This is a genomic window from Streptomyces poonensis, from assembly GCF_014650915.1.
Lineage (GTDB): Bacteria > Actinomycetota > Actinomycetes > Streptomycetales > Streptomycetaceae > Streptomyces > Streptomyces poonensis.
The window spans coordinates 463,677-520,915 of sequence record NZ_BMVW01000002.1; the positions used below are offsets into that span (position 1 = coordinate 463,677).

General features: G+C 72.8%; 50 protein-coding genes and 3 pseudogenes (1 of these 53 only partly in view). 24 read left to right on the forward strand and 29 right to left on the reverse strand.

The window, feature by feature from the left end; all coding sequences use genetic code 11:
• Both IE242_RS08980 and IE242_RS08985 read right to left on the reverse strand, forming a co-directional pair.
• Nucleotides 1-1,849, reverse strand: a pseudogene (locus IE242_RS08980) (GAF and ANTAR domain-containing protein); the annotation flags it as partial.
• 82 nt (nt 1,850-1,931) lie between these two features.
• Entirely contained in the window at nt 1,932-6,212 is a 4,281-nt protein-coding gene (locus tag IE242_RS08985; protein ID WP_229858529.1) for a HAMP domain-containing protein, read from the reverse strand.
• Nucleotides 6,213-6,658: 446 nt separating this feature from the next.
• On the opposite strand from IE242_RS08985, the gene IE242_RS08990 reads away from it, so the two are divergent.
• Nucleotides 6,659-7,477 carry an SAM-dependent methyltransferase gene (locus IE242_RS08990; RefSeq protein WP_189857129.1) on the forward strand — a complete coding sequence of 273 codons (819 nt, stop codon included), beginning with the start codon at nt 6,659-6,661 and terminating at the stop codon, nt 7,475-7,477.
• A gap of 63 nt (nt 7,478-7,540) precedes the next feature.
• On the opposite strand, the gene IE242_RS08995 is transcribed toward IE242_RS08990, so the two are convergent.
• Nucleotides 7,541-8,458 (reverse strand): helix-turn-helix domain-containing protein, encoded by a 918-nt coding sequence (locus IE242_RS08995; RefSeq protein WP_189857131.1) that lies wholly within the window; start codon nt 8,456-8,458, stop codon nt 7,541-7,543.
• A 231-nt stretch (nt 8,459-8,689) separates the two neighbouring features.
• Nucleotides 8,690-8,920, reverse strand: a complete 231-nt coding sequence (locus IE242_RS09000) for a DUF397 domain-containing protein (protein ID WP_189857585.1) — start codon at nt 8,918-8,920, stop codon at nt 8,690-8,692.
• A gap of 169 nt (nt 8,921-9,089) precedes the next feature.
• On the opposite strand from IE242_RS09000, the gene IE242_RS09005 reads away from it, so the two are divergent.
• The 3 genes from IE242_RS09005 (at nt 9,090) to IE242_RS09015 (ending at nt 12,270) form a co-directional block, all read left to right on the forward strand.
• On the forward strand, nt 9,090-9,635 hold the full coding sequence (locus IE242_RS09005) for an ATP-binding protein (RefSeq protein WP_229858671.1): 546 nt from the start codon (nt 9,090-9,092) through the stop codon (nt 9,633-9,635).
• A 109-nt stretch (nt 9,636-9,744) separates the two neighbouring features.
• Nucleotides 9,745-10,218, forward strand: coding sequence for a hypothetical protein (locus tag IE242_RS09010; RefSeq protein WP_229858533.1), 474 nt, complete (start codon nt 9,745-9,747; stop codon nt 10,216-10,218).
• Between the two features lie 591 nt (nt 10,219-10,809).
• Nucleotides 10,810-12,270, forward strand: coding sequence for an aminotransferase class I/II-fold pyridoxal phosphate-dependent enzyme (locus IE242_RS09015; RefSeq protein ID WP_189857133.1), 1,461 nt, complete (start codon nt 10,810-10,812; stop codon nt 12,268-12,270).
• 238 nt (nt 12,271-12,508) lie between these two features.
• Here the strand turns inward: IE242_RS09015 and IE242_RS09020 are convergent, their stop codons facing one another.
• The gene (locus IE242_RS09020; protein WP_189857135.1) at nt 12,509-12,793 is read right to left on the reverse strand and encodes a GlsB/YeaQ/YmgE family stress response membrane protein; all 285 of its coding nucleotides are present in this window, start codon (nt 12,791-12,793) and stop codon (nt 12,509-12,511) included.
• Between the two features lie 263 nt (nt 12,794-13,056).
• On the opposite strand from IE242_RS09020, the gene IE242_RS09025 reads away from it, so the two are divergent.
• Nucleotides 13,057-13,938: a Gfo/Idh/MocA family protein gene (locus tag IE242_RS09025; protein ID WP_189857137.1), complete on the forward strand. Its 882-nt coding sequence runs from the start codon at nt 13,057-13,059 to the stop codon at nt 13,936-13,938.
• A gap of 150 nt (nt 13,939-14,088) precedes the next feature.
• Nucleotides 14,089-15,297 carry a cytochrome P450 gene (locus tag IE242_RS09030; protein ID WP_229858675.1) on the forward strand — a complete coding sequence of 403 codons (1,209 nt, stop codon included), beginning with the start codon at nt 14,089-14,091 and terminating at the stop codon, nt 15,295-15,297.
• Nucleotides 15,298-15,436: 139 nt separating this feature from the next.
• Here the strand turns inward: IE242_RS09030 and IE242_RS09035 are convergent, their stop codons facing one another.
• The 3 genes from IE242_RS09035 to IE242_RS09045 form a co-directional block, all read right to left on the reverse strand.
• Nucleotides 15,437-15,673, reverse strand: coding sequence for a hypothetical protein (locus IE242_RS09035; RefSeq protein ID WP_189857139.1), 237 nt, complete (start codon nt 15,671-15,673; stop codon nt 15,437-15,439).
• Nucleotides 15,674-16,010: 337 nt separating this feature from the next.
• A complete protein-coding gene (locus IE242_RS09040; RefSeq protein WP_189857141.1) occupies nt 16,011-16,355 on the reverse strand; it encodes a hypothetical protein in 345 nt (114 codons plus the stop codon).
• 48 nt (nt 16,356-16,403) lie between these two features.
• Nucleotides 16,404-16,565 carry a hypothetical protein gene (locus IE242_RS09045; protein ID WP_189857143.1) on the reverse strand — a complete coding sequence of 54 codons (162 nt, stop codon included), beginning with the start codon at nt 16,563-16,565 and terminating at the stop codon, nt 16,404-16,406.
• Nucleotides 16,566-16,798: 233 nt separating this feature from the next.
• On the opposite strand from IE242_RS09045, the gene IE242_RS09050 reads away from it, so the two are divergent.
• Nucleotides 16,799-17,179, forward strand: coding sequence for a DoxX family protein (locus IE242_RS09050; RefSeq protein WP_189857145.1), 381 nt, complete (start codon nt 16,799-16,801; stop codon nt 17,177-17,179).
• Between the two features lie 121 nt (nt 17,180-17,300).
• On the opposite strand, the gene IE242_RS09055 is transcribed toward IE242_RS09050, so the two are convergent.
• The 5 genes from IE242_RS09055 to IE242_RS09075 all read right to left on the reverse strand — a co-directional run bounded on the left by IE242_RS09055 (nt 17,301) and on the right by IE242_RS09075 (nt 24,875).
• The gene (locus tag IE242_RS09055; protein WP_189857147.1) at nt 17,301-19,067 is read right to left on the reverse strand and encodes an ABC transporter ATP-binding protein; all 1,767 of its coding nucleotides are present in this window, start codon (nt 19,065-19,067) and stop codon (nt 17,301-17,303) included.
• A gap of 161 nt (nt 19,068-19,228) precedes the next feature.
• Entirely contained in the window at nt 19,229-20,887 is a 1,659-nt protein-coding gene (locus IE242_RS09060; RefSeq protein ID WP_189857150.1) for a catalase, read from the reverse strand.
• Between the two features lie 438 nt (nt 20,888-21,325).
• The gene (locus IE242_RS09065; protein ID WP_373299484.1) at nt 21,326-22,939 is read right to left on the reverse strand and encodes an MFS transporter; all 1,614 of its coding nucleotides are present in this window, start codon (nt 22,937-22,939) and stop codon (nt 21,326-21,328) included.
• Between the two features lie 353 nt (nt 22,940-23,292).
• The gene (locus IE242_RS09070) at nt 23,293-24,036 is read right to left on the reverse strand and encodes an NAD(P)H oxidoreductase (protein ID WP_373299485.1); all 744 of its coding nucleotides are present in this window, start codon (nt 24,034-24,036) and stop codon (nt 23,293-23,295) included.
• 11 nt (nt 24,037-24,047) lie between these two features.
• Nucleotides 24,048-24,875 carry an SDR family oxidoreductase gene (locus IE242_RS09075; RefSeq protein WP_229858536.1) on the reverse strand — a complete coding sequence of 276 codons (828 nt, stop codon included), beginning with the start codon at nt 24,873-24,875 and terminating at the stop codon, nt 24,048-24,050.
• 129 nt (nt 24,876-25,004) lie between these two features.
• Here IE242_RS09075 and IE242_RS09080 point away from each other — a divergent pair, with 129 nt between their 5' ends.
• The 3 genes from IE242_RS09080 to IE242_RS09090 all read left to right on the forward strand — a co-directional run bounded on the left by IE242_RS09080 (nt 25,005) and on the right by IE242_RS09090 (nt 30,642).
• The gene (locus tag IE242_RS09080) at nt 25,005-28,280 is read left to right on the forward strand and encodes an AfsR/SARP family transcriptional regulator (RefSeq protein WP_189857154.1); all 3,276 of its coding nucleotides are present in this window, start codon (nt 25,005-25,007) and stop codon (nt 28,278-28,280) included.
• Between the two features lie 162 nt (nt 28,281-28,442).
• The gene (locus tag IE242_RS09085; protein ID WP_189857155.1) at nt 28,443-29,207 is read left to right on the forward strand and encodes a dienelactone hydrolase family protein; all 765 of its coding nucleotides are present in this window, start codon (nt 28,443-28,445) and stop codon (nt 29,205-29,207) included.
• Nucleotides 29,208-29,457: 250 nt separating this feature from the next.
• The gene (locus tag IE242_RS09090) at nt 29,458-30,642 is read left to right on the forward strand and encodes a glycoside hydrolase family 64 protein (protein WP_189857597.1); all 1,185 of its coding nucleotides are present in this window, start codon (nt 29,458-29,460) and stop codon (nt 30,640-30,642) included.
• A 52-nt stretch (nt 30,643-30,694) separates the two neighbouring features.
• On the opposite strand, the gene IE242_RS09095 is transcribed toward IE242_RS09090, so the two are convergent.
• Nucleotides 30,695-31,054 (reverse strand): hypothetical protein, encoded by a 360-nt coding sequence (locus tag IE242_RS09095; RefSeq protein ID WP_189857157.1) that lies wholly within the window; start codon nt 31,052-31,054, stop codon nt 30,695-30,697.
• A 137-nt stretch (nt 31,055-31,191) separates the two neighbouring features.
• Between IE242_RS09095 and IE242_RS09100 the strand changes: the two genes are divergently transcribed.
• On the forward strand, nt 31,192-32,367 hold the full coding sequence (locus IE242_RS09100) for a S1 family peptidase (protein WP_189857159.1): 1,176 nt from the start codon (nt 31,192-31,194) through the stop codon (nt 32,365-32,367).
• 108 nt (nt 32,368-32,475) lie between these two features.
• Here IE242_RS09100 and IE242_RS09105 read toward each other — a convergent pair whose 3' ends face one another.
• From IE242_RS09105 to IE242_RS37490, 4 genes and pseudogenes are all read right to left on the reverse strand, one after another.
• A complete protein-coding gene (locus IE242_RS09105; RefSeq protein ID WP_189857161.1) occupies nt 32,476-33,753 on the reverse strand; it encodes a PucR family transcriptional regulator in 1,278 nt (425 codons plus the stop codon).
• Between the two features lie 155 nt (nt 33,754-33,908).
• Entirely contained in the window at nt 33,909-36,866 is a 2,958-nt protein-coding gene (locus IE242_RS09110) for a LuxR family transcriptional regulator (RefSeq protein WP_229858539.1), read from the reverse strand.
• 216 nt (nt 36,867-37,082) lie between these two features.
• Nucleotides 37,083-37,988, reverse strand: coding sequence for a bis(hydroxyethyl) terephthalate hydrolase (gene bdeA, locus IE242_RS09115; RefSeq protein WP_229858679.1), 906 nt, complete (start codon nt 37,986-37,988; stop codon nt 37,083-37,085).
• Nucleotides 37,989-38,235: 247 nt separating this feature from the next.
• Nucleotides 38,236-38,444, reverse strand: a pseudogene (locus IE242_RS37490) (discoidin domain-containing protein); the annotation flags it as partial.
• Between the two features lie 38 nt (nt 38,445-38,482).
• Between IE242_RS37490 and IE242_RS37495 the strand changes: the two are divergent.
• Nucleotides 38,483-38,817, forward strand: a pseudogene (locus IE242_RS37495) (sugar kinase); the annotation flags it as partial.
• A gap of 129 nt (nt 38,818-38,946) precedes the next feature.
• On the opposite strand, the gene IE242_RS09120 reads toward IE242_RS37495, so the two are convergent.
• Nucleotides 38,947-39,792: an anti-sigma factor antagonist gene (locus IE242_RS09120; protein WP_229858550.1), complete on the reverse strand. Its 846-nt coding sequence runs from the start codon at nt 39,790-39,792 to the stop codon at nt 38,947-38,949.
• Nucleotides 39,793-39,902: 110 nt separating this feature from the next.
• Here IE242_RS09120 and IE242_RS09125 point away from each other — a divergent pair, with 110 nt between their 5' ends.
• The 3 genes from IE242_RS09125 to IE242_RS09135 all read left to right on the forward strand — a co-directional run bounded on the left by IE242_RS09125 (nt 39,903) and on the right by IE242_RS09135 (nt 41,638).
• Nucleotides 39,903-40,226: a helix-turn-helix transcriptional regulator gene (locus IE242_RS09125; RefSeq protein WP_189857167.1), complete on the forward strand. Its 324-nt coding sequence runs from the start codon at nt 39,903-39,905 to the stop codon at nt 40,224-40,226.
• Between the two features lie 401 nt (nt 40,227-40,627).
• Nucleotides 40,628-40,933 (forward strand): hypothetical protein, encoded by a 306-nt coding sequence (locus IE242_RS09130; RefSeq protein WP_189857169.1) that lies wholly within the window; start codon nt 40,628-40,630, stop codon nt 40,931-40,933.
• Between the two features lie 270 nt (nt 40,934-41,203).
• Nucleotides 41,204-41,638 (forward strand): ATP-binding protein, encoded by a 435-nt coding sequence (locus IE242_RS09135; protein WP_189857171.1) that lies wholly within the window; start codon nt 41,204-41,206, stop codon nt 41,636-41,638.
• Nucleotides 41,639-41,704: 66 nt separating this feature from the next.
• On the opposite strand, the gene IE242_RS38810 is transcribed toward IE242_RS09135, so the two are convergent.
• Complete coding sequence (locus IE242_RS38810; protein WP_308436759.1) at nt 41,705-42,454, reverse strand: ATP-binding protein; 750 nt, start codon at nt 42,452-42,454, stop codon at nt 41,705-41,707.
• A gap of 383 nt (nt 42,455-42,837) precedes the next feature.
• Nucleotides 42,838-43,203: a PRC-barrel domain-containing protein gene (locus IE242_RS09145; RefSeq protein ID WP_189857175.1), complete on the reverse strand. Its 366-nt coding sequence runs from the start codon at nt 43,201-43,203 to the stop codon at nt 42,838-42,840.
• A 322-nt stretch (nt 43,204-43,525) separates the two neighbouring features.
• Between IE242_RS09145 and IE242_RS09150 the strand changes: the two genes are divergently transcribed.
• Nucleotides 43,526-43,921, forward strand: coding sequence for an SsgA family sporulation/cell division regulator (locus tag IE242_RS09150; RefSeq protein ID WP_373299486.1), 396 nt, complete (start codon nt 43,526-43,528; stop codon nt 43,919-43,921).
• 94 nt (nt 43,922-44,015) lie between these two features.
• Here IE242_RS09150 and IE242_RS09155 read toward each other — a convergent pair whose 3' ends face one another.
• The gene (locus tag IE242_RS09155) at nt 44,016-44,306 is read right to left on the reverse strand and encodes a DUF5133 domain-containing protein (RefSeq protein ID WP_189857179.1); all 291 of its coding nucleotides are present in this window, start codon (nt 44,304-44,306) and stop codon (nt 44,016-44,018) included.
• A 95-nt stretch (nt 44,307-44,401) separates the two neighbouring features.
• On the reverse strand, nt 44,402-45,262 hold the full coding sequence (locus IE242_RS09160) for an RNA polymerase sigma factor SigF (protein WP_189857181.1): 861 nt from the start codon (nt 45,260-45,262) through the stop codon (nt 44,402-44,404).
• 329 nt (nt 45,263-45,591) lie between these two features.
• On the opposite strand from IE242_RS09160, the gene IE242_RS09165 reads away from it, so the two are divergent.
• The gene (locus IE242_RS09165; RefSeq protein WP_189857183.1) at nt 45,592-46,470 is read left to right on the forward strand and encodes an RNA polymerase sigma factor SigF; all 879 of its coding nucleotides are present in this window, start codon (nt 45,592-45,594) and stop codon (nt 46,468-46,470) included.
• Nucleotides 46,471-46,589: 119 nt separating this feature from the next.
• Here IE242_RS09165 and IE242_RS09170 read toward each other — a convergent pair whose 3' ends face one another.
• A complete protein-coding gene (locus tag IE242_RS09170; RefSeq protein ID WP_229858552.1) occupies nt 46,590-47,054 on the reverse strand; it encodes an ATP-binding protein in 465 nt (154 codons plus the stop codon).
• A 129-nt stretch (nt 47,055-47,183) separates the two neighbouring features.
• Nucleotides 47,184-47,651: an ATP-binding protein gene (locus IE242_RS09175; RefSeq protein WP_189857185.1), complete on the reverse strand. Its 468-nt coding sequence runs from the start codon at nt 47,649-47,651 to the stop codon at nt 47,184-47,186.
• A 522-nt stretch (nt 47,652-48,173) separates the two neighbouring features.
• On the opposite strand from IE242_RS09175, the gene IE242_RS09180 reads away from it, so the two are divergent.
• Nucleotides 48,174-48,593 (forward strand): STAS domain-containing protein, encoded by a 420-nt coding sequence (locus IE242_RS09180; RefSeq protein ID WP_189857187.1) that lies wholly within the window; start codon nt 48,174-48,176, stop codon nt 48,591-48,593.
• A gap of 258 nt (nt 48,594-48,851) precedes the next feature.
• Here the strand turns inward: IE242_RS09180 and IE242_RS09185 are convergent, their stop codons facing one another.
• Nucleotides 48,852-49,283, reverse strand: coding sequence for a MarR family winged helix-turn-helix transcriptional regulator (locus tag IE242_RS09185; RefSeq protein ID WP_189857189.1), 432 nt, complete (start codon nt 49,281-49,283; stop codon nt 48,852-48,854).
• A gap of 207 nt (nt 49,284-49,490) precedes the next feature.
• Here IE242_RS09185 and IE242_RS09190 point away from each other — a divergent pair, with 207 nt between their 5' ends.
• The 6 genes from IE242_RS09190 to IE242_RS09215 all read left to right on the forward strand — a co-directional run bounded on the left by IE242_RS09190 (nt 49,491) and on the right by IE242_RS09215 (nt 55,423).
• A complete protein-coding gene (locus IE242_RS09190; RefSeq protein WP_229858554.1) occupies nt 49,491-50,663 on the forward strand; it encodes a PP2C family protein-serine/threonine phosphatase in 1,173 nt (390 codons plus the stop codon).
• Nucleotides 50,664-50,819: 156 nt separating this feature from the next.
• Nucleotides 50,820-51,719: an STAS domain-containing protein gene (locus IE242_RS09195; protein WP_189857193.1), complete on the forward strand. Its 900-nt coding sequence runs from the start codon at nt 50,820-50,822 to the stop codon at nt 51,717-51,719.
• Nucleotides 51,716-52,135 carry an STAS domain-containing protein gene (locus IE242_RS09200; protein ID WP_189857195.1) on the forward strand — a complete coding sequence of 140 codons (420 nt, stop codon included), beginning with the start codon at nt 51,716-51,718 and terminating at the stop codon, nt 52,133-52,135. Before IE242_RS09195 ends, IE242_RS09200 begins: the two co-directional genes overlap by 4 nt.
• Nucleotides 52,135-52,575: an anti-sigma regulatory factor gene (locus IE242_RS09205; protein WP_189857197.1), complete on the forward strand. Its 441-nt coding sequence runs from the start codon at nt 52,135-52,137 to the stop codon at nt 52,573-52,575. The genes IE242_RS09200 and IE242_RS09205 overlap by 1 nt, the downstream gene beginning before the upstream one ends.
• Complete coding sequence (locus IE242_RS09210; protein WP_189857199.1) at nt 52,575-53,645, forward strand: ATP-binding SpoIIE family protein phosphatase; 1,071 nt, start codon at nt 52,575-52,577, stop codon at nt 53,643-53,645. The genes IE242_RS09205 and IE242_RS09210 overlap by 1 nt, the downstream gene beginning before the upstream one ends.
• Nucleotides 53,642-55,423 (forward strand): PP2C family protein-serine/threonine phosphatase, encoded by a 1,782-nt coding sequence (locus tag IE242_RS09215; RefSeq protein WP_189857201.1) that lies wholly within the window; start codon nt 53,642-53,644, stop codon nt 55,421-55,423. Before IE242_RS09210 ends, IE242_RS09215 begins: the two co-directional genes overlap by 4 nt.
• A gap of 99 nt (nt 55,424-55,522) precedes the next feature.
• Here the strand turns inward: IE242_RS09215 and IE242_RS09220 are convergent, their stop codons facing one another.
• The 3 genes from IE242_RS09220 to IE242_RS09230 all read right to left on the reverse strand — a co-directional run.
• Nucleotides 55,523-56,011, reverse strand: coding sequence for a MarR family winged helix-turn-helix transcriptional regulator (locus IE242_RS09220; protein ID WP_189857203.1), 489 nt, complete (start codon nt 56,009-56,011; stop codon nt 55,523-55,525).
• A gap of 273 nt (nt 56,012-56,284) precedes the next feature.
• Entirely contained in the window at nt 56,285-56,716 is a 432-nt protein-coding gene (locus IE242_RS09225) for a hypothetical protein (RefSeq protein WP_189857205.1), read from the reverse strand.
• Between the two features lie 57 nt (nt 56,717-56,773).
• Nucleotides 56,774-57,239: the 3' portion of an SAM-dependent methyltransferase gene (locus IE242_RS09230; protein WP_189857207.1), read on the reverse strand. 344 nt of this gene lie beyond the right edge of the window; 466 of the gene's 810 nt are visible here — the last part of the coding sequence; its start codon lies off the right edge, out of view; its stop codon occupies nt 56,774-56,776.

A 57,239-nucleotide genomic window follows, 5' to 3' on the forward strand; every position in this document is an offset into this window, starting at 1 on the left:
ACGGCATGATGGCCTGCTGGAGTTGCAGGGCGAGCCGGTTGCGCTCCGCGGACTGCTGCTCGGTCTGGGCGAGCTGGTCGCGGGTGGCGGCGAGCGCCACCTCGGTCCAGTGCTGGGCCGACACGTCCTGGTACGCGCCGCGCACGGCGAGCAGGGTGTCGTCGATGTCCACGACGGGCTCCGCGACCACCCTGATGTGCCGGGTCACACCGTCCGGGCGGCGCAGTCGGAAGGCGGCCGACGCGGGCTTGCGGTGGTGCAGGACGGTGCGCAGGAAGCGGCCGATGGCGACCGCGTCGTCCGGGTGGGTGTGGTCGCGCAGCTGCTCGATGGGAACGGGACCCGCCGTCTCCTCCCTGCCGTAGAGGGCGAAGAGCTGGCTGTTCCAGGTGATCTCGTCCGTGACGAAGTTCTCCTCGAAGCCGCCGATGCGGCCGAGGCGCTGCGCGTGTTCGAGGAGGTTGGCCAGCCGTGCCACCTCGTCCTCTATCCGCCAGATCAGCAGCACGCTGTCGCCGTGCCGGAGGATGCTGACCTCGGCGACGGACGACAGCGGCACCTGGTCCACCAGCGCGGTGAGCGTCATCCGCCCGGCCCGGAACGGCTCGCCCGTCGCGTAGACCCGCTCCACGTGCTGGAACAGATCGCTCTGGCCGGCCGCCATCGGGTACGCCTCCAGCAGCAGCGCGCCGCTGACGGCGCCGCGGGGGCGGCCGGCGGGGTCACGGAAGCTGTGGTTGACGTGGTGGATGCGGAAGTCGGCGAGCTGTCCCGCGGCGTCCAGCTGCGGTACGAGCACCAGTGCGGGGTCGTACAGCCCGTCGGCCAGCTCCACCAGTTCCGACAGGCCGGACCGGGGAGCGGAGCCGTCGTACGGGCGCGTCACGGCGCTGGAGTGGATCTCCAGGGTGTGCGCGCACAGCTCCGCGAGGGCGTCGATCTGCCGGACCACGGCGGGCGGCTGGGCGGGCAGGGGGGACGGCCAGCAGATCTCCAGCACTCCGTGGATGCGCCCGCCGACCCCGGCGGGCACCGCCACCCTGCCTCCCTCGGGCTGGTGGGTGCGGCCGATCGACGGCAGTCCGCGGGCGGCCAGGGACTCGATCCACTCCGCACCGCGCTCGGCCAGCGCGCAGCGGGCGACGGTCGCGACGCCCGGCGGGACGTACCGCCAGCGGGTCGCCTCCCCGGGCGGGAAGCCGGCGCTGCCCGCCAGGGTCAGGGAGCCGTCGGTGCCGGCGACCCAGATCGCGACGCCGCTCGCGCCGAGCGGCTTCAGGGCGTGCTCCAGCAGGGAGTCGGCCACGGCCTGCGGGTCCTCGGCGGCGAGCGCGCTGCTCTCCGCCGTACGCAGCCGTACGGCCGCGGCGGCGGCCTCCGCCGCGCCGGCCCGGACGTCGCCGCCGACCGCCGTCGCGAAGTCGACGGCGGCCTCGGTCACGCGGTCGCGGGCGGCCTGGTTGACGATGTCGGCCGCCAGTTCCAGCGGGGTCACGCCCGCCTGCCCGGCCAGCGCGCCGAGCTGCCGGGCGGCCTCCGCGGGGCCGCAGCTCAGACGTTCGACCAGCACGCCCTTGGCGAGTTCGAGCAGGGCGCGCCCGTCGGCCGCTGCGTGCGCCGCCTGCACCTCGGCGCGCAGCCGCTCCACCGTCGCGGCCAGCCTCCCGACCGGGGTGGTCGCCGAGGCACCGCCCCGGCCCTCGGCCGGCACACCGCCGGTCGCGGGGTCGGCCGCGGGACCGGCGCCGGACGGCGCGGAGTCGCCCGGTGGCGGCGTGTCCGCCGCGGCACGGTGCCGCCGCGGGGCGTCGTCCGGAACCGGGTCACCGGGCAGATCATGGGTGCTCACGTGGACGCATGCTCCTTCTGACACGCACGACGTGCGCGGGACGGGAGGGTGCCTTCGAGGGACGGTGCCGCCGGTGTCACCGTCACGGCGACAGCCAGCGCCGTACGCAGGCGATGAGGTCGCCCGCGTCCACGGGCTTGGTCACATAGTCGCTCGAACCGGACGCCAGGCTCTTCTCCCGGTCGCCGGGCATGGCCTTGGCCGTGACCGCGATGATGGGCAGGTCCCGGTACCGCGGCATGCGTCTGATCTCGGCGGTGGCCGCGTACCCGTCCATCTCCGGCATCATCACGTCCATCAGCACCAGGGCGATGTCGGGGTGCTCCGTGAGGACCTCGATGCTCTTCCGCCCGTTCTCCGCGTGCAGTACGCGCAGGCCGTGCATCTCGAGGATGCCGCTGAGCGCGAACAGGTTGCGGGCGTCGTCGTCCACGACGAGGACGGTCCGCCCGGCCAGGGCGCCGTCGACCTCGGGCGCCGCGCTCACGCTCTCCTCCAGCCGTACGAGCGGGACCACGTCGCCAGGCTGTTCGGCCGAGAGATGCAGGGCGATACGTTCCCGCAGCTCGTCCAGGCTCGACAGCATCTCCAGCGGCCGGTTGTCGGCCCGGGCCCGCAGCTCGTCCTCCTGGGCGGCGGGCAGCCGGTGGTTGTTGTGGACGAGGACCGGCACGGTGGCCAGCGCGGCGTCGCCGTCCACGGCCTCCAGCAGCCGCATGCCCTCGCCGTCGGGCAGGTCCAGGCTGAGGACGACGCAGTGGCACGGGCGGGCGGCGAGGGCGGAGGCGGCCTCCTGGGCGCTCATGGCGGTGATGATCTCCACGGCGTCCCCCGGGTCCCGCATGGCCCGGCTGCGGTCCAGGTCGGCGACGGCGCTCTCGGCGACCACGGAGAGCAGTCCGCGTACCCGTTCCTCGACGACCAGGAGCCGTCGCGGGTGCGTCTGCGGCGGCGCGGGAGCGGGCTCCGGCCGGTCGCCCGCGGGCAGCTGCGCCGGCGCGCCGCCCTCGCGCACCTCGGCCGCCTGCTGCGGAGCCGTCTCGAGTTCCTCGAAGTCGGTGCGGGACACGGGCAGATACAGGGTGAACGTGCTGCCCTGTCCCGGAGTGCTGTCCACGGTGACCGCGCCGCCCAGCAGATGGGCGATCTCACGGGTGATGGACAGCCCGAGGCCCGTGCCGCCGTACTTGCGGCTGGTGGTGCCGTCCGCCTGCTGGAAGGCGCCGAAGATCGTCTCCAGCTGTTGCTCGGGGATGCCGATGCCGGTGTCCTTGACCCGGAACGCCACCACGGGGCCCCCGCGGAGCACGTGGCTCGGCACCTCGCTGTCGGCGGCGGGCTCGATGCGCAGCTCCACTCCGCCCCGCTCGGTGAACTTCACGGCGTTGGAGAGCAGGTTGCGCAGCACCTGCCGCAGCCGCGCGTCGTCGGTGACCAGGTCGGCCGGCGCGCCCGCGGCGGTGGTGACGGTGAAGGACAGGCTCTTCTGCGTGGTCATCGGCCGGAACGTCGCCTCGACGTAGTCGAGCAGGCGGCGCAGCGGCACGCGTTCGGGGGCGACGTCCATCTTCCCCGCCTCGACCTTCGACAGGTCGAGGATGTCGTTGATGAGCTGGAGCAGGTCGGAGCCCGCGGAGTGGATGATGCCCGCGTACTCCACCTGCTTGGGCGTGAGGTTGCGGGAAGGGTTCTGCGCGAGCAACTGGGCCAGGATGAGAAGGCTGTTGAGCGGGGTGCGCAGCTCGTGGCTCATGTTGGCCAGGAACTCCGACTTGTACTTGGAGGCCAGCGACAGCTGCTGGGCGCGGTCCTCCAGTTCCTGGCGGGCCTGCTCGATCTCCAGGTTCTTCGCCTCGATGTCCCGGTTCTGGGTGGCCAGCAGGGTGGCCTTCTCCTCCAGTTCGGCGTTGGACTGCTGCAGTTCCTCCTGGCGGGCCTGCAACTCCTCGGAGCGCACCCGCAGTTCACCGGCGAGGCGCTGGGACTCGCCGAGCAGTTCGTCGGTACGGGCGTTGGCGAGGATGGTGTTGACGTTGACGCCGATGGTCTCCGTCAGCTGGCCCAGGAAGTCCTGGTGGATCTGCTTGAACCGGGAGACCGAGGCCAGTTCGATCACGCCGAGGACATGCCCCTCGACGGTGATCGGCAGGACGACGAGCGCGGTCGGCGCCGCCTGGCCGAGCCCGGAGGAGATGGTGACGTACCCCTCGGGCAACTCGTCGACGGTGATGGTACGGCGGCTGCGCGCGGCCTGGCCGACCAGGGTGTGCCCGAGCGGGATGCGCTGTCCCTCCCGGTCGTCGGCGGGACGGCCGTACGAGCCGATGAGCCGGAGGTGGACGCCGTCCGCGCTCTCCTCCGCCAGGTAGAACGCGCCGTACTGGGCGGCCACCAGCGGTGTCAGCTCGTCCATGATGAGTTCGGCGACGACGTCCAGGTCGCGGTGGCCCTGCATCAGCGAGGAGATCCGGGCCAGGTTGGACTTCAGCCAGTCCTGCTCCTGGTTGGCCCGGGTGGTCTCGCGCAGGGACTCCACCATCGCGTTGATGTTGTCCTTGAGCTCGGCGACCTCGCCGGAGGCGTCCACGTTGATGGACCGGGTGAGGTCGCCCTCCGCGACGGCGCTGGTCACCTCGGCGATCGCACGGACCTGACGGGTCAGGTTGCCGGCGAGCTCGTTGACGTTCTCGGTGAGTCGCTTCCAGGTGCCGGAGACGCCCTCGACCTCGGCCTGGCCGCCGAGCCGCCCCTCGCTGCCCACCTCGCGGGCGACGCGCGTGACCTCGGCGGCGAACGAGGACAGCTGGTCGACCATGGTGTTGATGGTGGTCTTGAGCTCGAGGATCTCGCCCCGGGCGTCCACGTCGATCTTCTTCGACAGGTCACCGTTGGCGACGGCCGTGGTGACCAGGGCGATGTTGCGGACCTGACCCGTGAGGTTGTTCGCCATGGAGTTGACGTTGTCGGTGAGGTCCTTCCAGGTGCCGGCCACGTGCGGCACGTGCGCCTGGCCGCCGAGCCGGCCCTCGGTGCCCACCTCGCGGGCGACGCGGGTGACCTCGTCGGCGAAGGCGGACAGGGTGTCGACCATGGTGTTGATCGTCCCGGCCAGGGCCGCGACCTCGCCCTTGGCCTCCACGGTGATCTTCTGGGAGAGGTCGCCGCGGGCCACGGCGGTGGCGACCTGGGCGATGGAGCGCACCTGCCCGGTCAGATTGGACGCCATCAGGTTGACGTTGTCGGTGAGGTTCTTCCAGGTGCCCGACACCCCGCGCACGGTGGCCTGGCCGCCGAGGTTGCCCTCGGTGCCGACCTCGCGGGAGACACGGGTGACCTCGTCGGCGAAGGACGACAGCTGGTCGACCATCGTGTTGATGGTCTCCTTCAGTTCCAGGATCTCGCCCCGGGCGTCCACACGGATCTTCTGCGACAGATCGCCCTGGGCCACGGCCGTGGTCACCTCGGCGATGGCGCGGACCTGGGCGGTCAGGTTGTCGGCCATGACGTTGACGGACTCGGTCAGCGCCTTCCAGGTGCCCGAGACGCCCTTGACGTCGGCCTGGCCGCCGAGCCGCCCGTCGGTGCCCACCTCACGGGCCACCCGTGTGACCTCGTCCGCGAACGCCGACAGCTGGTCCACCATCGTGTTGATGGTGTTCTTCAGCTCCAGGATCTCGCCCCGGGCATCGACGGTGATCTTCTGCGAGAGGTCACCCTTGGCCACCGCCGTGGCCACCTGGGCGATGGAGCGGACCTGTGCGGTGAGGTTGCCCGCCATGAAGTTCACGGAGTCGGTCAGGTCGCGCCAGGTGCCCCGTACGCCCTTGACGTCGGCCTGGCCGCCGAGCCGCCCGTCGGTACCCACCTCACGGGCCACGCGCGTGACCTCGTCCGCGAACGCCGACAGCTGGTCCACCATCGTGTTGATGGTGTTCTTCAGCTCCAGGATCTCGCCCCGGGCGTCCACGTCGATCTTCTGCGAGAGGTCACCCTTGGCCACCGCCGTGGCCACCTGGGCGATATCGCGGACCTGGGTCGTCAGATTGCCCGCCATGGCGTTGACGGAGTCGGTCAGATCGGCCCAGCTGCCGGAGACGCCCGGCACCTTCGCCTGGCCGCCGAGGGTGCCCTCGGTACCGACCTCGCGCGCCACCCGGGTCACCTCGGAGGTGAACAGGGACAGCTGGTCGACCATGCCGTTGAACACGGAGGCGATCTCGCCGAGCAGCCCGCCGGCCTCTTCCGGCAGCCTGGTCCCGAAGTCGCCGTCCCGCACCGCCGTCAGCCCGGCCAGCAGCTGCCGCAGCTCCGGTTCACCGGGCTCGGTGCCCGGCTCCTGGATCGCCATACCCGCCTCGTCCATGGTCTCCCTCTCCCCCGGACAGCCCCATCGGCGCCCGCCCGGCTCCGACGCGGAACCACCGGCCCGCGGTCGTGCCCCCTCATCATCCGACATCCACGAACGGTCCTCGCCTGCTGCCCTCCATAACCGCCGATCCGATCCCCGACAAAATACGTCGGCCATCCACGATCAGCGGCAGACTCGCGCAAGAATGATCACCTCACGACCAAGAAATGCGAAAGCGGCCTCCGGCTCACCAATCATCCAGTCGGCACGGCATTCGACCGGTACGGCTCCCGGCCGGCGCCGACCGGCCCGCCGCCGCAGCACGTGCGGCGTGTGTGAAGCGCCGCCGCACAATTCCGGCCACAACCTTTGATCCAGGACTGGCATACGTAAAAGTCGAATCTCTAAGATGAGTTTTCCTGGTGCGCCAGTCAGGGGCGCGCACATCTCTTGGGGGGCCGATGCAGTCCGGGAAGCAGTTGTCCACCTCCATCGACGCCGATGTGCCCACAGCGGCCCGCATGTACGACTACTACCTGGGCGGCAAGGACAACTACGCGGCCGACCGCGCGGCGTGCGAGGAGCTGGACAAGGTGGTCCCCAGCACCCGCGCCCTGGCGCTGAACAACCGGCGCTTCCTGCAGCGGGTGGTCAGAACGCTGGCGGCCGACTACGGCATCCGGCAGTTCCTCGACCACGGCTCCGGCCTGCCCACCCAGGACAATGTGCACCAGGTGGCACAGGGCGTCGATCCCTCCTCACGCGTGGTGTACGTCGACAACGACCCGATGGTCCTGGTGCACGGCCGGGCCCTGCTCGACCAGAACGAGCAGACCGCCGTCATCCAGGCGGACATGCGGGACACCGACGGCATCTTCTCCCACCCCGACACCCGGCGCCTGATCGACTTGTCGCAGCCGGTCGCCGCGCTGTTCGTGTCGGTCATGCACTGCCTCCCCGACAGCGAGACCGACGGGCCCGAGGCACTGGCACGCCGCGTGGCCGAGCGGCTGGCGCCCGGCAGTTTCATGGTGATGTGCCAGCTGGTCAGCGAGGACCCCGAGGTGCGCGACTTCGTCACCGGCTTCATGGACCGTACGACCCAGGGGCACTGGGGCCGGGTCCGCCAGGAGAAGGATGTGGCGCGGCTCTTCGCGGGGATGGAGATCCTGGAGCCGGGCCTGGTGGAGGTGTCCTCCTGGCGGCCGGACTCCGAGGTGGCGCCTCGTCAGCTCACGCAGGAGTGGATCGAGTTCGGCGGAGTGGGCCGCCTCCGGTAGGAGGCACGGAACCGCGACGCGACGCACCGCTTCGTGTATCCGGACCGGCGCGGCGCCCGCCCCTCAGGCGGGGTAGCGCCGGTCCAGCGTGTCCCGCAGCAGCGCCAGGGACTCGCGAGGACTCAGGGCGTCGTCGGCCAGCCGGTCGAGGGCGAGCCGGTACTCCTCCGTCTCGTCGCGGTCCTCGAGGAAGTTGGCGCTCTTGATGTGCTCGAGATAGACGATGTCGGGCAGATCGAGACCGCCGAAGCGCAGATACGTGATGGGGATGGCCGGCGCCGAGGCGTTCGTCACGTCCAGGGGGACGATCTGTACGGTCACATGACTGAGCTGGGCCATCGCGACGAGGTGCTCGAGCTGCTCGCGCATCACCTCACGGCTGCCGAGCACCCGGAGGAGAACCGATTCGTCGACGACTGCCCAGAACTGGGGGGCGTCCGAGCGATGCAGCAACTGCCCGCGGCGTCTGCGCAGTTCGACCCGGCGTTCCACCTCCGAGGCCGGTGCCGTCGGCAGCCCGCGCTCGACCACGGCACGGGTGTAGGCGGAGGTCTGCAGCAGCCCGGGGACGTACTGGATCTCGAAGGTACGGATGGTGGCGGCCGCCTCCTGCAGCCCGACCAGCCGGTCGAACCACTCGGGCATCAGCCGCTTGTCGTAACGCTGCCACCAGCCGGGCTCACCGGCCCGCCGCAGCAGCTTCAACAGGACGGAGGCCTCGTGCTCGTCGGCACCGTAGAAGTCCAGCAGCGCCCGGACGTCGCTCTCGGCGGGCGGGCGGCGGCCCTTGCCCGCCTCGATGCGCGACAGCTTCGCCGGGCTGAAACCGAGCGCCCGCGCCGCCTGGTCCTGGGAGTGGCCGGCGTCTTCGCGCATGCCCGCCAACTGCACGCCCACCAGCATCTTCAGCAGGGTGGGAGCGGGTTCGGGCCGGTGCAGATACGGTTCGAGACGGGAGAGGCGATGCGGCGCTGCGGACATCCTGGCTCCCAGTTCGCGCGGCAAAAAACAGAGCCAGATTATCGCACTTGACCGAACGCACCGCAGGGCTCGCACAAGTGACCCGCGCTACAGACGTGTTCGCGCGTCACGCGCACAGGCGTGGGCGCGCAACGCGCGCGGGGGCGCGAGCGCGCGTCAGGCGCGCAGGCATACGCACGCGTGCGCAGACGCAGGCAGACATACGCAGATGTACGGGAACGCACGCAGGCGTCACACCAGGTGATCGAACTCCCCGTCCTTGGCGCCGGCCAGGAACGCGGCCATCTCGGTCGGCGTGTAGACCAGGGCGGGACCGTCGGGATGACGGGAGTTGCGCACGGCGATGCTCCCGTCGGCCAGGGGCGCGACCTCGACGCAGTTGCCCTCCGCGTTGCTGTACCGGCTCTTCATCCAGTGGGCGCGCAGAGAGCTCGCCTGTATGCCGTTGGGCGCTGATGGCAGCACCGATCCTCCTCGTTCACGTCCCGCCCCCGTGCCACCTCATCACCTGGCGCAATTTCTCGTGCAATTGCACGCCGGTGTTGTCAGCGTGAATAATAGCCGTGGCGTCAACCGCGTCAGCGGCGCCGCGTCCTGACGTCACATCAGGGAGACGGCCGTGTCCTCACACGTGATCCGAGCGCAGCACACCGCATCCGAGACCGCGTCGCACCCAGACCTCGAAGGGGCGGTCGGCACCGTACGGCCGACGGGCTCCACAGAAGCCGAAAAAACGTATCGTCAGCAGAGTGCGCCAGGCCTTTCGGCCGTCCCCGTCGCGTTCCCCGTCAGCGGCGGTCCGCAGTGCTTCGCCCGGGCCCGGGACTTCACCCGGGAGACACTGCGCCGGTGGTCGCTGGACCACTGCTGCGACGACACGGTCACCGTCGTGACGGAACTGACCGCCAACGCCGTCACCCATGCCCTGCCGTACGCCCCCGTCGGCACCGACGGGATCTGGCTGGGCCTCGCCGTCGGGCCGGGACACGTGCTGTGTGCCGTCGCCGACCCGGTCGACCGCCCACCGGTCGTCAGACACTCCGGAGACGACGTCCTGGAGGAACACGGCCGGGGCCTGCATCTGATCGACGCCCTGTCCCGGCGCTGGGGCTGGACCCGCAACTCCCCCACCGGCAAGACCGTCTGGGCCCTGCTTCCCGCCCCGCGCCGCGGCTGAGCACCCGGAGCCGGAACCCGAGCAGACCGCCGCCGTACCTCCCCTGCACACAGCACGACTGGACGCATCCGTAACCGGAGCACGACCCGACACCGCCGCAGGAGCAGACATGGCCATACCTCTGACGACCCTGGACGACGTGCCCTGGCATGAGATCAAGGACTCCAGCGGATCCGCCGCGGCCATCCCGGATCTGCTGACCGCCCTCGCCTCCGACGACCTGGCCACGGCGCAGGAAGCGCTCCGTCGACTGCGGGAACGTATCTGCCAGTACGGTTTCGTGGTGGAGCAGGCCACGGCCGCCACCGTGCCCTTTCTGTGGGAACTCGCCCTGCGGCCCGGGGTCACCTGCCGCCCGCAGATCCTTCAGCTGCTGTCCGGCATCGTCTCCGCGCGGCAGTGGGAGAGCATGGCCGCCGCCTATCCCAAGCTGCTCCACTACACCGACGACTACGTGGGGTGGGAACGCGAGGCCCGTGCCGCCGTACGGGCCCGTCGCCATGTCCTGCCCCGTCTGCTCGACGCTCCGGACCCCGAGCTGGTCCGGGCGGCGCAGGAGCTGGCCGCGGCGATCGCGACGTGAGCCCTCCGGGCCGTTCCTGTGCTGGTGGCTGAGCCCCGGGCCACTGCGGCCGGGGCTCAGCCGGTGGGGTGCGGTCGGCAGGGACGCGGCCGGCCGAGGACGCACGGCCAGGGCGCCAGGGGTGGCACCGCTGCGTCGCGGGAACGGCGGAAGCCTGGGAGGGGTCGGCTGAGGCGGTGAGGGGCCGGTTGGGGCGGGAAGGGCCGGGATGCCCGGGCGGGTCTGAGGGACTGGGGAGTCGGAGGCCTGGGCCGGAGACCACGGGCCGGAGAGCGGGAGGCCGAAGTCCGGGTCCGGGCACCGAACACCGGGGTCGGTCATAGCCGGACACGGCGCAGCACCTCACCCGGAACGCCCGACACCACAGACAACCCGGCACCCGGGACAGCCCGGCACCCGGAGCAGACCGAGCCCCGGACGAGTCGGAGGCCGACAGGCGCAGGCCCGAGGTGGGTGAGGGGGCCGGAGGAGGGGTGGAGGAGCGGGTCGGGCGGGGGATCGCGGGGGCGGGGCCGAAGATCGCGTGTTTCGGGTACACGGGGAGCGGACGGGCGTCGATCGCCCGGATCCGATCGTGCGAGGAGGTCGACCATGGATCACTCACGTGTCCCGGTTCTCGAGGCGCTGCAAGAGTTCAGGCGGCGCGGGGACGTGGCGTACGGCCCTCCGGGGCACAAGCAGGGCAGGGGTGCCGATCCACGGGTGGTCGAGATCCTGGGCGAGGGAGTGTTCCGCTCCGACGTGCTGTCCCTCAACGGCCTCGACGACCGCCGCCAGTCCCAGGGGATCATCTCGCAGGCCCAGGAGCTGATGGCGGACGCGGTCGGCGCCGATCAGGCCTTCTTCTCCACGTGCGGCAGCTCACTGTCCGTGAAGACGGCGATGGTCTCCGTGGCCGGTCCCGGCGAGAAGCTGCTCGTCTCGCGCAACGCGCACAAGGCGGTGGTGTCCGCGCTCGTCGTCAACGGTGTCGAGCCGGTCTGGGTCCATCCCGAGTTCGACGCGGAACGGCACCTGGCCCATCCTCCGGAGCCCGACGACGTGCGCCGCGCCCTGGAGGCCAACCCGGACGCGAAGGGCATGCTGCTGATCACGCCCACGGACTGGGGTTCCTGCGCGGACATCCGGGGTGTGGCCGCGGTGTGCCACGAACGCGACGTACCGCTGATCGTCGACGAGGCCTGGGGCGCCCACCTGCCCTTCCACGACGGCCTGCCCTCCTGGGGCATGGACGCCGACGCCGACCTGGTGGTCACCAGCGTGCACAAGATGGGCGGTGCGATCGAGCAGAGCTCGGTGTTCCATCTGAAGGGCGACCGCGTGTCGCCGGACGTGCTGAAGCAGCGCGAGGACCTGCTGGGCACCACCAGCGCCTCCACCCTGGTGTACGCCACGCTCGACGGCTGGCGCCGGCAGATGGTGGAGCAGGGGCACGACCTGCTGGAGGGAGCGTTGCGCCGCGCCGAGCGCATCCGGGCGGCGATCGGCGAGATGCCCGGCCTCCGGCCGATGGGCGACGAGATCGTACGTGAGGGACTCGCGGCGGAGTTCGATCCGCTGAAGATCACCGTCGATGTGCGGGAGCTGGGCATCAGCGGGATGCAGGCGACCGAGTGGCTGCGCGCCGAGTGCCACGTCGACATGGGCGCCTCGGACACCTGCCGGATCAGCGCGAGCATCACCCATGCCGACGACGACGACACCGAGGAGCGGCTGTGCGCCGCGCTGCGCAGCCTGACCGAGCGGGCCGGGTCCATCGAGCGGCAGCCCCGGGTACGGCTGCCGGAGCCCGGCGCACTGGAACTGGAGCAGGCCGTACTGCCCCGGGACGCCTTCTTCGCGGAGGCGGAGCGGGTACCGGCGGACAAGGCCGCGGGCCGGGTCGCGGCGGAGATGATCACTCCGTATCCGCCCGGCGTCCCCGTCATCGCCCCCGGGGAGGTCATCACCCGGGAGATCATCGACTATCTGCGCAGCGGGCTCGCCGCCGGCATGCTCATCCCGGACGCCGCCGACTCCTCGCTGGACACGTTCAGGGTCATGGCGAAGTGAGGGTGTGACCGGACTGCGGGCGCGGTGCCGGGCTCCGACGGGTCCCGGCACGTGCGCCCGCATCTGTACGACGAGTACGACGACGTACGACCACATCCACCACATCGTGGCGACGGTTCCCGTACGACGACAGCGGACGGCCCGGTGAGGGAAGTCCTCACCGGGCCGTGATCCCCGTCCTCCTGCCGCGTCCTGGCGCGGTGTCCGCGTGCCACCACCGGACGGCGCCGCGCCACGGTCAGGCGTGGCGGTGCGAGCGGCGGCCGCCGCCACCGGTGACGAGCCGGTAGATCATGAGCAGGATCAGCGAGCCGACGATGGCGGCGAACCACGTCGACAGCTCGAAGAAGCCGTCGATGGAGTCCACTCCGAAGAGCGCCTTGCCCAGCCAGCCGCCGAGCAGACCGCCCGCGATGCCGATCAGCATCGTGACGATGATGCCCCCGGGGTCCTTGCCCGGCAGCAGCATCTTGGCGATGGCTCCGGCCAGCAGGCCGATCAGGATCCAGGCGAGAATACCCACCGTTCCTCCACTGTCGTTCGAAAATGTGTCCTGAACGTGTGTCCACCCTTCGAATGCACCGTGACGGCCGAAGCAAACCCCCGCGTTGTCCGGTGCGTCCGGGCCGAGGGGTGTGCGGGGGGTGTGCGAGGGCCGTTCGCGGGCAGGACGGTCACGGTGCTCCGTGCGGTCCCACAGGCGGGCTCACGGCACACGGGAGCGGGGCGCCGCGGGCTCCCGGAATGACGTGAACGACGTACGGACGGTACGAGGAGGGCTGCGGCATGCGCACAGGACTGCTCGGCACAGGACCGTGGGCCGAGACCGCCCACGCCCCCGCGCTCGGCGCGCATCCCGAAGTGGAGTTCGCCGGGGTGTGGGGCCGGCGCCCGGAGGCGGCCGGGGCGCTCGCCGAACGGTACGGCACGCGCGCGTACGAGGACGTCGACGCGCTCCTCGCCGACGTGGACGCGGTGGCGATCGCCCTGCCGCCCTCCGTGCAGGCGCCGCTCGCGGTGCGCGCCGCGCGGGCGGGCTGTCATCTGCTGCTCGACAAGCCCCTCGCGGCGGATGTCGCGGAGGGCCGGGAGGTGGTGCGGGCGGCCGCGGAGGCCGGTGTCGCCTCGGTGGTCTTCCTGACCACCCGTTTCCAGCCGGAGCCGGCGGCCTGGATCACCGAACAGACAGCCGCGGGCGGCTGGTTCACCGCGCGCGCCGAGTGGCTCGGCGCGGTGTTCACCGGCGACAGCCCGTTCGCCGCGTCACCGTGGCGACGGGAGAAGGGCGCCCTGTGGGACGTCGGCCCGCACGCCCTCTCCGTACTGCTGCCGGTGCTCGGCGACGTGGAGCGGGTGGCGGCCGCCGCACGCGGCCCCCATGACACCGTGCACCTGGTCCTGCGGCACACCGGCGGGGCGACGAGCACACTGACCCTCAGCCTCACCGCGCCGCCCGCGGCCGCCGGGGCCGCCGTCGAACTGCGCGGCGAGGCGGGGACGACCGTACTGCCCCTGCCCTCCGAAGGGCCGGTACCCGCCCTCGCCCGGGCCGCCGACGCGCTCCTCGCCTCCGCCCGCACCGGCCGTCCGCACCCGTGCGACGCCGCGTTCGGGCTGCGTGTGACGGAGATCCTCGCCGCGGCGGAGGCGCGGCTGGCCGACGCCTGAGCCCGAGAAGTCCACCGGGGGATCCGGTACGGGGGCTGGTCGCGGAGCGCCCGTGTGCCGGATCCTGTGGGCCAGCTGTTCGAGCACGGCGGCGGAGGAAGCTGTCCCGTGCCGGTCGTCGAGGGGGCCTGTGTGACGGGGGACGGGGACGTGCGGGACAGTGCGCGGAAGGTCGACAGGGGGCGCGGCCGGCCCGGGTGCCCGGTCGGCCGTGCCGAGGACGGTACGTGGCGGGTCCACGGCTACGAGGCGGCCCGTGAGGTGCTGCGCAGCACCGGGACCGTACAGGCCGGTCTGGGCATCGAGACCGTGGAGAAGCTGCCGCCGCGCGTCCGCCGTCCCGTGCTGTACCGGGACGGACCGGAACACCGGGAGCACCGGCGGCAGACGGCTCGTTTCTTCACGCCGCGCCGGGTGGACGAGCACTACCGCGCGCTCATGGAGCGCATCGCCGAGGAGCAGCTGGCGGTGCTGCGCACGGCGGGCGAGGCGCAGCTGGCCGAGCTCGCCTTCGGGGTGGCCGTCGGCGTGGTGAGCGAGATCATCGGCCTGCGCCACAGCAGACCGGGCCTACGGCGCAGGCTGGAGCGCTTCTTCCCGGAGGAGTTCGGCGAGCCGGGGCTGACGAGCCCGCGGGGCGTGTACTGGCTGGTCCGGCAGAACCTCAACTGGCTCCGCATCCATCTGGCGGACGTCCGCCCCGCCATCCGTGCCCACCGCCGTCAGGAACAGGACGACCTGATCTCGCATCTGATCGCGGAAGGCTGCTCGGACGCGGAGATCCTCGGTGAGTGCCTGACGTTCGCCGCGGCCGGGATGGTCACCACGCGGGAGTTCGTCTGCGTGGCGGCCTGGCACCTGTTCACCGATCCGGAGCTGCTCGCGCGCTACCGCGCCGCGGAGGAGGCGGACCGTCTCCTGATCCTCCAGGAGATCCTGCGGCTGGAGCCGGTGGTGGGGCTGCTGCGCCGCCGGGCCACCACCGAACTGCGGGTGCCCACCGCGGACGGTCCGGTGACCGTACGGCCCGGTGAGTTCCTCGAGATGTGCCTCGACGACGCCAACACCGATCCCGAGGTCGTGGGCCGCGATCCGCTGCTGGTGCGGCCCGGGCGGCGGCTGGCGTCGGGTCCGGGCGCGGCGGGCCTCGCCTTCGGTGACGGTCCGCACCGGTGCCCCGGGGCGAGTGTCGCCGTCCTGGAGGCGGACATCTTCCTCAGCCGGCTGTTCGCCCTCGACGGCATCCGGATGACGAGGAGCCCCCGCGTCTCGTTCAAGAACGACATCGGGGGCTACGAGATCCGGGAGCTGACGGTGGCGCTGCCCCGGGCGGGCCGGGCGGGCCAGGGCGGCGCGTAGGCGCTGGTGTCGCCGCGGTGGGTCGCGTCACCCGGCCCTCCGGGAGACCACGGAAGCGGGCCGGCGCGGCCCGGCCCATGCCCCGGGTCCTGCACCGGCCCGCCCTCCGCGCGCGGATACGGAACCGCGCCGGACGTGCTCAGCCGCCGCCCAGTCGCGAGCGCAGCAGTTCCTTGCCCATCTCGGCGCCCTTGCGGCTGTCGGCCTGGGCCTTGCGGAACAGCTCCACGACCTCCTGGTCCTTCTCGCGCTCGGCGTCCTGGATGTAGCTCTCCAGACGCAGCGCGTTGCTCAGACAGGCCTCGACGTACCAGATGAGGTTGTAGTCCTTGTCCGCCGTGCCGGTCACGCCGCCGGTCTCGGTGTTGCTGGTCACCTGGATCCTCCTCGATGTCATGTGATGTGTGTCGTGTGCGGGCCGTGCCGCCCGTGAGCGCGTCGTCCGGCACGGACGCGGCCGGGCGGGTTCCGGGCGGTCGGCGGCCCCGTTGTCAGGTGCTCGTCGCTTCGTTCGTTCGGTGCTCGTCGCTTCGTTCGTTCGGTGCTCGTCGCTTCGTGCACGGTTCGTGTCCGGGCCTCCGCGGGCGGCGCCCGTCGCGTCCGTTCGCGGGGGCTCCCGGAAACGCTGCCCGGGTACCCGGGCGCCCGCCGCGTATACACGGCCTCACGGGCCGGCGTTCCCGGTCGTCGCGGGCCGTGTCCGTGTCCCCGGCTCAGGGGCCGCCCCGCTTCTTCTGCTCGCGTACGGCATCCGGCTCGCCCGCCGCGTCGCGGGGCAGTCCGCTGCCGCTGGGCGGGTCGACCTCCAGCGGAGGGCGCCAGGGGCCGCGCTCCACCCGCTCTCCCGGCTGCAGCCCCTCCACGGGGCCCTCGGCGATCTCCGGCTGCTGCACGTCGCTGCCGGCCATCGCCGCGTTGTCGCCCTTGCCGATGGGGGCCCGGCGGTCCTCCCCGCCTTCCGCGGGGTTCGCCGCCTTGCCCGTGCTCTCACGGGATCCGTGGCCCCGCGAGGCGTCTCGCCCGGGATGTTCCGTCGGGTCGTGTTCCCGGTTCGCCACAGTGCTCGCTCCTTCCCGAACTCGTCCGGCGCGCCGAGCGGCCGCCGTCTACTCGTTCTCCTCGTCGCCACGGTCGCCCTCCGCCTGGGAGGGGGTGCTCCGGGGCGCCTCGGCCTGCCGGCGCGTCCCTCCGGCGGCGCCGCGTTCCACCTCCGTGGCGGTGGAGTCGTCCCGTTCGCCCTCGGCCTGGGACGGTGTCTGCTCACTCACCGGTGTGCCTCCAGGATCTGTCCGCGTTCGTCCGTCGTCCGTACTCGCCCGCATGTGTCCGCACCGGTCCGCGGACCATGTGCGGCGGCGGGAGGCTTCGGCGAGTATCCGCAGGGTGGCGGCACAAACAGGACCCGTCCCAAGATCCGGGGCACAGGCGCAACCGGCGCTTACCGTCCAGTAATATCGCGCGGCGGACCCGCAACCGCGGGCCGCCACCGCAAGGAGGAGACGTGTTCCGCTCGAAGCGCTCGCCCCTGTTGCTCGCGGGTCTGCTGGCCACGGCCGGCGTCGCGCACTTCGCCGCGCCGCGGCCGTTCGACGCGATCGTCCCGCGGAGCCTGCCGGGCTCACCGCGGACCTGGACGTACGCGAGCGGCGTCGCGGAACTGGCCCTGGCGGCCGGGCTGGCGCTGCCCCGGACCCGGCGGGTCACGGCGCGGGCGACGGCGGCCTTCTTCGTCGGGGTGTTCCCGGCCAACCTCAAGATGGCGGTCGACTGGCGGGACCGTCCCGCACCGCAGCGGACCGCGGCCCTCGCCCGGCTGCCGCTCCAAGTACCGCTCGTTCTGTGGGCGCGGGGCATCGCCAAGGACGCCGACGGCCCGGCATGATGGCGGTGCGGGCGACCGAGCTTCCTGCCCGGCGCCACCGAGCGCCGGCCGGGGGGCGGGGTCGCCCGCACCAGTCTGCCGTGCGGAGGCGCGGTGTTCCGCCCTCCGCGCGTACGTCCCCTCAGGCCACCTGGGCGCTGTGGAGCGCCGTGTAGGCGCCTCCCCTGCGGAGCAGTTCCTCGTGGGTGCCGATCTCCTGGATGCGGCCGTCGCCCATGACCACGATGCGGTCCGCGCCGCGTACGGTCGACAGCCGGTGCGCCACCACGAAGGTGGTGCGCCCGTGCAGCAGCCGGCCGAGCGCCTGCTGCACGAGGGCCTCCGAGTGGGTGTCCAGCGCGGAGGTCGCCTCGTCCAGGACGAGCACCTTGGGGTCCCTGATCAGTGCGCGGGCGATGGCGAGGCGCTGCTTCTGGCCGCCGGACAGCCGCGCCCCGCGCTCGCCCACCATGGTGTCGAGGCCCTGGGGCAGCCGGTCGACGAACTCCAGCGCGTTGGCGTCGCGCAGGGCCGCGCGGACCGTGTCCTCGTCGGCGTCGTCCATCCCGTAGGCCACGTTCTCGCGGATCGTGCCGTCGAACAGGATGGACTCCTGCGGCACGACCGAGACGAACCGGCGGTACGTGCGCAGGTCGAGGGCGCTCATGTCGGCGCCGTCGAGCAGCAGGCGGCCGGAGGTCGGGCGGATGAACCCGATGACGAGGTTGAGCACCGTGGACTTGCCCGCGCCCGAGGCGCCCACGAGGGCGATGGTCTCCCCCGGCGCCACGGAGAGGGTGAAGTCCCGTACGGCGGGCCGCTCCGTGGCGTCGTACGCGTAGCCGACCTGCTGGAACGTGACGGCGCCGCGTACGGAGTCCAGTTCCGCCTTGCCCTCGTTGTCCTCCAGTTCGGGGGCCTGGAGCACCTCGCCCACCGAGCGGACGGACTCCAGGCCCTTGGTGATGACCGGGGCGAGGCCCGCGAGGGTGGTGGTGGAGTTGGTGAGGGTGGTCAGGAAGGCGCTGAGCATGACGACGTCGCCCGGGGTGACGCCCCAGACGTTGTAGTACGAGATCAGCGCCGCGCCCGCGAGGACGAGGACGCCGACGACGTTGAGGACCACCCAGGCCAGGGAGCCGAAGCGGCCGTTGAGCAGATCGAGGCGCATCGCGGAGGACAGCACCCGGCGGAGCGTGCCGTCCATACGGTGCAGCGCCTTGCCCTCCAGGCCGTGGGCCCGGGTGACCGGTATGAGGCGCGTCATCTCGGTGACGCGGGACGACAGGGTCTCGACCTCCAGGCGGAAGTGCTCGTTGTGGGTGCGCAGCCGTGCCCGGAGGCGGGCCACGAGGAACGCGGCGACGGGGACGACGACGAGAAAGACGGGCACGAACTCCGGCGTGCGCACCGCGATGATGACGAGGCCACCCGTGAGGACGGTGATCGCGCCGAGTCCCGTCTCGGCGGTCTGCTGGACCATCGTCTCGACGGTCTCCACGTCCCGGACGACCTTCGCCTGGAGGACACCGGCGCTCACGCGCGCGTGGTAGCCGATGGACAGCTGCTGCATGCGGGTGACGAGCGCCGAGCGCAGGGTCGTGCCCATGCGGCGCACGCTGCCGTACAGCAGGCGGACATAGAGCAGGTGCAGCGGGTAGTTGACGACCAGGATGAACATGATGACGCCCGTGCTCAGCCAGAGTTGGCCGATCGGGCCGTGCCGCACCACCGTGTCGATGATGGTCGCGGTGATCAGCGGCAGCAGCCACACGGGGCTGTGCTTGACCGTGAACACGACGACGGCGGCGGCCAGCCGCCATCGGTCGGCGCGCAGCAGGTAGGCGAGTGTACGGATCGGGTGTTCGTCCCGGTAGCGGTGGTCGAGCGGTCGTTCCGGTGAAGCCACGACGGCGGTCCTCCCAGTGGCCAGTGGCCGAGTGACGGGCAAGCGCTTACTGCCCACGTCGGCCGGGAGTACACCAGGGGGACGGATCATTGTCGCGCGCGCGTGACCGCTCCGCCCGGAGCGGGCGGAGCGGTCAGCAGCGGCCTACGGGCGGCCTGCCGTCAACGGTTCACGACGTGCCGTTCGTTCGGGACGCAGTGCGTCATCGTGAGGCCCTGGACGTCACGCGGCGGGTTGCTGCCGAGGTTCGCCAGGCGTTCGCGGTCCTCGTCCGTGAGGTCCTGGCTCGCCAGCGGCTCCAGGTGCTTCACGTCGTCCGCGCCGATGCCGATGCCCTCGCCCACGCGCTGCCCGAGCTCGTTCTCCACCAGGAAGAAGTGCCAGATCATCCGCTCCTGGACCGGCCGGTCGCACTGGGACAGCAGGTCGGTGAAGTTCTTCACCAGATCGTCGCGCTCCCAGTCCTCCATCAGCCGGAACCGCTGGCCCGCCTGCAGATAGTCGTTCGTGCGCGGGATGCGCTTGCGGGTGAGCCGGCCGGTGATCTCGGGCCCCTGCTCGTCATGTGTCGGGTACTCGGCCTCGCGCAGGCCGTCAATCAGCGACGGCTCGTAGTTGACCTGCGGGCTCTCCCCGTCCTTGTCGACGAAGTACTCCATCTGGCCGTCGCGCTGGTTGGTGCGCACCGGGGCCTTCCTGGCCTGGTTGACCGGCAGCTGGAGATAGTTGGGGCCGACCCGGTAGCGCTGGGTGTCGCTGTACGAGAAGGTGCGGCCGACCAGCATCTTGTCGTCGGAGAAGTCCAGTCCGTCGACGAGCACGCCCGTGCCGAACGAGATCTGCTCGTTCTCGGCGAAGAAGTTGTCCGGCATCCGGTCGAGCACCATCCGGCCGACCGGCTTGGGCGGGAACTCCTGCTCGGGCCAGGTCTTGGTGTCGTCGAGCGGGTCGAAGTCGAGCTCCGGGTGGTCGTGGTCCTCCATGACCTGGACCAGCAGCTCCCACTCGGGGTAGTCACCGCGCTCGATCGCCTCGTACAGGTCCTTGGTGGCGTGGCCGGTGCTCTGTGCCTGGACGTTGGCGGCGTCCTCCTCGGTCATGCTGCGCACGCCCTGCTTGGGCATCCAGTGGTACTTCACCAGCACGGTCTCGCCCTGCTGGTTGACCCACTTGTAGGTGTTCACGCCGAAGCCCTGCTCGTGGCGGTAGTCGGCGGGGATGCCGCGCGGGCTGAAGAGATTGACGAGCATGTGCATGCACTCGGGGGTCTGGGACATGAAGTCGAAGATCCGCCGGGGCTGCTGCTCGAAGGTGACCGGATCGGGCTTGAGGGCGTGGATGACGTCCGGGAACTTGATCGCGTCCCGGATGAAGAAGACGCCGAGATTGTTGCCGACGAGGTCCCAGTTGCCGTCCTCGGTGTAGAACTTCACGGCGAAGCCGCGCGGGTCGCGGGCCGCCTCGGAGGAGTCCCGGCCGCCGATGACGGTGGAGAAGCGCAGGGCCACGTCGGTGCGCTTGCCGCGCTCCTGGAACAGCTTGGCCCGGGTGTAGCGGTCGATGGGCTCGTCGCCCCAGGCGCCGTACGCCTCGAAGTACCCGTACGCCGTCACCCCGCGCGCGTGGACGACCCGCTCCGGGATGCGCTCCCGGTCGAAGTGGCTGATCTTTTCCAGGAACTGATAGTTCTCCAGCGTCGCCGGGCCGCGGGCGCCGACGGTGCGCTGGTTCTGGTTGTCGTAGACCGGGTGGCCCTGCCGGTTGGTGAGGTTCTCCCGGTCGTCCCCGGGACCGGACCCCATGCTGGAAACGTCGGTCATGATCGTGCTCCTTGGGCTGTGCTCGGCTGTGCGGTGCGCCGGGTGGCGGGCACGGGACGGGATGCGGACGCTTGTTTGATTGATGAGCCGACCGGCCGCGCCACCGGCCACCTCCGATCGATCACGGCTGCGCGTCTGGGTACCCCTGCTTGCGGAATCGACGCATCCGCCGCGACATCAGCGCCCGGCTCAGGGGGCCAGCCAGTAGCCAGGCCTCACGGCCGTGCCGTGCACTACCGGGCAGGCCCGTCGCGATCCGAGTCGCCGCATCGGTGAGGGTCGTCCGGTCGGTGGTGGGCTCCGGTCGGTGGTGGGCTCCGGTCGGTGGTGGGCTCCGGTCGGTGGCGGGCTCCGGTCGGTGGCGGGCTCCGGTCGGTGGCGGGCCCCGGCCGGATCGAGCGGGCGCGACCTGTGCGGGGCGAGGCCGGTTCCGGGGATTCAGCGTCCTCCGTGGGTCATCGCCGACGCCCGGCCCCGGGGCTCGGCATCCGCTTCCGCAGCCCCCGGTTCCGTCTCCGTCTCCGTCTCCGTCCGCTCCTCCTGCGCCTGCGGACCCGCCGCGATCGGGGGGACGTGCCGCAGCAGCGTCATCACCAGCGCCACCGTGACCAGGGCGAATACGCCGCTCACCGTCGCCGCCGTCTGCAGCCCCGATGTGAACGCCTCCCGGGCGGCGGAGATCAGGTCCGCTCCGTCCGAGGGCATCCGCCCGGCCGCCTCCAGCGCCGCGCCCAGCGTGTCCCGCGCCTGTGCCGGGGCGTCCGACGGGACGCCGCCGCGGTAGACGGCCGCCGCCACACTCCCGGTGACCGCGATACCCAGGGCCAGCCCCAGGTCGTACGCGGTCTGGCCGGTCGCGGCCGCCGCGCCCGCCTTCTCCGGCGGCGCCGAGCCCACTGCCAGCGCCGTACCGAGCACGCTGATCGGCGCCACACCGAACATGACGACCGCCAGCGCGGCCGCCACCGGTACGACACCGTCCGTCAGGGCCATCGCCGCGAACCCCGCCAGTGAGACCAGCAGGCCGCCGGAGAGCACGTACGCCGGGCGGACGCGTCGCGCCAGTACCGGCGTCAGCTGCGAGCCGGCCACCAGCCCCGCCGCACCGGGCAGCAGCCACAGTCCGGCCTCCAGCGGCGACCGCCCCGCCACCGCCTGGAGATACTGCGGTACGAGGTACTCGACGCCGTTCAGCGCGGTCATGCCCAGCAGCAGGGCGAGCAGCGCACCCGTGAACGCCCGGTGCCGGAACAGGCGCAGCTCCAGGAACGGGGTCCGCAGCCGGTTCTGGCGGCGTACGAAGACGACGGTGAAGGCGAGTCCCGCGGCGAACGCCACCGCCGCCGACGCGTCGGGGCCGTGCCCGGCCACGCTCTTGACGCCGTACACCAGGGGCAGCACCGCCAGCAGGAAGAGTGCCACGCTCAGCAGGTCCAGGCGCCCGGCCGACGGGTCGCGGTACTCGGGCAGCAGCATCCGGGCGACGGCCAGGACCGGCACCATGACCGGAACGCCGATCAGGAAGACGGACCCCCACCACCAGCTGTCCAGCAGCGCGCCTCCCACGATCGGTCCGGCGGCCAGGCCCACGGAGAGCGCGGTCACCCACATGGCGATCGCCGTGGCCCGCTGGCGCGGGTCGGCGAACATATGGCTGATCAGTGAGAGCGTCGACGGCAGGACGGCCGCCCCGGCCACGCCGAGCAGTGCGCGGGCCGCGATCAGCGTCTGCGGGTCAGGGGCGTACGCGGCGGCGAACGAGGCCACGACGAACCCGGCCGACCCGATGACCAGCAGCTTGCGGCGGCCGATGCGGTCACCGAGCGTACCCATGATCACGAGCGTGCCGGCGGTCAGGAACCCGTAGATGTCGGTGATCCACAGCAGCTCGGTGCCGGTCGGGCGGAGGTCGGCGGTCAGGAAGGGCGTGGCCAGCCACAGTACGCCGAGGTCGGCGGTCATCAGGGCCACGGGAAGCAGCAGGACGGCGAGGCCCAGCCATTGGCGGGCGCCCGCCCGCAAGGGGGTCTGGGACGGTGTTCGGGAAGTCATGGCCATACCGTGCGGCACGGCACTTCGGATCCGGTTCGGGTGGTGTTCTGCCGCTGTTGCGGTGACGACCGGCCGGGATGCCGGGGCGGGCCTCGTCGGGAAGGGCCTCGTCAGGCCGGGCCCGGGGGGCAAGTCGGGTGGGTCAGGTCGGGTGGGTCAGGTCGGGTGGGTCAGGTCGGGTGGGTCAGGTCGGGGCTGGTGGGCGGGTACGCGGAAAGACCGCGGCCACCCCGGTGGCCCGTGGGGCCGGCCGGGGTGGCCGCGGTGGAGCGCTGTTCGTCGTACCGGTTCGGTGGAAGCGTTCGATGGGGGCGCTCGATGGACTCCGCTCGATGTGTGTGCGGTGGTGGTGTTCAGGTTTTCGGTCCGGTCGGTCCGGTCGGTCCGGTCGGTCCGGTCGGTCCGGTCGGTCCGGTCGGTCCGGTCGGTCCGGTCGGTCCCGTGCGGTCAGCCCGCGGTCCGGCACCTGCCGGCAGTTCCGCGTCCACCGCCTTCTCCGCGGCCGACAGGACCTGCCGGACCCCTTCCGGCCGCAGCGCCTCCGGTGTGCCCGACAGTTCCGTGCCGTGCAGCAGGCGGACCGCCGAGTCCGTGATGCCGCAGAACTGTGAGACGCCCACGCGCAGTTGGATGTCGATCGCGGTCGCGAGTCCCGCCTCGTCGTACTCCTGGGCCGAACCGCCCGCCAGGCCGAGCCAGAGCATCCGCTTCCCGGCCAGGCGCGGCTTGCTGCGCCCGTAGGCGAAGCCGTAGTTCCACACCCGGTCGATCCAGCCCTTGAGGACGGCCGGCACCGAGAACCACCACACCGGGAAGACGACGAGGATGTCGTCGGCCGCCGCGATCCGGTCCATGTGGGCGTGGACCTCGGGCGAGTACCGCTTCTCCCGGTCCTCCCAGTCCGGCTCGTCGGCCGGCGTCAGACGCGGGTCGAACTCCTCGGCGGAGAGGTCTAGCAGGTCGACGGTGCCGCCGCCGTCCTTGATACGGGCGTGCAGGCGGGCGGCGACCTGGGCGGTCAGGGAGTCCGGGCGCGGATGGGCCAGGACCAGCAGGGTGTGCCGTGCTGCCCGTGGACGCGGCATGGCGTACCTCATGACGTACTCCCTCAGACACCGAGGCCGGAGCCGCCGCTGGCGTCGATGTTCTGGCCGGTGACCCAGCGGGCGTCGTCCGAGGCGAGGAAGGCGACGACGTCGGCGACGTCGTCCGGCTGCCCGACCCGGTCGAAGACGGAGAATCCCGCGGCATGCGCCTTCGCGGCCGGGTCCGCCATCCAGGGGTGGATGTCGGTCTCGATCGTGCCCGGGGAGACGGCGTTGACGGTGATACCGCGCGAGCCGAGAGTCTGCGCGAGGGTGAGGGTCAGGACCTCGACGGCGCCCTTGGACGCGGCGTACGACGTCATACCGGGGAAGGCGACCTTGGTGACGCCGGAGGAGATGTTGATGATGCGGCCACCGTCGCGGAGCCGGTCCAGTCCCTTCTGGATGATGAAGAAGGGCGCCTTGGCGTTGACGGCGAAGACCTTGTCGTAGTCCGCCTCGGAGACCTCGTGGATCAGGCCGGGGCCTGCGATGCCCGCGTTGTTCACCAGGATGTCCAGACCGTCCCCGGTGTGCTGCTCGTCGAAGGCCTGCCAGAGCGCGTCCGCGTCGCCCGGCACGCCCAGTTCCGTACGGAAGGAGAAGGCGCTGCCGCCCGCCGCCTCGATCGCGGCCACCGTCTCCTTCGCCGCCGTCTCGTTGGCGGCGTAGTGCACGGCGACCCGTGCGCCGTCGGCCGCCAGGCGGAGGGCGATGGCGCGGCCGATGCCGCGGCTGCCACCCGTGACCAGCGCCGTCCTGCCGGTGAGTCGCCCCTGTCGTTCCCGTCGTTCCTGTCGTTCCCGTCGTTCCTGTCGTTCCTGTCGTTCCTGTCGTTCCTGTCGTTCCATCGTCCTTCTCCGTTCCTTCCGTGCCTCGGTTGTCGGCGTGGGAAGACTGTGCGGCCCGGCGTCTCGGGTCCGGCTCGGACGGTGTTATGGCATGTTCGGGTGCGCCGCGCCGGGGTTACCGTGGGCCCCATGCGATACGGGGTGCTGGGTGAGACGGCTGTGTGGACCGACGACGGAAGACCGGTCCGCGTCCCGGAACTCAAGGTGCGGGCGCTGCTCGCCTCCCTCCTCGTCGACCCGGGACGGCCGGTCTCCGCGCACCGGCTCATCGACGACCTGTGGGGCGAGGAACCGCCGGGCAATCCGCTGCGCGCCCTGCAGGCGAAGGTCTCCCAGCTGCGGCGCGTCCTGGGCGAGGCGGAGCCGGGCGGCCGTGACCTCGTCGTCTCCCGCGCACCCGGCTACCAACTGGTCGTCCCGGACGGCGCGCTGGACGCCCAGCGGTTCGCGGAACTGGCCGCGCGGGCCAGGACGGCGCCGGACCCGCGCGTACGGGCCGGGCTGTTCGCCGACGCGCTGGCGCTGTGGCGCGGTCCCGCGTTCGCGGACTTCGCGGCGGAGCCGTTCACCCGGGCGGCCGTGAACCGGCTGGAGGAGGACCGGCTGGCCGTGGTGGAGGAGCGCGCCGAGGCGCGTCTGGAGGCGGGTGAACACGCGGCGCTCGTCGGCGAGCTGGCCGGGCTGGTGGAACGTCATCCGCTGCGCGAGCGGCTGCGCGCGGTGCAGCTCCGGGCGCTGTACCGGGCCGGGCGACAGAGCGAGGCACTCGCCGGGTACGAGGACCTGCGCGCCCGCCTCGCCGACGAACTCGGCATCGACCCGAGTCCCGGGCTGGTGGAGCTGCACGGGGCGCTGCTGCGGCAGGAGATCGGTCCGGGCACCTCCGCGGACACCCCGCGCACCAACATCCTCGCCCCGCTGAGCACCCTCGTCGGACGCGGCGGCGCCGTCGCCGAGCTACGCGAACTCCTCGCCGGGCGGCGGCTGGTCACCCTCACCGGTCCCGGCGGGGTCGGCAAGACCCGGCTCGCCCTGGCCGTCGCCGAGCAGGTGAAGGGCACCTTCCCGGACGGCGAGTGGCTGGTGGAACTCGTCGGCGCCGGCACGGGCGGGGACCTGGCCGAGGTGGTCGCCGCCGCGCTGGGGCTGCGCGACGACGGCATGTGGGGCGTACGGCCCGACGGGGAGACCGGAGCGGCCGCGGGAGGAACGGGGCCGGGGACGCCTCTGCTGCCCGAAGGGTTACGGGGAAGGCTCGCCGAAGCGCTGCGCGGCCAGCGGATGCTGCTGGTCCTGGACAACTGCGAGCACGTCGTGGACGAGGCCGCCGCACTGGTCGAACTGCTGCTGCGCACCGCTCCCGGACTCACCGTCCTGACGACCAGTCAGGAGCCCCTCGCTCTCGCCGGGGAGACCCTGTGGGCGGTGCCGCCCCTGGACCTCCGGGGAGCGGTCGGACTCTTCGCGGTACGGGCGGCGGCGGCCGCACCCGGCTTCGTGCTCGACGACGACAGTCGTGGCGCGGTCGAGTCGATCTGCCGTCGGCTGGACGGTGTCCCGCTCGCCCTGGAGCTGGCCGCCACCCGCGTACGGGCACTCGGGGTGCACCGGCTGCTGGAGCGGCTGGACGACCGGTTCCGGCTGCTGGGCGCCGGGCGACGGGGGGTGCCCGCACGGCAGCAGTCCCTGCGCGCGATGATCGACTGGAGCTGGGAACTGCTGACCGAGCCCGAGCGGGTGGTGCTGCGGCGGCTCGCCGTGCATGCGGACGGCTGCACCCTGGAGGCCGCCGAACAGGTCTGCGCCGGGGACGGCGTCGACGAGGTGCTCGATCTGCTGGTGCGGCTGGTCGACCGGTCGCTGGTCGTCGTCGCGGGCGACCGCTACCGGCTGCTGGAGTCGGTGGCGGCGTACTGCGTCGAGCGGCTCGGCGAGGCCGGTGAAACGGCGGCGGTACGGGACCGGCACCTCATGTACTACCTCGACCTGGCGGTCCGCACCGGACCGCGGCTGCGCGGGCACGGCCAGCGGGAGGCGCTCGCCCGGCTGGACGCCGAGAGCGCCAACCTGCGCCGGGCGCTGGAACAGGCGTTGGAGCGCGGTGCGGCGGAGCGCGCGCTGCGGCTCGTCGACGCCCTCGCCTGGTACTGGATCCTGCGCGGCAGACTCGGCGAGGCACGGCGCTCCGTGACGGCCGCGCTGCGCCCGGCGGGCGGCGACGCGGCACTGCGGGCCCGGGTGCGGGTGTGGCAGGTCGGCATCGCCGTCCTGAGCGGCGACGGCGAGGACCGGGCGGCACGCATGGATGCGGTGCTGAAGGAGTACGGGGCGGCCGGCGACGCCGCCGGGCTCGCGTGGGCGCGGTGGTTCCTGGCGCACGCCCTGTGCGGCACCGGTGACATGGCGGCGGGCGAGTCCCTCACGGAGCGGGCGCTGGCCGGATTCCGCGAACTGGACGACCGGTGGGGCGAGGCGGCGGCGCTGGCCGACCGTTCGGTGCAGCGGCTGCTCCGCGGTGACCTGGCGGGCGCGGAGGGGGACGCCACGCGCAGCACGGAGCTGTTCGGGACGGTCGGCGACGCGTCCGGGCAGCTGTGGTCGGTGTACCCGCGCGCGTCGGTCGCCGAGATCCACGGCGACTACGCACGGGCGGCCGCGCTGCAGCGCGACGCCCTGACGACGGCACAGGAGTTCGGGCTGTCCACCCAGGCGGTCGACCTGGTGGCGGGGCTCGGCCGCATCGCACTCCTGACCGGTGACCTGGCGGAGGCGCGGGACCAGCACGAGCGGGCCCGTCGCGCCGCCACCGAGCTGGGCTTCCGCGCGGGCGAGAGCAACGCCGAGCTGGGACTCGGACTGGTCGCGCGACGCGAGGGCCTGCTCGACGAGGCCGAGAAACGTCTGCGGACCGTACACGCCTGGCACCGGGACGTCGGCCTGGACGGCGCCAACGCGCTCGTCCTGGCCGAGCTCGGCTACATCGCCGAACTGCGGGGCGACGCAGCGGGGGCGCGGACCCTGCACGAGGAGGGGTACGCGACGGCCCGCTCGACCGGTGACCCCCGGGCGGTCGCCCTGGCCGTGGAGGGCCTGGCCGGCGCGGCCGCCCTCGCGGGCGCGGCGGAGCACGCGGCCCTGCTGCTGGGCGCCGCCTCCGCCGCCCGCGCCTCCACGGGCGCCCCGCTGCCCCTCGCCGAACGCGGCGACGTGGACCGCGCGACGGCGCGGGCGCGCGAGGCACTGGGAGACGACGCCTTCGACGCGGCGTTCCGGCGCGGCGAGCGGCTGGCTCCGCTGGAGGGGATGGAGGCACCCTCGATGGAATGCGTGATGGAGTCCCTGATGGAGTCCATGACGGAGTCCGCGGGTCCCGGTCCGGAAACCACTGATCCCCGGGTCAACTGATCCCCGGGTCAACTGATTCCTGGGTCAACTGATCCCCCGGCTCGGTGGAGCCGGTCGCGCGGCGCTGGTTCCACCGTGTCAGGATGATCAAGACCCCGCCGCACCGGGTCCCGGTCCGGCGGGGAACGTTTTCGAAGCACACCGTGGAGAGGCAGCCGCGCCATGACCGCCGTACAGGGAACAACCGTGGAGATCCCGACCCCGGACGGGACCGCCGACGCCTATCTCGCCCATCCCTCGGACGGGAGCCCCCACCCGGCCGTGCTGCTCTACATGGACGTCTTCGGCGTGCGCCCCCATCTGAAGAGGATGGCCGACCGGCTGGCCGGGGCCGGGTACACCGTGCTGGTGCCCAACGTCTTCTACCGGCACGGGCGTGCCCCGCTGGTCGAGCTGCCGGACCCGATCGACCCGAAGAGCCGCCCGGAGATCTTCGCGCGGCTCGCCCCGGTCATGCAGGCGCTCACGCCCGAGCTCGTCGTGCGGGACGCCGGGGCGTATCTGGACTGGCTGGACGCGAGCCCGCTGACGGTGTCCGGGCCCGTCGCCCTCACCGGCTACTGCATGGGCGCCGGCCTGGCCCTGCGCACCGCCGGGCACTACCCCGGCCGGGTCGCCGCCGCGGCCGGCTTCCACGGCGCCAACCTGGCCACCGACGCCCCGGACAGCCCGCACCTGTCGGCCGACCGCATCACCGCCGAGCTGTACTTCGGCCACGCCGACCAGGACGCGTCACTGCCTCCCGAGCAGATCCAGCGGCTGGAGGACGCACTCACCGCGGCGGGCGTCCGGCACCGCTGCGAGGTCTACACCGGCGCGCACCACGGCTACACCCAGGCCGACACGGCCGCGTACGACCACGAGGCGGCCGAGCGCCACTGGGCGGCGCTGCTGGACCTGCTGGGCCGTACGTTCCGGTCCGCCTGACGCGTCCGCCTCCGGCTCAGGACGGTTCCTCGCCGCACATGAGGGACCGTCCACCGCGCGCACCCCATTGACATGCACACGTTACAGCGCAACTCTGAGAGCGCTCTCAGTTGAGACGAACCGCATCCCCCACACGCAAGCGAGTTCGCGCGGAGGTAGGAGAGTGACACTCGGAGCACTCGGAGCACTCGGAGCACTCGGAGCACTCAGAGCACTCGGAGCACTCAGAGCACTCGGCAAGCACAGAGCCCTGACAACGGCCGCGGCAGCCGTTCTGGGCACCGCCCTCGCAATCGGCGCACCGGCCTCGGCCCCACCGGCCCGGGCGGCCGCCGCCGTCCCCGCGACCATCCCCCTGCAGGTGACCAACAACTCGGGCCGCGGCGACGCCGTCCACGTCTACGTCCTCGGTACGGAGCTGTCCACGGGCCGGCAGGGCTGGGCCGACGCGAACGGCGTCTTCCACGCGTGGCCCGCCGGCGGCAACCCGCCCACGCCCGCACCGGACGCCTCCATCCCCGGTCCGGCCGCCGGGCAGGCGAAGACGATCCGGATCCCCAAGCTGTCGGGCCGGATCTACTTCTCGTACGGGCGGAAGCTCGACTTCAGACTGACCACCGGCGGTCTGGTGCAGCCCGCCGTGCAGAACCCCAGCGACCCCAACCGCGACATCCTCTTCAACTGGTCGGAGTACACCCTCAACGACTCCGGCCTGTGGCTCAACAGCACACAGGTCGACATGTTCTCCGCGCCCTACGCGGTGGGGGTCCGACGGGCCGACGGCAGCACGGCCACCACCGGCCACCTCAAGTCCGGCGGCTACAACGGGGTCCTCAACGCCCTGCGCGCACAGCCGGGCGGCTGGGGCAACCTGATCCAGACGCGTTCCGACGGCACCGTCCTGCGCGCGCTCTCGCCGCTGTACGGGCTGGAGACCGGCGCCCTGCCGAGGAACGTCATGGACGACTACATCAACCGCGTCTGGCAGAAGTACACGACGACGACCCTGACGGTGACCCCCTTCACCGACCAGCCCTCCGTCAAGTACTACGGCAGGGTCTCGGGCGGCGTCATGAACTTCACCAACGGCGCCGGAGCCGTCGTCACCAGCTTCCAGAAGCCGGACGCGGACAGCGTCTTCGGCTGCCACCGGCTGCTCGACGCGCCCAACGACCAGGTGCGCGGCCCGATCTCCCGCACCCTGTGCGCGGGCTTCAACCGGTCCACGCTCCTCGTCAACGCCAACCAGCCGGACGCCACCTCGGCGAACTTCTACCGGGACGGGGTCACCAACCACTACGCCCGGGCGATCCACGAGCGGATGGCGGACGGCAGGGCCTACGCCTTCGCCTTCGACGACGTGGGGCACCACGAGTCCCTGGTCCACGACGGCAGTCCACAGCAGGCCCAGCTCACGCTCGATCCGTTCAGCTGAGTCCGGCCGAGTCCGCCGGACGCTTCGCGCGGACCCGTCGTCGCCCGGCTCGTCACCGCCGGGCGGCCCGCCCCTGGGCCCGGTGGTCGTAGTAAGCCCATGCGACCACCGCGACCAGCGCGGTGAACGCGACGGCCACCGGGCGGACGACCCCCGATGCGGCCCAGGCGACCAGGCCGGTGGCGGCGGCGCCCCCGAGCATGATCATGCGGCTGACGAAGTACTGCCCCGGAGACTGCGGGTCCTCCCGGTCCTTCAGCTCATGGAGGGCCTCCCGGGCCGGGTCGTGCGCGCCGCGCCGACGGCGGCTCCGGTACTCCAGCCCAAAGCTGATCAGGGCGTAGAGCGCGATCGCGCCCAGCGCCCACAGCCACGCCTCGGGGTCGTCACTCACTCCACGCGCCAGCACCACGCCGGACCACCTCCCGTAGGTCGCCGGATACCCGGCACCGGACGCATCAGGCACCCCGATTCCCCGGTCCCGCTTCCCCGGTCCCGCTTCCCCCACCTTGTTTTCCCACCTCACCGGAACGACGAAGGGCAACCACCTTGAGACGCAACCGATTCAGGCAGACCGGTCTGGCCGCGCTTCTCGTGCTCGGCACCTGGGCCGCCGCCGCGACCGTGCCGGCCTCCGCGAGCGACGGCTCCTCACCCATCAGGGTCAGTACGGCCGATGAGGCACCGGCCTCCGCCGGGCTCCTCTCCGCCATGCAACGGGACCTCGGTCTGACGCGGGCCCAGGCCGAGGACCGGCTGGCCGACGAGCAGCGGGCGACCGCCCTCGAACCGGAGGTCCGCCGCACGGCCGGGGCCGCGTACGGCGGGTCCTGGTTCGACGCGGCGAGCGGCAGGCTGACCGTGGCCGTCACCGCAGGCGCCTCCCCCGCGGCCGTACGGGCCATCCGCGCCACGGGCGCGGCCGTCCGCACCGCGCCGCACAGCGCCCGCGAACTCGACGCCACGAAGCGGCGCGTCGACGCGCTGTCCGCGCCCGAGGGGGTGAGCAGCTGGCACACCGATCCGGAGGCCGGCGCGGTCGTCGTGAACGTCGTCGCCGGGCAGCGGTCCGACAACGATGTCCGGAGCTTCGTGGCCCGCGCCCGCGAGGCCGGTCCCGTCACCGTCGCCGAAGTCGCGTCGGCGCCGCGGACGTTCGCCGCCGGGACGGTCGGCGGGGACCCGTACTACACGGGCAACGTCCGCTGCTCCATAGGGTTCTCGGTGCACGGGGGCTTCGTCACCGCCGGGCACTGCGGCGGGGCGGGCGCGGCCGTGCGCGGCTGGGACGGCACCCACATCGGCACCTTCCAGGGCTCCTCGTTCCCGGAGAACGACTACGCCTGGGTGAGCGTGGGCAGCGGCTGGTGGACGGTTCCGGTCGTGCTGGGCTGGGGGACGGTGTCCGACCAGCTCGTGCGCGGCTCGGCCGAGGCGCCCGTCGGCGCGTCGGTCTGCCGCTCGGGGTCGACGACGCACTGGCACTGCGGCACCGTGCTCGCCAAGAACGAGACCGTCAACTACAGCCAGGGCGCGGTGCGGCAGATGACCAAGACCAGCGTGTGCGCCGAGCCCGGCGACTCGGGCGGCTCCTTCATCAGCGGTGACCAGGCCCAGGGCGTCACCTCCGGCGGCTGGGGCAACTGCGCGAGCGGCGGCGAGACCTGGCATCAGCCCGTCAACGAGATCCTCAACCGTTACGGCCTGACCCTGCACACGGCCTGAGCCGAACGTCCGGGCACCCGCCGGTCCGCCGGCGGGTGCCCGAGCGCACGCCGGTCCGTCGCCGGCCGCCCGGCGGGCCGGGTTTCGGGTCCGCCCCTGCATCCGCCCCTACCGCTCGGGCAGCAGCCGGCGGGCGGTGAGGGCCAGGCTCAGTTCCACCATGTCGGCGGGGCGGGACAGGGAACGGCCCGTCAACTGCTCGCAGCGGCGCAGCCGGTTGAGCACGGTGTTGCGGTGGCAGTACAGCCGCTCCCCCGCGCGCTGCGCCGAGCCGTCGCAGTCCAGCCATACGGTCAGGGTGTCCAGGAGGAGGTCGCGGTCGGCGGGTTCGAGGCGGAGCAGGGGGCCGAGGGCCCGCTCGGCGAGCGCCCGGCCCAGCTCGGGGCTGGACACGACGAGCGCCGCGGGCAGCCGCTCGCACAGCCGTACCCGGCCCCCTTCCCCGGGGCACAGGCCCAGCGCCAGGTCGGCCAGCCGGCGGGCGTCGCCCAGCGCGGCCAGGCCGTCCACGACGGAACCGATCCCGATGCGTACTCCGGCCGGACGGTCGCGTGCCGGCCCGGCGTCCGGCAGCTCGTCCTGCCCGGACGGGACCAGGACGATGCCGTGGTCGACGTCCACGCCGGTGTGCCAGTGCGTCCGCAGGCCCCCGGGCACGGCGGCGGACCGTACGTCCGCGCTGCCGGACAGGGCGCCGCCGGCCACGGCCACGACGGCGTACCGGCCGTCCTCCGGCAGGCCCAGCGCCTCGGCGGCCTCGGGCAGGTCGGCGATCCGGCTGGTCCCGTCGAGGAGCGCCGCGGCCAGCAGCCGCGACCGGTTCTCCCGGCGCCGGTTGAGCCGCCGTTCCGTCTGACGGTAGGACTCGGCGACGAGGGCACTGTGCTCGTCCACGAAGTTCCACACGTCCGCCGCCACGTGCACCAGCAGGCGTACGTCGCCGGGGGCGGTCCTGGAGGTCTCCTCGACGAGCGCCTGCCACACCAGGGAGCCGCCGAGCCGGAACGCATGCAGCAGGGCGTCCAGCGGCAGCCCCTGCTCGGCGCGCTCGGCACCGATCCGCCAGGAGCAGCGGCGGGCCGCGTCACGGGTGCCGCGGGGGTCGAGGAGGGAGGCGATGCTGTGGCTCAGCGAGCGGTGCGCCTCCTGCCAGGTGGCCGCGTGGTCGTTGCGCAGGGCGGCCCGGTAGGCGGGCTGCTGCTCCTGCAGGGCGGTCACGAGCCGGTCGGTCAGCTCCGGCACGCCGTTCATCAGGGACCGGGCGGCGCGGTGGAGCACCCGGCGCGCGTCCGCGTCGGTGCGGGAGCGGAGCCGCACGGGAGGCGGCGGCGGAACGTCGGGCGGTCCGAGGCGGGTCGCGCCACGTGTCCGTACGGCGGGCTGCATCGCGGTCCTCCCTGGGGCGGTGTGCTGCGGCGTGCGCGCCGGCCGCCGGCCGCGCGGCCGGACACGGTCCGGCCCGCGTCGGCCCGTGGCCGTGGCCGTGGCCGCCGCCTGAGCTCGTCCTGCCCCCGAAGAATGGCATACCGTCCGGTCGGTCCCTAGAGTCGTGCGCCGGGCTTTTCCATCTGACCGCGGTTTTCCGTCTGACCGCGCTTCTCCATCATGCGTGCCAGCTCCACCCGGGACCGCACACCGAGCGCGGCGAAGACATTGCGCAGGTGGTAGTCGACCGTGCGGGTGCTGACCGAGAGGATCAGCGCCACCTCGCGGTTGGTGGCGCCCTCGGCCACATGCCGGGCGATCCGCAGCTGCTGCGGGGTCAGCCGGGACAGTTCCTCGGGGCTCTCCCCCACCGGAGCAGCGCCGATGGCGCGCAGCTCGCCGCGGGCCTGCCCGGCCCACGCCCCGGCACCGCACCGTTCGAAGGCGACCAGGGCGTCCGTGAGCCGGTCGCGCGCCTCCCTGAGCCGTCTCCGTCTGCGCAGCCACTTGCCGTACAGCAGCTGGGTGCGGCCCTGTTCGAAGTCGCCGCCCACGGCGTCGTGCACGGCCAGCGCGTCCAGGTACAGCGCGTCGGCCCGGTCCGGCGGGGCCAGCAGCGCGCGGCAGCGGGCGAGCAGCGCGGGTGCCTGCGGGTCGGCGCCGAAGTGCGCCCACAGGGCGAACTCCTCGACGACCGCGCCCGCCTCCTGCGGCCGCCCGGCGAGGACGGCGGCCTCCACGTAGCACGGCATGGCGAGCATTCGTACGGCGAAGTGGCCGTGGCGGGAGTCGGTACGCACCAGGGGACCGAGCCGGGCGGCTGCCTCGGCGGGACGGCCCCGGCCCAGGTCGGCCCGGCCGAGCGCCCACTCGGCGAGGGTGGCCGCCTGGGTGAGCCCGTGCCGCCGGGCGGTGTCCAGCGCGGCTTCCGCCTGTTCGGCGACGAGTTCGGCCTCGTCCTCGATCGACGCGGCCAGGGCCAGGACGGCACGGTGGTGGGCCGCCGAGTTGCGCTGCCCGCAGTGGTGCGCGGCGCGCAGTCCCTCCTCGGCGTGCGCCCGGGCGCCGGCGTGCCGTCCGGCGCGCAGCTCGGCGTAGGCCAGGTACTCCAGGGCGCGCGGTACGAGGGAGGCCGGGCCCCGCGCCCGTGCCGCGGCGAGCGCGCGGGCGCCGGCCCGGCAGCCGGTGGTCACGTCGCCCATCAGCAGGGCGGCCGCCGCCGACCGCAGCAACGTCTCCGGGTCGCCCTGGCGCGCGGCGCGCTCCACGACGCGCCGCAGTGGCCGCACGGCCTGGTCGTAACGCTGCTCCAGCAGGGCGAGCATGCCGCGACGGTAGTCCTCCTCGGCATCGCGCCGGTCCCGCTCGCCACGGTCGGTGCCCACGGCAGGGCGTACGGCGGTGGGGGCGTCCGCCGTCAGGGCCGTGAGACATGCCGTCATGTCGCCGGCCGCCCAGCCCGCGTCCGCGGCGGCGAGGTGGGCGGCCCGTGCCTGTGCGGGATGTCGGGCGGCGAGCAGGGTTCCCGCGCAGAGCAGCGACTCGTGGGCGTCCAGGACGGGCCCGTCGCCCAGCTCCAGCAGTCCGTGCAGCAGTTCCGCCCGCCCGCGCACCTCGTCGGGGGCGGGGTCGGTGCGGGCCGCGGCGAGCAGGCGGCGGGCCGTTGCCGGGCGGCCCGCGCGCAGGGCCTGTCCGGCCGCGGCGGTGCGGCGTTCGGCGCGGACGGCGGCGTGTGCCGTCAGTTCCGCGGCGCACGCGAGGGCGGCGGCCCGTTGCCGGGGCGAGGCCGGAATGCGCGGATCCTCGGCCACTGCGGCCAGCTCGTCCGCCGCCAGGGGCGCGGGACCCGGCACGGCCAGGGCCCGGTGCGTCAGCGCGGCGAGCCGGTCCCCGTGCGTCTGAGCGGCACGGGCCAGGGCGGCATGGGCCGCGCGGCGCCGTTCCGGACGGGCGCCCAGGTACACCGCCTTGCGCAGCAGTGTGCTGGTGAAGCGCAGCCGGTCACCGGCCGGCACCAGCACCCCGGGCACCTGCCGGGCGGGGAGCGCGCCCCCTGGTGGCCCCAGCGTTCCCGGTATCCCCGGTGTTCCCGGTATCCCTGGTGTTCCCGGCGTTCCCGGCGTTCCCGTCGTTCCCGGCGTTCCCGGCGTCCCTGGCGTCCCTGGCTGATCGACACGTGTCAACGTCAGCGCTTCGAGGAGGAGTTCGCGACGGACGCCGGCACCGTCGGGGTCGGGCTGCTGGGCGGCGGCCGCGACGAGCAGCAGGTCGGGGTGGGCGGCCACCGGTCCGTCCGGGCCGTCGTCCACCAGGCCGCACACCACCTCGGCGTCGAGGAGGGGCCACGGCAGCGCCCGTTCCCCGCTCAGTTCGGCGGCGGACAGGCGGCGCACCAGGGCGTGCAGCACGGCCGGGTTGCCCTCCGCCGCGTCCAGCAGTTCCGCGCGGACGGCACGAGCCGTGCGGCCGGCGGTCAGCTCGTCGAGGAGGGCGCCCGCGTCCGCGTCCGGCAGCGGCGGCAGGCGGAGTGCCGGCAGCCCCGCGAGGTGCGGGTCGGCGGCGCGGTGCCCCGCGACCGTCAGCAGCAGGGACACCGGGCCCGCGGCGTGCAGCCGCCTGGCCGCGAACCCGAGGGCGGCCCGCGAGGCGGCGTCCCACAGATGGACGTCGTCCACGCACACGAGCAGCGGGGCGCCCCCGGCCGTGTCGCGCAGCAGGTCCAGCAGCACCCCGGGGCCGGGCGCGACGGCCGGTACGTCACCGGGCGGGCCGCCTCGCAGGGCGGCCGCGGCACACCGTACGGCGTGCACACCCCCGTGGGGCAGGTGTGTCTCGGCGCGGGTGCCCTGGACACGGAGGACGGGTCCGCCGCGGAAGGCGCGGGCGGTGTGGGCGAGCAGGGCCGTGCGGCCGAGCCCGGGCGCGGCGGTCACTACGACAACGGCGTCGGCGCCGGTGCCGGTGCCGGTGCCGGTGCCGGTGCCCGGCGACGCGGTCACGGCCGCCGCCGCCCGCAGCTCGGCACCGCGGCCGTACAGCTGCGGTGGGTCGCTCTTGGGTGCGTGTGGGGTCACGGATCTGGACGTTACGTGCGCGTACGACCATGTGGAAGCCAGGCGTCCAAGCCGGCCTGGGGCGCCCGCTCCACCCCTACCTGCGGTAACGCCCGGCATGGGCGGGCAAAACGTGTGCGGCCGCACAGCGCGGCCGGTCTCGCGCTGGGCGGCCGCACAACGGCTCCGGCGGCCGCGCCGGTGGGCGCGACCGCCGGAGGCCGGAGTCCTGCGGCGTCAGGAGGTGTGCGGGCAGTTGCCCCGGTACTCCTCGATCGTCAGGCTGGGCCGCGGCAGCGGGCACAGGAACTGCTCGTAGCGGGTGTCGTTGTCGATGAACCGCTTCAGCCAGCTGATGCTGTACTTCGCGATGGTCGTGTTCGACGTGTTCGGCGCGAAGTGGGTGGCGCCGTTCAGCTCCAGGTAGGCCTTGTCCGTGGAGGACGGCAGGCTGTTGTAGAAGGGCTCCGAGTGGCTGGACACCGGGGCGACGGTGTCACCGTCGGCTCCGATGATCATCGTGGGTGTGGTGACCTCGGGCCAGGTCTTGTCGAGGTTCCACGGCGTCAGCGGGATCGCGGCCTGGAGCGACGGACGGGTCTTGGCGGCCTCCAGCGTGCCGCCGCCGCCCATCGAGTGGCCCATGACACCGAGCCGGCTGCTGTCGATCCGGGTCCGCACCGAGCTGCGCTCGGTGAGGTAGTCCAGGGCCGCGAGCAGCTGTCGGCCTCGGGAGTCCGGCTGGTCGACCGTGGTGAGCGTGTCGATGGTGAACACCACGAAGCCCTGCGAGGCCAGGCGCGGGCCCAGCCAGGAGATGGAGGACTCGTAGGCGGTGAAGCCGGGTGAGATGACGACGGCGCCGAAGGTGCCGTCGCTGGTGCTCGTCGGGTAGTAGATCGTGCCGCCGCCGAAGCCCGACACGAGGAGGGAGGAGACGGACGTCTGCGACACGGCGTACGGGCCGCGCAGGGCCTCGATGCTGCTGGTGGTGGGGGCCGGGCCCCGCTCGTACGGGTTGTCCGCCGCGTGGGCGCCGGGGCTCGTCATGGTGCCGAGTCCCAGCACCGCCGCCACGGCGGCCACCAGGCCCGTGAACCGGCTCGTCCGGCGGCGCGGGGAGCGGCGGCCGGCACCGGTCACCGGGGTGGACAGATCCTGCTGCGGGTGCTGATGCACGACGGCATCGTCCTTCCTGTCGTGAGGGGCCGCGCGGCGGAGACGACGGGCGCGCGTCACGTCGACGCGCGCACATGTGGGGATCTCCGCCGGTGGCACCGCCCCTGTGGGGTGGGATGCCACTGTGAGAGCGCGGCCCTCACCGAGCCATCGGCAAAATCACCGGTCTTGGTGAACGACAGGGGCACGGGCCCCGCACGGTCCGGCGCGGTCAGCCCTTCTGTTCGACCCGCACCCAGTCCACCTCGGCCTGGACGCCGCCCGCCGCGATCCGGTCGACGCTGGACTGCGGCAGGCCCCGGTACGGCGAGGCGACCTGGTTCCAGCCGACGGGATACGCCCGCCCAGGGCGAGGTTCAGGATGACGTACTGGTTGTGCCCGAAGACCCACTGGCCCCGGGTGGACTCCAGCCGGTGCCTCGCGAGAGCAACGCAACGAGCCAGAGGGCAAGGCGGCGGTGGGCAACAGCCGAACGGTCCGTGACCCGCGGCGGGAGAACCGCACCGCCGTCCCGCGACGGCTGCGGTGCGACGGACCGATGAGCCACAGCGCACTCGGCCCCATGACGGGGCCGAGTTCGGGGTCCATCAGCGACGTCGCCCCGAGCTGGTCGCCGACGGCCTCGCCGGGGAGGCGGGCGGCGTCGGCTCCGACGGCGGCCGTCCCCTCACCCTGCCGCGCGTCGCCCCGCGCAGCGGCCACATGATCGGCGTCGACGTGGGCGGGACCCGGGTGTGCATGGAGCCGTTCGACCTCTCCCCGGCCGAACTCGCGCGCGCGGAGCGGCCGCTGCCCGCGGTGCCCGCCAGGGACACCGGCCGAGGCGCGGGAGGAACCGCCCGCGTGGCGGACGACGCCAAGGGCCGGCTGACCCGAGACACCGCTCCCGACGGCTTCACCCGCGTGGTCTCACGGTCTTGCTCACGGCATCTCCTTCAGAGCCCGGACCTCTGCCACGCCGTCGCCGCGGGCACCGGTCCCGGCGGACGGCTCCCCGTCCGACCGGAGCGCGGCGACGGCGCTGCCCAGCTCCCCCTGCAGGTTCGCCGGGAGGGGGCCGCCCCGGACGGTGCCCACCAGTTCGTGGGCGAGCCGGTGCAGCTTGACGTTGGCGCGCTGGGAGACCGTGACGAGCACGTGCCAGGCATCCTCGGGGCTCAGCCGGAAGGAGGCCATCAGCACGCCGCGCGCCAGGTCGATGGTCGGCCGCGTCTGCATGGCCCGCCGGAGCTGCACGACCTCGATGCGCAGCTCCTCCAGATCCTGGGCCGACAGTCCGTTGTCGCCCTCGTCGCTGTCGCAGCCGTCCTGACCGGCGGCCTCCGCGGGGACAGCGGAGACCTCGAACAGCGAGCGTGTGCCGGTCACCTCGAGCAACCGCTCGACGGCCGGGCTCGCGGCGCGGATGGCCACCGTCTTGCCGTCACCCAGGGCCCGTCGCCGCATCGCCAGCACGACGTTGAGGCCCGAGCAGTCCGAGAAACCGACCCGGGTGAGGTCGAGGTCGACGCCTCTGACGGACCGGCCGAGGGCGTCCCGCAGCACGCGCTGCAGCATCTGGTCGGTGTCGATGTCCAGTTCACCCGACACCACGACGAGTACCCGATCACCGTCCGGACGGCTCTCAACCGACAGCTCGCTCGACCGGGACCAGGCGACGGCCCCACCGGGTTCCGGGCAGCCGGCAGCGCCGGCACCCAGCCCCGTGGACCGCTCCGAGAACACCGACTCCGGCATGGCCGTCTCTCCCCAGGTGCTCGCGTCCACTCACTCATCCACTTCCTTCAGGCTCACTCACCATCAAGAACACGTCAAGAGATACATGAAATCAAATTCGCGTATCGCCTTACGGGAATCGACGGACGTATACTGACGGCATGGGTGGAGTGCCGGAGTCGTACATCGGATGGACGTTTCTGACCAATCACGCGCGCGTTCTTGCCTCGATCGCCGATGACCACAACGTCCGTATCCGTGACATCGCCGCGCGTTGCCGGCTCACCGAGCGCGCGGTTCAGAAGATCATCGCCGACCTGGAGCAGGAGGGGTACCTTTCCCACACGCGGGAGGGCCGCAGCAACACCTACCGTGTCGAGGCCGGCAAGGTGCTGCGCCATCCGGCCGAAGCCGGACTGAGCGTCGCCTCCCTGCTCTCCCTGCTCGTTCAGGACGAGGACCAGCGCGCGGTCCGGGCGCAGTAACAGCGGCGCGGACAGGAGTCGAACGCCTCTCGCCGGGGACCCGTCCCTTGCTCGGCCCGGCGAGGGGAGGAACCGATGAAACACGTCAGGCCGTTATGGGTGATCGCAGGAGGTCTCGTGGCGGGGGCCGCCGTGCGGAGTCTGATCAGGGTCAGGCCCGGGCGGGCGGCGTCGGGACCGATCGGCGTGGACGACGGCCCCCGGCTGGTGGTGACGGTGCACCGCGGATCCGGCGGTGCCCGGGCCGGCAGGCCGCCCGCCCGGCGTACGGAGCTCCGCGGCTGACCCCCGGCCCACGGAACGGCCGGCCCGGCCGGAGAACACGGCGTGCCCGGTGAGCAGTTGTGCCGCCTGCCGCGCCGGACCCGCATGCCCGCGCCCGCGGCGGGGACCCGCGCGGTATGGCGAGAAACCGACGTTACGCGGTGGCGGCCTCCGGTCGCCGGTGGGATCCGGAGGACGGCCGCCGGCTGCCCGCCGGAGAGGTGCACGCCTGGGAGCAGGGCATGAACCAGACGGTGTGCGGTCTGGCGCTCAGCCGGTCTCAGCTGGAGCGGTTCCCCGGGGTCGAGTGGACCGACGTCTTCCCGGAGTCGGGAGGCGCGGCGGACGCCGTACAGAGGGTGTGCCGCCGGTGTGCCGCGGCCGCCGGACGGCGCGGCTCCGACGCCCGCCCGGTCTGGCGGCGGACGAACCCCCGCCCCTGACGTCCACGACTGCCACGGGTGCCGTCTTCGCACGCGTTGTCGGGTCGAACGATCCGTTCCTCCTCGTCCCCACAGGGAACCCGGTGCACATGAAGGGACAGCGGAGACAGCGGGGCGGCGCCCTGGACAGCGCGCCGTCTCCGCCCCTCGTGCCCCACAGGTGCCGGCGAATCAGGGCGAGTAGCCCTTGTCCCGCTGGGAAACAGCAGCGAAGGGACCGAGATATTTCACTGTGTACGGCCCCGCTGCCGAGGGACCGGGGAAGGTGAGATGGCGACCGAGCCGCACTGGAGCGAGAAACTGCCTTCCGATGAGATCGAAAAGTGTCACGCCGCCTTCGACGGAGAACTGGGTGACGTCACCGGGGCGCGCCTGGCCGCCGAGGAGTTCCTGCGCGCCGTGGCGCGGTCGGCGCCGCCGACGGCACCCGAACACTGGGACGACATCCTGCTGGTCGTCAACGAACTGGCCGCCAACGCGGTCCAGTACGCCCCGGGGCCTTTCGCACTGACGATGCGCCGCACCTTCGACGGTGTGCATGTGACGCTGCACGACACCAGTACCACTCCGCCCGCACCGCGTCCGTTCCACCCCAGCAAGGGCGGTGGCGGTATCGGCTGGCATCTGGTGCACACGCTGTGCACCCAGGTGAGCGTGGTGGTGCAGGACGACGGCAAGGACGTGCACGTCTTCCTGCCCTGGTGAACCGCCGGGCCACCGGACGAGGCCGTCGTACGGCGCGCGAACGGCGCCGGGCGACGGCCGCACGCGTCAGACCAGCGGCACGAACACGCTGACCGTCTTGCCGCCCTCCGGCCGGCGGCGGATGTCGATGTCGCGCGCCAGCCGGATGATCAGCGGCCAGCCGTACCCATTGCCGACGTGCGCCAGGGGCAGGGTGCCGGGACCGTAGGCCGCGTCGGGGACGACATCGCTGTGGTCGCGCACGCTCAGCCGTACGCCTTCGGGGGTCGGCGCGACCTCGAACCCCGCGATGCCGCCGCCGTGCCGGACGGCGTTCGTCACCAGCTCCGAGACCACGAGCAGCAGATCGATGACGGCCTGCTCGCCGGCCCCTCGGCCGGGGGTGTTCCAGTACTCCTGGATCACCCGGCGCGTGTACTGCCGGGCCGCCGCGGCGTTGGTGATGGCGACCGGCGTCCGCGCGGTCCCGTCCACCACGCCGCCACCGGGGACGACGGTGCGCGCCGACGGCGCACCGTCACTCGATGCGGCCCCGTTCACCGGCCCGCCGTTCCCGGCACCGGCGGGATCCGCCGCCGGAGCACCCGGAACGCCCGTCCCCGCAGCGACGACCCGTGCCGGCGCGCCGTTGTGCGGAGCGGTCGGGAGGGACGTCACCCCCGTGCCGGACGTACCGGAGGCGGCGCCCCTCGCCGGCGCGCCGCTGCCGGAAGCGGTCCCGTTCGCTCCGGTGTGCTGTCCGTATGCGCTGCTTGTGAGGTCCGTTGCGTCGGCGGTGTCCGACAGGCCGCCGTCCCCGGTCGTGCGGCGTTCCACGGACGTCATCCCCGGACGGCGCGGGACACGCCCCGTCCCCGGTGCGCACCCCACGCCGCACTCAGGACCTGGACCGCCGGACCGCCGGCTCCCGGGACGCCGCACTGGTCCGGCATCAGCTCACTCCCAATTCCCACACTCGTCACAAACGCCCCTCCGGCCGCGCTCCACGGACGGGGCCCCCAGCCGGTGGCCGGCCCGGTGCCCGCTCCGGCGTGTGCCGTGTCACCGGACACACCGGGGCGGATCCGCGATCGGCACCGTATACGTTCGCCATTCCTCATCGAGCCCCGCCTACCCGCTCGGCCCCGATGCATGGGCGGAATCTCCCTCCGCCGGCACCGTTCCCGAAGGGGAACGGAACGCCTCGGGACCCCCCGGCGTCAGGTCGACTGCCGGCGGGGAAGACCACGGTAATAGGCGGCCACCGTGTCCAGGTACCCGGCGTCCGAGGTCTCCCGGTCCGTCCGGAACAGCGGCGCCGACTTGACCTCCTCACGGGTGGGGGCCACGGTGATCCGCTGCGCCTCCGCGTCGATGCGCTCGACGAGGCCGGCCGGCACCAGCACACTCTTTCCGAACACCCACACACCCGTGTCCACGATCAGGTGCCGCCGGCCGGTGTCGTCGGCCTGCCGGTCGACGTGCCCGAGGGTCCCGTCGGCGGCCTCGACGGAGTACCCCGTCAGAATCTGCCCCTCCTGGTGGCCGCTCCGCTCCGCGTACGACCAGATGTCGTCGAAGTCCACTTCGCTCCCTTCCCTCCGCTGCCCCGTCCCCGGCTCTCCGCGGTCCCTGTGGCTCGCTCAGCGGCTCTCTCAACGGCGGGGCGGACCCCTTCCCGGTCAGCGCCCTCGACAGCAGGAGATACCCCGTTGCGATGGCCGCATTCAGTGCTCACCCTCCTGTCGCCACCGCCCGTGCACCCCCTTGCTCCTGTGCGCTGGGGGCTGCCCTCCATGAATCACCCGGTTGCGGGGGCATCACTGGCGACAAGGGGGTACCTGATGACTCCTCAACCGATGTATCCCGGAGGCTTCCTTGATCCCGTTCGTGCACAGGACCCTGGCCATGCAGCTCGAGGTCGACGACGCCCGCCGTGTTCCCGTGCAGGCCCATCTGAGCTACGACGCGGACGACCCCTTCGCCGTGACGACGGCGTTCAGCCACGAGGGCCGCATCCTCGCCGTATGGAGACTGGACCGGGAGATGCTCGCCGAAGGGGCCCTGCGGCCGGTCGGCGAGGGGGACGTACGGCTGCGTCCGCAGCGCGCGGGAGCCCGCACCGTGCTGCGCGTCGAGCTGTCGGGCTGCGCCCAGGACGGCACGGGACGGGACCGCGCGGTGGTCCTCGCACCGGCCCACGCCGTCGTCGACTTCGTACGGAGCACCTTCGACGTGGTGGCCCCGGGCCGGGAGCGGGTGCGCGTGGACGAGTTCCTCGCCGACCTCACGGCCCGTGGCTGAACACACGACGACGGGTCGTCCGGAAGCACCGGACGACCCGTCGTCGTGTGCGGGGCGCGGCGGGCGCCCCGGTGTACGTGTCCCGGACGGGACGTCAGACGGACGCGGCGTCCGCCGTCGCGGGCTGCTTCTTCAGGCCCTTCGCCCCGTACGGGCGGCGCCCTCCGGGCACCGGCTCCTGCTCGGCGGCCAGCAGCCGGTACGCCTCCTCCAGCGCCCGCCGGACGTCGCGCGTGCCCGTCGACACGCACAGCGTGTAGGCGAGGTCCTGAGCGCGCCGGTCCGGCCGGCCGTCACGCTCCTCCCCCTCGTGCGCCTTCTCCGCGCTCACCTTCTCGTACTCCTCGACGAGCTTGCGCAGGACGGCGGGATGGGGCTTCAGCATCGGTTCCTCTCCTCGGTCAGGTGGTGGGCAGGGCGGTCCCCCGGCCGGTCCGGCCGGGGGACGGGGAAGGGGGCGCGCGGGTGTGCGCCGGGAGGTCAGTCGGGGCGGCGCCGTTCGGCGCCGCGGCGCGACCGCTGCTGGCCGAGGGCCTCGTTCCGCACCCGCGCGCAGCTGCGGCTGATGAGCCGGGAGACGTGCATCTGGGAGATGCCCAGCTGATCGGCGATGCGGCTCTGGGTCATGTCCTCGAAGAAACGCATGTAGAGGATGGCGCGTTCGCGTTCGGGCAGATGCCTCAGCCCTTCCTTCGCCGCCTCCCGGTCGACGACGGTGTCGTACGACGAGTCGACGGTTCCGAGGGTGTCGGCGAGGCTGTAGCCGTCGTCACCGGTGGACACCTCGGCGTCCAGGGACAGGGTGCTGAAGCTGTCCAGTGCCTCCATGCCCGTGGTGACCTCCTCCTCGGTGAGCTTGGCGTGGGCCGCGATCTCGGCGATCGTCGGCGTGGCGGAACCGGCGGTCTGGGTGAGCTCGCGGCGGGCGAGGCGCACCTTGTTGCGCAGTTCCTGCACCCGCCGGGGGACGCGCAGCGCCCACATCCGGTCGCGGAAGTGGCGCTTTATCTCACCGGTGATGGTGGGCACCGCGTAGCTCTCGAAGGCCCCCCGCTCCGGTTCGAAGCGGTCGATGGCCTTCAGCAGGCCGAGCGCGGCGACCTGCCGCAGGTCCTCCAGGGACTCACCGCGGTTGCGGAAGCGGCCCGCGATGCGGTGGGCCATGGGCAGCCAGGCTTTCACGAGTTCGTCGCGGAGGGCCTCGCGCTCGGGTCCGTCCTCCAGCTGCGCGAGACGGACGAATACTGCTGTGGTGTCGGGGGCGTCGTCATGCGCCCTCTGATTCGGGTTCTGGGGGCGCGCGGACGTACCGGAACCGTTTGCGGACGTTTCAACCAGCATGCGGGATCGCTCCTGAACGACGCTTTCAGGGGAATGGCCGCGGGGAAGGGAGCGCGCGGGGCGAAGAGGCCCCGGAGCGGGCACACTTCACCCGTCGGCGCGCCTCTGGTCCGAAGCACGGATCCCGCTTGCCCCGCCGTCGCGGAGGCAAACAGCCGTCCGATCGTGCCCGGTGGCGCACATCCGGCGCACGGCCCGCCGGCCGCGGACCCGGCACCCCGGAAACCGAGAACTCGTGCCCATTCGGGGGGAGTGAGTCGCTCGAAGTGGGGCAAGCGAGGGATGACATCGAGTACTACACGCGACTTCACGCGACAGGGGAGGACGGCATGGCAGCCGTGTCGGCAGCACGGGCAACGGTCACGGCGGACGAGACGGTCACGACGACCGGGGCGGAACTGCCGCTCATCGACGACCCCACGCGGGTCTCGCCGAAGGACGCCAGGGGGCTGTCCCGCCAGTTCTTCGACCGGCTGGCCATGCTGGAGGAAGGCACGCACGAGTACCAGTACGTGCGCAACACCCTGATCGAGATGAACCTCTCGCTCGTGCGGTACGCCGCCTCGCGCTTCCGTGGCCGCGGGGACTCCCTGGAGGACATCGTCCAGGTCGGCACCATCGGCCTGATCAAGGCGATCGACCGGTTCGAGCTGGCCCGCGAGGTCGAGTTCACGACGTTCGCGGTGCCGTACATCGTCGGCGAGATCAAGCGCTTCTTCCGGGACACGAGCTGGGCCGTGCATGTGCCGCGGCGGCTCCAGGAGGCCCGGGTGGAGCTGGCGAAGGCCACGGACGAGCTGCGCTCCCGGCTGGGCCGCACGCCCACCACCCGTGAGCTCTCCGAACTCATGCAGCTGTCCGAGGAAGAGGTCATCGAGGCGCGCAAGGCGGCCAACTGCTACAACTCCTCCTCGCTGGACGCCGCCCTCACCCCCACGGGCGCCGACGACGGCGAGGCGGTCCTGGCCGACGTCCTCGGCGAGGAGGACCCGTCGCTGGAGTTGGTGGAGGACTTCCACTCGCTGGCGCCGCTGATCGCCCAGCTCGACGAGCGCGAGCGGCGGATCATCCACATGCGGTTCGTCGAGGAGCTCACCCAGTCCCAGATCGCCGGGCACCTCGGCGTCTCCCAGATGCATGTCTCCCGGCTGATCAGCCGCATCATCAAGCGGCTGCGCGCCGGCCTCCTGGAGCCGGACGTCGCCTGACGGCCGCCCGGCCGTCCCCCGTCCTTCCGTACACGGGATCCGCCCACCGGACAGCGTCCGGTGGGCGGATCCCGTGGTTGCCGTACGGCGTGCTGCCGTTCAGCCGGGTACTGCCCTTCTCAGTTCAGGCCCACCGTGACCCTGACCCGCTTGCCCACGGGCTCGCGGCGGACCTCGTACGCCTCGCACAGGGCGAGGACGATCTCCAGGCCGTGCTGGCCCACGCGGCCCGGCTCGGCCGCGCGGGCGACCGGGAGCACGGGCTCGCTGTCCCACAGCGTCACCGCGATGGTGCCGCCCGCGAGCTCCAGGTCCATCAGACAGGGACCGCCCGTGTACTTGCAGGCGTTGGTGACCAGCTCGCTCACGATGAGCTGGACCGCCCCGCGGACCCGGGCCGGTATCGATATGTTCCGCTCCGTCTGTGCCCGGGCGAGGAAGCCGTCGGCGAAGCGGCGGGCCTCGCCGATGTCCTCCGGCCGTCCCTCGTACCCGGCACTGTCCTTCAGCTCCACCGCGTCGGACTCCAACGGCTCCGTCAGCGGGGGAAGGGCACGCCTGCCGTCGTGTGCGATGTGTGCCACTTCCTTCGCTCCCGCCTGATGCGACGCCCACCGCCGTGGTGGGCCGACCGCCACGCCGCCTACCCCCTTATCCCCACCTCATGCCCGGTCGTCGCAGTTCCGTTTCGGTGCCGCCGCCCGGCGCTCCGCTCAAAGGCATGTTCCGCCCGTCCGGCGGCGTGACGCGCGCAGCGGCACCACCGCGGTGATGCGCTTTCCGCCCGACGGGAGGTCCGCCAGCGTCACCTCGCGTGACAGCCGGCAGACGATCGGCCAGCCACGCCCTCCGCAGCGCTTCCGGCCGCACTCGTCGACCGAGGTCAGCGCCACGGGAAGGCGGCGGCTGCGGTCGCTGACGGACAGATACAGATCACCGCCGCGCACGGTGACGTCCACGTCCGTGACGCCTCCGCCGTGCAGCATCGCGTTGGTGGTCAGCTCCGAGACCACGAGCAACGCGTCCGCGAGGGCACTCTCGTCGCACCCGGTGTCCGCCGCCCGCTCGGCCACCGCCTGCCGTACGGCGATACGTGCCTCCGCGGGGCTCCGCGGCCCGTGCGGGGGCCCGCTCGGAAAAACCGGGTGAGGGGCGGCCCGGACCTGGTATCGCTCACGCATCCTTTCGCTCCCTGACTCAACTGACGGGGGCGACGGGAGGCCTGCCGCGGGGGCCAGGCGGTGCTCCTGCCATCCGGTCACCCGGGACGCCCAGCCACCGCTCGGACGCGGCGCCGGACACCCGCCGTGTTGTGCGTACTGTCCCCGTGCTGTTGTCGGTGTCGCCTACGTGCTCACGTCTTCACGTCCGCACTGTCTCCACTACTCCGGCTCACCGCTCGGCGGCGCGTGAAACCGTGAACCACCCGAACGCCGGGAAGTCGCCGCACGCCGGTGACGCGTCGCACGGCGCGAACGCGCCCTGTGTGGGTGTGCGATTCGGGGGTAGGCGCACGAGCGCATCGCCACGCCACCATTCGGCGGGCCAAGGCGTCATGACGTCGGGGGACGCGGACGCGCCGGGAGGTCGTGCCGCCCGGTCGTCCACAGGTCGCGGCGGCACCGCCCGTCGTCAGTGCGCGGTGCATCGAACACGGAGTCCGGGGTAGCCGGATCCGGTCGGCGACGCCTGTGGAGGTACTTGTGTCTGTTGCCCAGAACCCCTTGTCGATCCAGGTGACGGTGCCCAGGGAGGATGCCGTGCTGCTCACGGTCGAGGGCGATCTGGACATCGATACCGCGACCGAGCTGCAGCATCATCTGGCCAACCAGCTGCACCACGGCCGGCGGCACTTCCTGCTGGACGTCTCGTCCGTGCCCTTCATGGACTCGTCCGGGATGAACATCATCCTGCGGGTGTACCAGGAGGCGCGGCAGACCTCCGGCGGGGTGTACGTGATCCGGCCGACGTCCGCCGTGCGGCGGATCCTGGACCTCACCGGTGTCAGCATCACGGTGCCGACGGTGGAGAGCGTCGAGGAGGCACTGGAGCTGGTGGACGCCCGGCGGTCGGACGCACCGCCGGCGGACTCCGGCCCGGAGGAGGAGCCGCCCGCCCCGTAGTCCGTCCGGCGGGCCGCGGGAGGAGCGCCGGCGCCGGACGGCGGGGAACGGGGGTGCACGTAGGCCCTGTCCGGCACCCTCGCGGGTCCAACAGTTGTCGTTTGACAACTATGGCCGTGAGGCAACAAAGTGAGCCGGGTCAACCGCGCGGGAAGAAGGGTGTGGGATGTGCCGTTCGGCGAAGAGGGGCGCGCACGCCGCTCCACCGCGGCGCCCGCACGGCCCGCGGGCGGCCCCGGACCGGTGCGTGGCCGGCGGTCAGGCGCTCCTGACGTCGGAGGCGTCACCCTCGTGGATCTGGGCGGCGGCGGCCGAGCAGAACGCCTCCAGCCCCTCCAGCAGCGCGGTCCGCTGCACGCTCGGCATCTGTTCCAGCACGGACTGCAGAGCGGCCTCGCGGCGCGCGCGCAGCTCCGCCAGGAAGGCCCGGCCGCGCCGGCTCAGCCGCAGCCGCAGCTCGCGGCGGCTGGCGGCGCTGGGCCCGCGCTCGACGAAGCCGACCGCCTGCAGACGGTCGCAGAGCCGACTGGTGGACGGCGGGGTGGAACCCAGGGCGTCGGCGAGCGACCGCAGGTTGATCCCGTCATGGTGCTCGAGGATGAACAGCACACGGATCTGCGACGCCGACACCGGCGCCGTCGAGGCGCGCCCCCACAGGACTTCCAGCAACTCGGCCGCCTCTGAGGTCACACGCGCCACCTCGTTCGGCCGAGGATGGGAGGGGAAAGGAGTCACGATCCCACTCTTCCAGGCTTCTCGGACACTGTCAGCCCGCCGGGTCGGGCAGGCCGTGCCAAACACCGTACGTCCCCACAGATGCGAAGACACCGGGCGGCGTCGTCCGCGACCGGGCGGGGCGGGCACCGTCCCCGTGGAGAGAATGGCGTATCCGACATCGTGAACACATTCGTGGCAGCCGAGCGCGCCCTGCGCTCCGCGGCCCCGCACCGGCTGGTGGACGCGGTCCGCGAGGTGCTGTGCAGCGACTACGCGGCCAAGGCCGTCGATCTGTTCATGGCCGACTACGGCCTCACCGTGCTGCGCTGCGTCTGCTCGCCGCCGGACCGGCCGGAGTCCCTGCCGGTGCACGGCTCCCCGGCCGGGCGGGCCTTCGGCGCCCAGGAGCCGTTCACCGAGCTGGGCGGCGACGGCGGGGTGCGTGTCCACCTACCGGTCACGGTGCGCGGCGACCGGCTCGGGGTGCTGACCGTCACGATGCCCTCCGCCGAGCAGGCCGAGGAGTACCTGGCCGAGCTGGCCGAGGTGGCCCAGGTCCTGGCGCACGAGATCGTCGTCGCGGAGCGGGACACCGATCTCTACCTCCAGGCACGGCGCGAGGACCGTCTCACGCTGGCGGCGGAGATGCAGTGGCAGCTGCTCCCGGGACGTTCGTCCGCCCGCGCGGAGTACGCTCTCGGCGCCCAGCTGGAACCCGCCTACGCGATCTTCGGCGACAACTACGACTGGTGCGCCACCGCCGACCGCCTGATGCTGTACGTCACCAACGGCATGGGCGAGGGCGTCGAGGCCGCGCTGCTGACCAGCCTCGGCATCAACGCCCTGCGCAACGCACGGCGCGCGGGCATCTCCATCGCCGACCAGGCGTGTCTCGCCGACCAGGCGATCCACGCCCACTACCGGGGCCGCGCCCATCTGTCGGTCCTCCTGCTCGACCTGGACCTGGTCACCGGCCGGCTGCGGGTCGTCGACGCGGGCTCGCCCAGGATGCTGCGGCTGCGCGGCCGGACCGTCACACGCGTCGATCTCGAGGCCCAGCTCCCCCTCGGCATGTTCGAGGAGACCGACTACATCGCCCAGGAGGTGCGCGTCGAGCCGGGCGACCGGATGGTCTTCGTCAGCGACGGGGTGTACGGCGTCGCCGGACCGGGCGGGGAGCGCTACGGGGACCGCGCGCTGGCCCGGGCGATCACGTCCACCAGCCTGCTGCCCGCGGCCGAGGTGCCCGGCGCCGTGCTGCGGGAGCTGTCCGGCCACCGTGGCTCCCCCGTGCCCGACGACGACGCGCTGGTGGTCTGCCTGGACTGGTTCGGACGGCCGCGCCCGGACTAGTACGCGAACGTCCGATACGGATCAACGAGGGGTGCACCGGTGTTGTGCGGCTCCGGGGCGTGTCTACAGTTGTCGGGCGGCAAGGAAAGCGGCGCCCGCCGACGAGCGCCGTCCGCCGTGACCGGAGCAGCGCAGAGCAGCTGAGGAGAGAAGCACGTGCCGGAGCAGGAAGCGACAGCACAGCACGGGACGCCGGCGCAGGAGATCGCGGACTTCCTGCACCGGCGCCGGGAACAGATCGCCCAGCGCTGGGCCGACGCGGCCTTGTTCCGCACCGTCTTCACGGTCTCCCGGGACGAGGCCGTGGAGGCCGGCCGGGCCGTGGTGGAGGCGCTGGCCGCCGTGGCCGCCACCCATCGCATCGAGGACCCGGAGGCCGACGGGTTCATCGTCGTGCGGGACCAGCTGGCCCGTACCGCGGCCGCCCGGTCCCGCGCCGGCTTCACCGCCAACCAGATCTCCCTCGAGGTCGACGCACTGCGGGCGCCCGCCGAGGAGCTTCTCCTCGCCGATCTGTCCGGCCGCCCTGCCGAGCAGGTGCGGGACCGCGTCACGGCCCTCACCGTGCTGATGGGCACGCTGCGCCTGGTCGTCCTGGAGACCTCGCTGACCGCCGGGCAGGAGATCGTCGAGCGCCAGCGCATCCAGCTGCTGGAGGCCGCCACGCCGGTCATCCAGCTGTGGAAGGGCGTGGTCGCCGTCCCCCTGATCGGCACGCTCGACAGCGCCCGCAGTCAGGTGGTGATGGAGACGCTGCTGGACACCGTCGTCGAGCAGCGCGCCCGCTTCGCGATCCTCGACATCACGGGTGTGCCGACGGTCGATTCCCTGGTGGCCCAGCACCTGCTGAAGACCGTGGCGGCGGCCCGTCTGATGGGAGCGGAGTGCATCATCTCCGGTATCCGGCCCGCCATCGCGCAGACCATCGTCCACCTGGGCATCGACCTGAGTTCCGTCATGACGCGGGCGAGCCTCTCGGACGCCCTGGCGTACGCCCTGCGGGAACTGGGCACGGACATCGTGGCCCATGTGCCGGGCGGTGCGGAGTCCCGGTGACCGCCCCGTTCCCCGCTCCCTACGGGGGCCATGTGCCCGTGCTCCGGCTCGGGGGCGTGCTCCTCGTCACGTTCCAGGGTGATCTGCACGACAGCCAGGCCGAACAGCTCCAGCAGGACGTCAGCGAGGCCGCCGCCGACAACCGGGTCAGCGGCGTGGTCCTCGATCTGTCCGGTGTCGAGCTCGTCGACTCGTTCCTGGGCCGGGTGATCGGCGACATCGCGGCCAAGACGCGGCTGCTCGCCGCGGAGACGGTGGTGTGCGGTATGCGCCCCGCCGTGGCGATCACGCTGGTGGAGCTGGGTCTGACGCTGCCGGGGCTGCGCACGGCGCTCAGCACCGAGGACGCCATGCGGCTCCTCGGCCAAGGTTCCGTCTCCCCCCGGCCCGGGCGCACACGCCAGGAGAGTCCCTGATGCAGACAGCCGGCGGTGTCTCCGCCCGCCTGCCGATCCACTCGGATCTCGATCTGGTGTGGGTACGGCAGCATGTGCGGCAGGCCGCTGCCCAGCTCGGCTTCGGGCTGGTGGCACAGACGAAGCTGGTCACCGCGGCCAGCGAGCTCGCGCGCAACACCCTCGTCCACGGCGGCGGGGGCGAGATGGAGTGCGCGCCGGTGAGCAGGGCCGGTGTGCCGGGGCTGCGGCTCACCTTCAGCGACGAGGGGCCGGGCATCCCGGATCTCGACCGGGCCCTGAGCGACGGCTACACCTCCGGCGACGGCCTGGGCATGGGACTCGGCGGCGCCCGCCGGCTGGTGCACGAGTTCCGGATCGACAGCAGCCCCGGCACGGGCACCACCGTGACGGTGACGTCGTGGTCCGCCAAGCCGCCGCTGCCGCGCGAGGAGGCCTGATGCCCCGCGTCTGGGAGGTGCCGGTGCACGACTCGACCCGGGTACGGGACGTGCGCGTGGCGACCGAGGCCGCCGCCGCCCAGGCGGGCCTCGACGAGGACCGCACCGCGAGCACCGCGCTCGTGGCCACCGAGCTCGCCACCAATCTGCTCAAGCACGCGGGCGGCGGGCAGATCCTGCTGGACGCGGTGGACTCGTCCGAGAGGGCCGACGGCACCGGGGGACCCGCGCAAGTGCAGATCGTGGCCGTGGACCACGGGCCGGGCATCCGTGACGTCGCGGCCGCGCTGCGGGACGGCTTCTCCACGACCTCCTCCCTCGGCGCGGGCCTGGGCACCTGCCGGCGGGTCGCGGACGTGTTCGACCTGCACAGCGTGCCGGGGCGCGGCACCGTCGCCATGGCGCGGATCGGCGGCCGCGGGGAGCGCTCCGGCGTCCCCGGCCGCCTCGCCCGGCCGGCGGTGCGGGTCGGCGGCGTCAACATCCCCTTCGCCGGTGCCGAGTACTCGGGTGACGCCTGGGCAGGGATACGAACAGGCGATCGCGTGACACTGATGCTGGCCGACGGGCTGGGCCACGGCCCCCAGGCGGCGCACGCGTCCTCGGCCGCCGTGGCGGAGCTGCGCCGCTCGGACCGGCTGTCCCCGGCGGAACTGCTGCGGCGGCTGGACGGCGCGCTGCGGGACACCAGGGGCGCGGCCGTGGCCGTGGCCCAGCTGGACCTCACGGCCGGGCGGCTGGCCTTCGCCGGCGTCGGGAACATCGGCGCCCGGCTGCGCACCGGCGACAGCTGGAAGCATCTGCTGTCGCGTCCCGGCATCGTCGGCGCCCACCGGCCGGCGAGCATGCCGCAGCAGCAGGTGGACTGGGAGGACGACTGCCTTCTCGTACTGCACAGCGACGGCCTGCCGAGCCGCTGGAGCCCCGGTCCGGCCGCCTACCGCCCTTCCCTCGACCCCGCTGTGATCGCCGCCGAGATCGTGCGTGACGCGAGCAGCCCCGCCCGGCCGGTACGCGACGACACCGCCGTCGCCGTACTGTGCCCCTCCTCGCCGGACCCCGCTTCATGATCCGCACCTGGCACGTCAGCACCGTCACCGACGCCGCGCGCGCCCGTATCGCCACGGCGCGGCTGGCCACCGCGCACGGCGTGAGCGCCGTCGACCGCGCCCGTCTGGTCGGCGCGCTCACCGCGCAGCTGCGGCAGTGTCTCACCAAGGGAGGTGTGTGGCGGCTCAGCGTGGAGACGACCGCCGCGCCGTCCGGGGACGGCGGCCGGATCGACGTCGAGGTGGCGCCCGAGAAGCGCCCGGCGGGCGATCTGCGGCCGCCCTGGCGCACCACGGTCGTCTGTCCCGAGAACAGCGGCGCGGACGGCGACGGGCATGTGGCGGACGACCCGGCGTCGCTCGCGGAGGCGCTGTTCTGCGCCGACGAGGACGCGGCCGTGCTCCTGGAACGGCTCGACGAGCAGGAGCGCCTGGTCGCCTTCCACCGCGAGGAACTGCACCAGACCAACCAGGGCGTCCTGGCCCTGCACGCCGAGCTCGACGCGGCCGGACGCGCGCAGCGCGAACTGTTCGCGGCCGAGCAGCGGGCTCGCGAGGAGGCCGAGCACGCGCGCGGCCGGCTGACCTTCCTGGCCGACGCGAGCACCGCCCTGACGTCCTCCCTCAACCACGACGCGATCGTGCGGCTCCTGCCCGCCCTCCTGGTCCCCCGCTACGCCCGCCCCGGCTCCGTCGACGTATGGCTGTTCGACGAGGAGGGCGACGACCGGCACGGCGGCGGGCCGCGTCCGGCCGCCGCCGTGCTCGCGGCGCGCCGCGGGCGCCCCCAGTACGCGGCCGACCACCCGGGCGGGCTGCCCGGCGTCGACGACCAGCCGCCGTCCGCGCTCGACCCCGCGCGGCCCCTGCTGTGCATACCGCTGCTGACCCGGCGGGCGCCGCTGGGCGTGCTGACGCTGTCGCCGTCCGGGGAGCGCTGGGACCCCGACGACGCCATCATGCTGATCGAGCTCGCCCGGCGGGCCAGCATCGCGATCGAGAACGCGAAGCGCTTCGAGCACAACCGGGACATCGCCGAGACCCTGCAGCGCGCCCTGCTCACGGATCTGCCGACGACACCGGGTCTGCGGCTCGCGGCCCGCTATCTGCCGGCCACCCGCGGCATGAACGTCGGCGGCGACTGGTACGACGCCTTCCGCCAGCCCGACGGCAGCCTGATCACCGTCATGGGCGACGTCACCGGGCACGGGCTGCACGCCGCGGTGATGATGAGCCAGCTGCGCACCGCGCTGCGCGCGTACGCGGTCGACGGGGGGACACCGGGCCGGCTGCTCACCCAGCTGCACACGTTCCTGCACCATCTCCAGCCCGATCTCTACGCGACGGCCGTCATCGCCCGCTTCCACCCCGAGGAGCCCACCCTCACCTGGGCGGCCGCGGGGCACCCGCCGCCCGTGCTGCGCACCCCCGACGGCCGGGTGCGGACGCTGGACGCCAAGCCCGGCGCCATGCTCGGCATCCCGCTGCGGCAGGAGATCGGGGACCACACCGTGCCGCTGCCGCCCGGCTCGACGCTGGCGCTCTACACGGACGGCCTGGTGGAGCGCCGCGCCCAGGGCATAGACCCCGGCATCCAGCGGCTCGCCTCGGCGCTGGCGGACTTCGGGCCCGCCGAGCTCGACACGGACCTGGAGGGTTCCGCCGACCGGCTCCTCCACCCGCTGCTGCACGACTCCGAGCACGACGACGACGTGTGCCTGCTGCTGTGCCACACCCACAGCGGAGCCGCGGGCGTACCGGGACAGCCGGGCCCGCTGTCCTCCGGCAGGGGCGTCTGACCGCACCACCGGCATCCGGCCGCCGACAGTCACGCTCACCCGCCGCTCACCGCCGGGCGGCCGGTACGCGCGTTCGGTGGCGTCGGGCGTCGAGGGACCTCAGTCGTCGGGTCGGGTGCCGCGTCCGAGCTGTGCGTCCGCCAGGGTCTGGGCCTCGTGGAAGCCGCGCAGGATGTCCTCCAGTGCCCTGCGCTGTGCCGGGGACAGGGACTCCAGCGCGCCGGTGAGGTAGGCGGACAGGCGGTCGGTGACCTCGGACAGGAATCTGGCTCCGTGCGGGGTCACCACCAGCTGTACCTCGCGCCGGTCCACCGGCTGTACGGTCCGCCGCAGCAGCCCCGCCGCCTCCAGCCGGTCGCACATCCGGCTGGCGGTGGGCAGCCCGATCTCCAGGTGCTCGGCCAGCGCGGTGAGGTTGAGTTCGGGCCGTCGGCGCACGATCCGCAGGGCCCGTATCTGGCGGGCGGGCAGCCGCGGGCTGACGTCCTCCACGGCGGCGAACCAGAGTGCCACCAGACTCTCCACCGCATCGGTCACCTGCCGGGCGACCTCGCCCTGCCGGGCGCCGGCGTCCTGTTCGCAGCCCACCCCGTCACCCTCCGCAGAACGGGGGCCGCCTCCTCGGGGTCCGTCCCGGTCCGGGACGGACCTGCTGCGACGTTCCTCTCGCCGCACCGGCGGGCGCCCACGTGCCACGGTGGGCGTGAGGGAGTTCCGGCAGGCCGACAGCTCCAGCGGTACTCACGAACGCGTCTCTTTCAGTCGGCTCGGGACAAAGACCTCGTCACTCGGTCATGCCCATGGCGTACCCGAAGCGCCCAGGAGTACACGGCCGCCTTCGCGTCTCCTCCGCCGAGCGGCTCACAGGTCGGTCGGGAGGCCGCTGGCCTCGGCGATGCCGCGCAGCTCCTCGTCCTGCCGGTACCGCTCGCGGATGCAGTCGGCGATGTCCTGGCAGCGTTCCGGGTCGGCGGCGGTGGCGGCGTCGGTGACGATACGGACCGGTCCGCAGTCCTCCACGTCGATCTGGATCAGCTGGTTGTCGAGACGGCCGGTGACGGCCGTGGCGACGACCAGGGCGGCCTCGTCGCGGATCTCGTCCGGGACGCTCTCCGCCTCGTCGTCGTTCAGCCCGAAGCCGACCGGGGCGGGGTCCTCCTCCTCGATCGCCCGCAGCACCGGAGCGACGAGGCCGAGCAGCAGCTCGTACTCCTCGGGCGTCATGCTCACGCGCAGGAGGTCCAGGTGGACGTCCAGCGCACGGCTGTTCGGTGGCAGATTCGGCTCGTTCATGTGACACCGGGTTCCCCGATATGCCGAGGGTTCCCACCCTTCCCGTCGGTCGCACGTCTACGGCTTGTACGCCACTCCCCCGTACACGTCCGTGGGCTGCGGGGAGGTGCCCGGTTCCGGGCGCCACAGCGGGCAGGGGACGATGCCCGGCTCCAGCAGCTCCAGTCCCTCGTAGTAGGCCGCGAGCTGCGCGGGACTGCGCAGGACGTACGGAACGGCGCCCGTGTCGTCGTACCCCTGCTGGGCGCGTTTGAGCTCCTCGTCGGTGTCCGTGCTGTCGTAGTGCACGAGATAGCTGCCGGAGGGCAGCGCGCCCGTCAGGCGGCGGACGATCGCCTTGGCCTCCTCGTGGTCCTGGATGTGGCCGAGGATGCCCATGAGCATCAGGGCCAGGGGCCGGCCGAGGTCGAGGACGCCGCTCGCGGCCTCGAGGATGGTGTCCGGCTCGCGCAGGTCGGCGTCGATGTAGTCGGTGACGCCCTCGGGAGTGCTGGTCAGCAGGGCCTGGGCGTGGCGCAGGACG

Excerpts from the sequence above, each read along its gene's own strand:
- IE242_RS08985 (WP_229858529.1), bottom strand. The coding sequence starts at position 6,212 with ATGGACGAGGCGGGTATGGCGATCCAGGAGCCGGGCACCGAGCCCGGT.
- IE242_RS08990 (WP_189857129.1), top strand. The coding sequence starts at position 6,659 with ATGCAGTCCGGGAAGCAGTTGTCCACCTCCATCGACGCCGATGTGCCC.
- IE242_RS08995 (WP_189857131.1), bottom strand. The coding sequence starts at position 8,458 with ATGTCCGCAGCGCCGCATCGCCTCTCCCGTCTCGAACCGTATCTGCAC.
- IE242_RS09010 (WP_229858533.1), top strand. The coding sequence starts at position 9,745 with ATGGCCATACCTCTGACGACCCTGGACGACGTGCCCTGGCATGAGATC.
- IE242_RS09015 (WP_189857133.1), top strand. The coding sequence starts at position 10,810 with ATGGATCACTCACGTGTCCCGGTTCTCGAGGCGCTGCAAGAGTTCAGG.
- IE242_RS09025 (WP_189857137.1), top strand. The coding sequence starts at position 13,057 with ATGCGCACAGGACTGCTCGGCACAGGACCGTGGGCCGAGACCGCCCAC.
- IE242_RS09060 (WP_189857150.1), bottom strand. The coding sequence starts at position 20,887 with ATGACCGACGTTTCCAGCATGGGGTCCGGTCCCGGGGACGACCGGGAG.
- IE242_RS09065 (WP_373299484.1), bottom strand. The coding sequence starts at position 22,939 with ATGACTTCCCGAACACCGTCCCAGACCCCCTTGCGGGCGGGCGCCCGC.
- IE242_RS09070 (WP_373299485.1), bottom strand. The coding sequence starts at position 24,036 with ATGAGGTACGCCATGCCGCGTCCACGGGCAGCACGGCACACCCTGCTG.
- IE242_RS09075 (WP_229858536.1), bottom strand. The coding sequence starts at position 24,875 with ATGGAACGACAGGAACGACAGGAACGACAGGAACGACAGGAACGACGG.
- IE242_RS09080 (WP_189857154.1), top strand. The coding sequence starts at position 25,005 with ATGCGATACGGGGTGCTGGGTGAGACGGCTGTGTGGACCGACGACGGA.
- IE242_RS09085 (WP_189857155.1), top strand. The coding sequence starts at position 28,443 with ATGACCGCCGTACAGGGAACAACCGTGGAGATCCCGACCCCGGACGGG.
- IE242_RS09105 (WP_189857161.1), bottom strand. The coding sequence starts at position 33,753 with ATGCAGCCCGCCGTACGGACACGTGGCGCGACCCGCCTCGGACCGCCC.
- IE242_RS09125 (WP_189857167.1), top strand. The coding sequence starts at position 39,903 with ATGGGTGGAGTGCCGGAGTCGTACATCGGATGGACGTTTCTGACCAAT.
- IE242_RS09130 (WP_189857169.1), top strand. The coding sequence starts at position 40,628 with ATGGCGAGAAACCGACGTTACGCGGTGGCGGCCTCCGGTCGCCGGTGG.
- IE242_RS09135 (WP_189857171.1), top strand. The coding sequence starts at position 41,204 with ATGGCGACCGAGCCGCACTGGAGCGAGAAACTGCCTTCCGATGAGATC.
- IE242_RS09150 (WP_373299486.1), top strand. The coding sequence starts at position 43,526 with ATGCAGCTCGAGGTCGACGACGCCCGCCGTGTTCCCGTGCAGGCCCAT.
- IE242_RS09155 (WP_189857179.1), bottom strand. The coding sequence starts at position 44,306 with ATGCTGAAGCCCCATCCCGCCGTCCTGCGCAAGCTCGTCGAGGAGTAC.
- IE242_RS09160 (WP_189857181.1), bottom strand. The coding sequence starts at position 45,262 with ATGCTGGTTGAAACGTCCGCAAACGGTTCCGGTACGTCCGCGCGCCCC.
- IE242_RS09165 (WP_189857183.1), top strand. The coding sequence starts at position 45,592 with ATGGCAGCCGTGTCGGCAGCACGGGCAACGGTCACGGCGGACGAGACG.
- IE242_RS09175 (WP_189857185.1), bottom strand. The coding sequence starts at position 47,651 with ATGCGTGAGCGATACCAGGTCCGGGCCGCCCCTCACCCGGTTTTTCCG.
- IE242_RS09205 (WP_189857197.1), top strand. The coding sequence starts at position 52,135 with ATGCAGACAGCCGGCGGTGTCTCCGCCCGCCTGCCGATCCACTCGGAT.
- IE242_RS09210 (WP_189857199.1), top strand. The coding sequence starts at position 52,575 with ATGCCCCGCGTCTGGGAGGTGCCGGTGCACGACTCGACCCGGGTACGG.
- IE242_RS09215 (WP_189857201.1), top strand. The coding sequence starts at position 53,642 with ATGATCCGCACCTGGCACGTCAGCACCGTCACCGACGCCGCGCGCGCC.
- IE242_RS09225 (WP_189857205.1), bottom strand. The coding sequence starts at position 56,716 with ATGAACGAGCCGAATCTGCCACCGAACAGCCGTGCGCTGGACGTCCAC.